The sequence below is a fragment of the Paenibacillus sp. IHBB 3054 genome (assembly GCF_051594305.1).
Classification (GTDB): Bacteria; Bacillota; Bacilli; order Paenibacillales; family Paenibacillaceae; genus Paenibacillus_AQ.
This window is the reverse complement of the sequence record NZ_JBOFBG010000015.1, coordinates 1-57671: the sequence shown is the minus strand read 5'-3', so window position 1 is coordinate 57671 and position 57671 is coordinate 1. Positions and strand designations below refer to the sequence as shown.

General features: G+C 47.0%; 58 protein-coding genes (1 of these 58 running past the window's edge). 47 read left to right on the top strand and 11 right to left on the bottom strand.

Annotated features, from left to right (window positions below; translation table 11 throughout):
* The 19 genes from ACQ76X_RS17545 to ACQ76X_RS17455 all read left to right on the top strand — a co-directional run.
* Positions 1–1662: the 3' portion of a helix-turn-helix domain-containing protein gene (locus tag ACQ76X_RS17545; protein WP_438495223.1), read on the top strand. It extends 552 nt beyond the left edge of the window; only the last 1662 of its 2214 coding nucleotides appear in the window; the start codon falls outside the window, past its left edge; it ends in the stop codon at positions 1660–1662.
* Positions 1663–1687: 25 nt separating this feature from the next.
* A complete protein-coding gene (locus tag ACQ76X_RS17540; protein ID WP_438495222.1) occupies positions 1688–1828 on the top strand; it encodes a hypothetical protein in 141 nt (46 codons plus the stop codon).
* Positions 1829–1878: 50 nt separating this feature from the next.
* Positions 1879–2853, top strand: a complete 975-nt coding sequence (locus tag ACQ76X_RS17535; protein WP_438495221.1) for an ABC transporter permease — start codon at positions 1879–1881, stop codon at positions 2851–2853.
* Positions 2854–2882: 29 nt separating this feature from the next.
* Positions 2883–3755: a carbohydrate ABC transporter permease gene (locus tag ACQ76X_RS17530; RefSeq protein ID WP_256718262.1), complete on the top strand. Its 873-nt coding sequence runs from the start codon at positions 2883–2885 to the stop codon at positions 3753–3755.
* An 81-nt stretch (positions 3756–3836) separates the two neighbouring features.
* Positions 3837–5423, top strand: a complete 1587-nt coding sequence (locus tag ACQ76X_RS17525; RefSeq protein WP_438495220.1) for an extracellular solute-binding protein — start codon at positions 3837–3839, stop codon at positions 5421–5423.
* Positions 5424–5779: 356 nt separating this feature from the next.
* Entirely contained in the window at positions 5780–7213 is a 1434-nt protein-coding gene (locus tag ACQ76X_RS17520) for a glycosyl hydrolase family 28 protein (RefSeq protein ID WP_438495219.1), read from the top strand.
* 338 nt (positions 7214–7551) lie between these two features.
* Positions 7552–8508: a thiamine pyrophosphate-dependent dehydrogenase E1 component subunit alpha gene (locus ACQ76X_RS17515; protein ID WP_438495286.1), complete on the top strand. Its 957-nt coding sequence runs from the start codon at positions 7552–7554 to the stop codon at positions 8506–8508.
* Positions 8505–9476: an alpha-ketoacid dehydrogenase subunit beta gene (locus ACQ76X_RS17510; RefSeq protein WP_438495218.1), complete on the top strand. Its 972-nt coding sequence runs from the start codon at positions 8505–8507 to the stop codon at positions 9474–9476. Before ACQ76X_RS17515 ends, ACQ76X_RS17510 begins: the two co-directional genes overlap by 4 nt.
* A gap of 44 nt (positions 9477–9520) precedes the next feature.
* Positions 9521–10870, top strand: a complete 1350-nt coding sequence (locus ACQ76X_RS17505) for a dihydrolipoamide acetyltransferase family protein (protein WP_438495217.1) — start codon at positions 9521–9523, stop codon at positions 10868–10870.
* 78 nt (positions 10871–10948) lie between these two features.
* On the top strand, positions 10949–12337 hold the full coding sequence (gene lpdA / locus ACQ76X_RS17500; protein ID WP_438495216.1) for a dihydrolipoyl dehydrogenase: 1389 nt from the start codon (positions 10949–10951) through the stop codon (positions 12335–12337).
* 186 nt (positions 12338–12523) lie between these two features.
* Positions 12524–13798, top strand: a complete 1275-nt coding sequence (rpoN, locus tag ACQ76X_RS17495; protein WP_438495215.1) for an RNA polymerase factor sigma-54 — start codon at positions 12524–12526, stop codon at positions 13796–13798.
* Positions 13799–13829: 31 nt separating this feature from the next.
* Complete coding sequence (locus ACQ76X_RS17490) at positions 13830–15785, top strand: sigma-54-dependent Fis family transcriptional regulator (protein ID WP_438495214.1); 1956 nt, start codon at positions 13830–13832, stop codon at positions 15783–15785.
* 339 nt (positions 15786–16124) lie between these two features.
* Complete coding sequence (locus ACQ76X_RS17485) at positions 16125–17858, top strand: sensor histidine kinase (RefSeq protein WP_438495213.1); 1734 nt, start codon at positions 16125–16127, stop codon at positions 17856–17858.
* Between the two features lies 1 nt (position 17859).
* A complete protein-coding gene (locus ACQ76X_RS17480) occupies positions 17860–19524 on the top strand; it encodes a response regulator transcription factor (RefSeq protein WP_438495212.1) in 1665 nt (554 codons plus the stop codon).
* A 107-nt stretch (positions 19525–19631) separates the two neighbouring features.
* Positions 19632–21293 carry an extracellular solute-binding protein gene (locus tag ACQ76X_RS17475; RefSeq protein WP_438495211.1) on the top strand — a complete coding sequence of 554 codons (1662 nt, stop codon included), beginning with the start codon at positions 19632–19634 and terminating at the stop codon, positions 21291–21293.
* 86 nt (positions 21294–21379) lie between these two features.
* Positions 21380–22279, top strand: a complete 900-nt coding sequence (locus ACQ76X_RS17470) for an ABC transporter permease (RefSeq protein ID WP_438495210.1) — start codon at positions 21380–21382, stop codon at positions 22277–22279.
* A gap of 12 nt (positions 22280–22291) precedes the next feature.
* Positions 22292–23173: a carbohydrate ABC transporter permease gene (locus tag ACQ76X_RS17465; protein ID WP_438495209.1), complete on the top strand. Its 882-nt coding sequence runs from the start codon at positions 22292–22294 to the stop codon at positions 23171–23173.
* Positions 23174–23200: 27 nt separating this feature from the next.
* Positions 23201–24688: a glycoside hydrolase family 43 protein gene (locus ACQ76X_RS17460; protein ID WP_438495208.1), complete on the top strand. Its 1488-nt coding sequence runs from the start codon at positions 23201–23203 to the stop codon at positions 24686–24688.
* Between the two features lie 2 nt (positions 24689–24690).
* Positions 24691–26358: an MGH1-like glycoside hydrolase domain-containing protein gene (locus tag ACQ76X_RS17455; RefSeq protein ID WP_438495207.1), complete on the top strand. Its 1668-nt coding sequence runs from the start codon at positions 24691–24693 to the stop codon at positions 26356–26358.
* 85 nt (positions 26359–26443) lie between these two features.
* Here ACQ76X_RS17455 and ACQ76X_RS17450 read toward each other — a convergent pair whose 3' ends face one another.
* The 3 genes from ACQ76X_RS17450 to ACQ76X_RS17440 are packed head-to-tail and all read right to left on the bottom strand — an operon-like array spanning position 26444 to position 27918.
* Entirely contained in the window at positions 26444–27199 is a 756-nt protein-coding gene (locus tag ACQ76X_RS17450) for a class I SAM-dependent methyltransferase (RefSeq protein WP_438495206.1), read from the bottom strand.
* Complete coding sequence (locus ACQ76X_RS17445; protein WP_340897104.1) at positions 27196–27561, bottom strand: cupin domain-containing protein; 366 nt, start codon at positions 27559–27561, stop codon at positions 27196–27198. The genes ACQ76X_RS17450 and ACQ76X_RS17445 overlap by 4 nt, the downstream gene beginning before the upstream one ends.
* Positions 27562–27579: 18 nt before the next feature.
* On the bottom strand, positions 27580–27918 hold the full coding sequence (locus tag ACQ76X_RS17440) for a cupin domain-containing protein (RefSeq protein WP_438495205.1): 339 nt from the start codon (positions 27916–27918) through the stop codon (positions 27580–27582).
* A 130-nt stretch (positions 27919–28048) separates the two neighbouring features.
* Between ACQ76X_RS17440 and ACQ76X_RS17435 the strand changes: the two genes are divergently transcribed.
* Positions 28049–28759, top strand: a complete 711-nt coding sequence (locus ACQ76X_RS17435; protein ID WP_438495204.1) for a Crp/Fnr family transcriptional regulator — start codon at positions 28049–28051, stop codon at positions 28757–28759.
* 385 nt (positions 28760–29144) lie between these two features.
* Here the strand turns inward: ACQ76X_RS17435 and ACQ76X_RS17430 are convergent, their stop codons facing one another.
* Positions 29145–29999 (bottom strand): LysR family transcriptional regulator, encoded by an 855-nt coding sequence (locus ACQ76X_RS17430; protein WP_438495285.1) that lies wholly within the window; start codon positions 29997–29999, stop codon positions 29145–29147.
* A 128-nt stretch (positions 30000–30127) separates the two neighbouring features.
* On the opposite strand from ACQ76X_RS17430, the gene ACQ76X_RS17425 reads away from it, so the two are divergent.
* On the top strand, positions 30128–31117 hold the full coding sequence (locus ACQ76X_RS17425; protein ID WP_438495203.1) for a zinc-binding dehydrogenase: 990 nt from the start codon (positions 30128–30130) through the stop codon (positions 31115–31117).
* 432 nt (positions 31118–31549) lie between these two features.
* Here the strand turns inward: ACQ76X_RS17425 and ACQ76X_RS17420 are convergent, their stop codons facing one another.
* Complete coding sequence (locus ACQ76X_RS17420; RefSeq protein WP_438495202.1) at positions 31550–32425, bottom strand: LysR family transcriptional regulator; 876 nt, start codon at positions 32423–32425, stop codon at positions 31550–31552.
* A 167-nt stretch (positions 32426–32592) separates the two neighbouring features.
* Between ACQ76X_RS17420 and ACQ76X_RS17415 the strand changes: the two genes are divergently transcribed.
* The 5 genes from ACQ76X_RS17415 (at position 32593) to ACQ76X_RS17395 (ending at position 36656) form a co-directional block, all read left to right on the top strand.
* Positions 32593–33786: an MFS transporter gene (locus ACQ76X_RS17415; RefSeq protein ID WP_438495201.1), complete on the top strand. Its 1194-nt coding sequence runs from the start codon at positions 32593–32595 to the stop codon at positions 33784–33786.
* A 260-nt stretch (positions 33787–34046) separates the two neighbouring features.
* Positions 34047–34403 carry a hypothetical protein gene (locus ACQ76X_RS17410; protein ID WP_438495200.1) on the top strand — a complete coding sequence of 119 codons (357 nt, stop codon included), beginning with the start codon at positions 34047–34049 and terminating at the stop codon, positions 34401–34403.
* Between the two features lie 69 nt (positions 34404–34472).
* The gene (locus tag ACQ76X_RS17405) at positions 34473–35297 is read left to right on the top strand and encodes a MerR family transcriptional regulator (protein ID WP_438495199.1); all 825 of its coding nucleotides are present in this window, start codon (positions 34473–34475) and stop codon (positions 35295–35297) included.
* A gap of 84 nt (positions 35298–35381) precedes the next feature.
* Positions 35382–36152 carry an SDR family oxidoreductase gene (locus tag ACQ76X_RS17400; protein WP_076113986.1) on the top strand — a complete coding sequence of 257 codons (771 nt, stop codon included), beginning with the start codon at positions 35382–35384 and terminating at the stop codon, positions 36150–36152.
* A gap of 324 nt (positions 36153–36476) precedes the next feature.
* Positions 36477–36656 (top strand): hypothetical protein, encoded by a 180-nt coding sequence (locus ACQ76X_RS17395; protein ID WP_076113977.1) that lies wholly within the window; start codon positions 36477–36479, stop codon positions 36654–36656.
* A gap of 327 nt (positions 36657–36983) precedes the next feature.
* Here ACQ76X_RS17395 and ACQ76X_RS17390 read toward each other — a convergent pair whose 3' ends face one another.
* Entirely contained in the window at positions 36984–37337 is a 354-nt protein-coding gene (locus ACQ76X_RS17390) for a hypothetical protein (RefSeq protein WP_438495198.1), read from the bottom strand.
* A gap of 387 nt (positions 37338–37724) precedes the next feature.
* Between ACQ76X_RS17390 and ACQ76X_RS17385 the strand changes: the two genes are divergently transcribed.
* The 4 genes from ACQ76X_RS17385 (at position 37725) to ACQ76X_RS17370 (ending at position 41149) form a co-directional block, all read left to right on the top strand.
* Positions 37725–38090 carry a collagen-like protein gene (locus ACQ76X_RS17385; protein ID WP_340898907.1) on the top strand — a complete coding sequence of 122 codons (366 nt, stop codon included), beginning with the start codon at positions 37725–37727 and terminating at the stop codon, positions 38088–38090.
* Between the two features lie 432 nt (positions 38091–38522).
* Positions 38523–39458: a LytTR family transcriptional regulator DNA-binding domain-containing protein gene (locus ACQ76X_RS17380; RefSeq protein ID WP_438495197.1), complete on the top strand. Its 936-nt coding sequence runs from the start codon at positions 38523–38525 to the stop codon at positions 39456–39458.
* A 138-nt stretch (positions 39459–39596) separates the two neighbouring features.
* Positions 39597–40442: an ATP-binding cassette domain-containing protein gene (locus ACQ76X_RS17375; RefSeq protein WP_438495196.1), complete on the top strand. Its 846-nt coding sequence runs from the start codon at positions 39597–39599 to the stop codon at positions 40440–40442.
* Entirely contained in the window at positions 40439–41149 is a 711-nt protein-coding gene (locus tag ACQ76X_RS17370; RefSeq protein ID WP_438495195.1) for an ABC transporter permease, read from the top strand. Before ACQ76X_RS17375 ends, ACQ76X_RS17370 begins: the two co-directional genes overlap by 4 nt.
* Positions 41150–41287: 138 nt before the next feature.
* On the opposite strand, the gene ACQ76X_RS17365 is transcribed toward ACQ76X_RS17370, so the two are convergent.
* Positions 41288–41854, bottom strand: coding sequence for a TetR/AcrR family transcriptional regulator (locus tag ACQ76X_RS17365; RefSeq protein WP_438495194.1), 567 nt, complete (start codon positions 41852–41854; stop codon positions 41288–41290).
* Between the two features lie 174 nt (positions 41855–42028).
* Here ACQ76X_RS17365 and ACQ76X_RS17360 point away from each other — a divergent pair, with 174 nt between their 5' ends.
* The 4 genes from ACQ76X_RS17360 to ACQ76X_RS17345 all read left to right on the top strand — a co-directional run bounded on the left by ACQ76X_RS17360 (position 42029) and on the right by ACQ76X_RS17345 (position 44951).
* On the top strand, positions 42029–42715 hold the full coding sequence (locus ACQ76X_RS17360) for an NAD(P)-dependent oxidoreductase (RefSeq protein ID WP_438495193.1): 687 nt from the start codon (positions 42029–42031) through the stop codon (positions 42713–42715).
* Positions 42716–42845: 130 nt separating this feature from the next.
* The gene (locus ACQ76X_RS17355; protein ID WP_438495284.1) at positions 42846–43943 is read left to right on the top strand and encodes an MBL fold metallo-hydrolase; all 1098 of its coding nucleotides are present in this window, start codon (positions 42846–42848) and stop codon (positions 43941–43943) included.
* On the top strand, positions 43928–44179 hold the full coding sequence (locus ACQ76X_RS17350; RefSeq protein WP_438495192.1) for a DUF6713 family protein: 252 nt from the start codon (positions 43928–43930) through the stop codon (positions 44177–44179). The genes ACQ76X_RS17355 and ACQ76X_RS17350 overlap by 16 nt, the downstream gene beginning before the upstream one ends.
* 16 nt (positions 44180–44195) lie before the next feature.
* Positions 44196–44951 carry a class I SAM-dependent methyltransferase gene (locus ACQ76X_RS17345; protein WP_438495191.1) on the top strand — a complete coding sequence of 252 codons (756 nt, stop codon included), beginning with the start codon at positions 44196–44198 and terminating at the stop codon, positions 44949–44951.
* A 108-nt stretch (positions 44952–45059) separates the two neighbouring features.
* Here the strand turns inward: ACQ76X_RS17345 and ACQ76X_RS17340 are convergent, their stop codons facing one another.
* A complete protein-coding gene (locus tag ACQ76X_RS17340; RefSeq protein WP_438495190.1) occupies positions 45060–45350 on the bottom strand; it encodes a hypothetical protein in 291 nt (96 codons plus the stop codon).
* A gap of 201 nt (positions 45351–45551) precedes the next feature.
* Here ACQ76X_RS17340 and ACQ76X_RS17335 point away from each other — a divergent pair, with 201 nt between their 5' ends.
* A complete protein-coding gene (locus ACQ76X_RS17335) occupies positions 45552–46067 on the top strand; it encodes a helix-turn-helix domain-containing protein (RefSeq protein ID WP_438495189.1) in 516 nt (171 codons plus the stop codon).
* A complete protein-coding gene (locus ACQ76X_RS17330; protein WP_438495188.1) occupies positions 46064–47086 on the top strand; it encodes a linear amide C-N hydrolase in 1023 nt (340 codons plus the stop codon). Before ACQ76X_RS17335 ends, ACQ76X_RS17330 begins: the two co-directional genes overlap by 4 nt.
* A gap of 236 nt (positions 47087–47322) precedes the next feature.
* Here ACQ76X_RS17330 and ACQ76X_RS17325 read toward each other — a convergent pair whose 3' ends face one another.
* Positions 47323–47952, bottom strand: a complete 630-nt coding sequence (locus tag ACQ76X_RS17325) for a TetR/AcrR family transcriptional regulator (RefSeq protein WP_438495187.1) — start codon at positions 47950–47952, stop codon at positions 47323–47325.
* 119 nt (positions 47953–48071) lie between these two features.
* On the opposite strand from ACQ76X_RS17325, the gene ACQ76X_RS17320 reads away from it, so the two are divergent.
* The 8 genes from ACQ76X_RS17320 to ACQ76X_RS17285 all read left to right on the top strand — a co-directional run bounded on the left by ACQ76X_RS17320 (position 48072) and on the right by ACQ76X_RS17285 (position 54287).
* Entirely contained in the window at positions 48072–49277 is a 1206-nt protein-coding gene (locus tag ACQ76X_RS17320) for an MFS transporter (RefSeq protein ID WP_438495186.1), read from the top strand.
* Positions 49278–49440: 163 nt separating this feature from the next.
* Positions 49441–49689 (top strand): hypothetical protein, encoded by a 249-nt coding sequence (locus ACQ76X_RS17315; RefSeq protein WP_438495185.1) that lies wholly within the window; start codon positions 49441–49443, stop codon positions 49687–49689.
* 155 nt (positions 49690–49844) lie between these two features.
* Positions 49845–50099 carry a cold-shock protein gene (locus ACQ76X_RS17310; RefSeq protein WP_438495184.1) on the top strand — a complete coding sequence of 85 codons (255 nt, stop codon included), beginning with the start codon at positions 49845–49847 and terminating at the stop codon, positions 50097–50099.
* Between the two features lie 122 nt (positions 50100–50221).
* On the top strand, positions 50222–50815 hold the full coding sequence (locus ACQ76X_RS17305) for a DUF2441 domain-containing protein (RefSeq protein WP_438495183.1): 594 nt from the start codon (positions 50222–50224) through the stop codon (positions 50813–50815).
* A gap of 153 nt (positions 50816–50968) precedes the next feature.
* On the top strand, positions 50969–51616 hold the full coding sequence (locus ACQ76X_RS17300) for a hypothetical protein (RefSeq protein WP_438495182.1): 648 nt from the start codon (positions 50969–50971) through the stop codon (positions 51614–51616).
* A gap of 110 nt (positions 51617–51726) precedes the next feature.
* Entirely contained in the window at positions 51727–52305 is a 579-nt protein-coding gene (locus tag ACQ76X_RS17295) for a hypothetical protein (protein WP_438495181.1), read from the top strand.
* Positions 52306–52899: 594 nt separating this feature from the next.
* On the top strand, positions 52900–53388 hold the full coding sequence (locus ACQ76X_RS17290; protein WP_038595251.1) for an LURP-one-related/scramblase family protein: 489 nt from the start codon (positions 52900–52902) through the stop codon (positions 53386–53388).
* A gap of 158 nt (positions 53389–53546) precedes the next feature.
* Complete coding sequence (locus ACQ76X_RS17285) at positions 53547–54287, top strand: class I SAM-dependent DNA methyltransferase (protein ID WP_438495180.1); 741 nt, start codon at positions 53547–53549, stop codon at positions 54285–54287.
* Positions 54288–54354: 67 nt separating this feature from the next.
* Here the strand turns inward: ACQ76X_RS17285 and ACQ76X_RS17280 are convergent, their stop codons facing one another.
* Positions 54355–54462 (bottom strand): DUF418 domain-containing protein, encoded by a 108-nt coding sequence (locus ACQ76X_RS17280; protein WP_438495179.1) that lies wholly within the window; start codon positions 54460–54462, stop codon positions 54355–54357.
* Between the two features lie 77 nt (positions 54463–54539).
* On the opposite strand from ACQ76X_RS17280, the gene ACQ76X_RS17275 reads away from it, so the two are divergent.
* Positions 54540–54608 carry a MerR family DNA-binding transcriptional regulator gene (locus ACQ76X_RS17275; protein ID WP_438495283.1) on the top strand — a complete coding sequence of 23 codons (69 nt, stop codon included), beginning with the start codon at positions 54540–54542 and terminating at the stop codon, positions 54606–54608.
* 78 nt (positions 54609–54686) lie between these two features.
* Complete coding sequence (locus ACQ76X_RS17270) at positions 54687–54908, top strand: hypothetical protein (RefSeq protein WP_438495178.1); 222 nt, start codon at positions 54687–54689, stop codon at positions 54906–54908.
* Between the two features lie 163 nt (positions 54909–55071).
* Here the strand turns inward: ACQ76X_RS17270 and ACQ76X_RS17265 are convergent, their stop codons facing one another.
* Positions 55072–56574, bottom strand: coding sequence for an alpha/beta hydrolase family protein (locus tag ACQ76X_RS17265; protein WP_438495177.1), 1503 nt, complete (start codon positions 56572–56574; stop codon positions 55072–55074).
* A gap of 531 nt (positions 56575–57105) precedes the next feature.
* Between ACQ76X_RS17265 and ACQ76X_RS17260 the strand changes: the two genes are divergently transcribed.
* On the top strand, positions 57106–57495 hold the full coding sequence (locus ACQ76X_RS17260; RefSeq protein ID WP_438495176.1) for a hypothetical protein: 390 nt from the start codon (positions 57106–57108) through the stop codon (positions 57493–57495).
* Positions 57496–57671 lie beyond the last annotated feature (176 nt).

Below are 57671 nucleotides of genomic sequence, written 5' to 3'. Positions count from 1 at the left end.
GGTGTGCCGACCATGGGGTACTTTTTTATCGATGTAGGCATGGAGTATCTTCAGACGGCGGCAGCCCAAATGCTCAGTTCTGCGGCTGACCGGCTGTATATCTTTAGCCCTTCCGGGCAGGCCGTTCTTCATACGGGTGAGTATGATGAAGCTTTAGGCGGATTGCTGAAGGAAACGATTCAAAACCGGCGGAACGGCGAACAGATCACCGAGGAGTTAGAAGGCAAAGCCGTCCTTTCGTATCTGGAGCCGGCCCATTCGGCGCATGACTGGACATATGCGATGTACCGCCCGATGAATTCTTTTGTACTTTCTTCCGAACAGTTGAAGGAAAGCCTTTTCATCAGCTGCGGGGCGGTCGTGTTGTTTGGTTTTCTGATGTCATTCTTTTTCTCCAAGCAATTGTATATTCCGGTGAAAAAACTGGTAATGCAGATTAAAGGGTTGCAGTCGCCGGGTTCTGTCACGTTATGGGGCAATGAATATGCGTTTATTGGCAGCACCTTTAATTTGTTGGAAGAGAAAATAGTGAATCTGGAAACACAGGCCAGAAAAAATGATTTAAAAAATCTGCTGCTCGGGGTAAACCTGGAAATGGAGGTAGAGTCATTCATCAGGCCGGATTACAGCTATTGCATAGTTTATCTGAATAACCTTGAAGAAGGAAGTGAAGGTTTTAAAAGCCAATATGAGCGGATGGACCACTGCTTGCCTAGCGTAGTTGTCGCCTTGAATGAGCAGGAAGCGGCTATTATTTATTATATTCCGCGGGCTGCGCCGGAACCGGAAAGGGTTATATTTGCCGATTTGCAGCAAACTAAGTCTTCAGAGCAAGCGTCAAGCTTCGGCGCAGCCATTGGTACGATAGTGAACAACCCGGAGGAAATCGCCGATTCCTACCAGATGGCTAAACAGGCGGACCGATATCATTTTTTATACGGGAAGGATTCCATTGTTGCCTATTCCAGTATCGTTGAGCTGAATACGGCGTCTTATCTGTTTCCTTACGATCATTTCAAAAATGCGCTGCAGGCGGGAGACGAGGATAGCGTGAACAGCTTTCTTGATCATTTTCTGCAGACTTTCCAGGAAAGCAAGCTGCAGATTGAGGCGGTGGAACTGGCCTTGCTTCAGCTGATTATGCAGTTGTATCAATCCGTGATTGAGCTTAAGCTGCAGCACTTTCTGCCGCACTCGAATATCTTTGATGAATTAAAGAAAGACACGCTCACCGGTACGGTTGAAGGGATACGGGTGCTGTCCATGCAGATTACCGAGCATCTGAAATATTCGGGCAACCATGCGCATACCGATCTGATCCGTACCCTGAAGAATTACATTGAAGACTATTTACACGAGGATTTATCCCTGCAGATTCTTTCAAAGGAAGTATCGCTTGCTCCAGCTTATATTTCCACACTGTTCAGTGAGGGGACAAAGGAGTCTTTTACTGAGTATGTAACCCGGCTGCGTCTGGAAAAAGCTGCGGATCTGCTGCGTTGCCAGCCGCGCCTTTCGGTGTCGGCGATCGCCTCGCAGGTCGGGTATCGTAATTCCCAGTATTTTCACAGCAAATTTAAGACGCGTTTTGGTGTTACGCCCGTCCAATACCGGAACTCGCAGCTGGCGGCCCTCGATACCTTGTTTTTAGAGAACGAATAGTAAGAGAATGATAAGGAAAAACAGGATGATGATAGGGCTGTTGGCTGGAGCATTTGGTTATGCTTTCCAGTCAACGGCCTTTTTTTATGCTTTTAAGGGCAGAAGTGAAAGATTTTATAAAGATTCGAATGAAGTTGCAATGGAAAAAGCGCTTTCAGGACCCTAAGATGGGAATGTGGTTTGAGGGATTTTGGATTTTGGAAAGGAGCAGTCAACATGAACCCGGGGAATCGTCCGGAAATTGACGGAGGGAAGAAATTGTACCATGCCCGGCCGTCGAGAATTGCAGCAACCTGGAGAGAGTACAAAAAATGCAGATACCTGTTTCTGCTGCTCGCTCCGGTGATGATTTGGTACGCAGTGTTTGCCTACGCCCCGATGTACGGTATTCAACTGGCTTTTAAGGATTTTAGGATTATGGATGGCATCTGGGGCAGCCCGTGGGTCGGCCTCAAGCATTTCGAGTTCCTGTTCTTTCAGTCCCCTGATTTTCTGCGGATTTTGAAGAATACGGTTACGATCAGTTTTCTGCATATTGCCTTCGGCTTTCCCGCACCGATTATACTCGCGCTGCTGATCAACGAGATCCGCTCAAGCACCTTCAAAAGGGTTGCGCAGTCGCTGACGTATCTGCCGCACTTTTTTTCCTGGGTCATTCTCTCGGGAATTCTGATCACATTGCTGTCCCCATCGAGCGGTGTAGTGAATTACCTGCTGCAGCTTGTGGGGCTAGAGCCGATTTATTTCCTGGGCAATCCTAATTATTTCCGCTTCACGCTGGTAACCTCGGGGATATGGAAAGAAGTGGGCTGGGGGACAATCATTTATTTGGCCGCGCTCGCCGGAATACAGCCTGAAATGTACGAAGCTGCCGTCATGGACGGAGCCAGCCGCTGGAGGCAGACCCTCAGCATTACACTCCCGACGATTTTACCGGTCATTATCCTAATGTTTATTCTGCGGATTGGCAGTGTGCTGGATGCCGGATTTGATCAGATTCTTAACCTCTATTCACCTGCGACCTATAGTGTGGCAGATATTCTGGACACCTATGTTTACAGGGTTGGCTTGCAGAACTTCCAGTTCAGCCTTACGACGGCGGTCGGCTTGTTCAAGAATGTGATCGCTTTTGCTCTGGTGTTGACTACGAACTTTATTTCCAAAAAGCTGGGACAGCAAGGCATCTTTTAAACGGAAAAACCGGATAGGAGGATAAAGCAGTGAAACATAGTTGGGGTAGTACCCTTTTTCAGGCCTGTTTAATTACTTTTATGATCATCTTATGTATCGTCATGTTGTATCCGTTCGTCCATATGCTCTCCATATCGTTCAGCACACCGGCGGAAGCTTTGAGACTGGGAATCCATTTGTACCCGCAGAAGGTCTCATTATTCGCCTGGGAGAAAGTACTGGGCAATCCGGATATCTGGACGGGGTTCGGGAACACACTTTTTCGTACCGTAGTTGGCACCATTTGTTCCATCCTGTTCATGTCATTTGGTGCTTACCCGCTCTCCCGTAAATACTTGCCGCACCGCAATGTGTACACAATGATTATTGTGTTCACGATGTTTTTCAGCGGAGGGATGATTCCTTCGTATTTCCTGATCAAGTCCCTGGGACTGCTGGATTCGCGTCTGGTCTATATTATTCCCGGCCTCATCAGTACCTTCTCCATGCTCATTCTGCGCAATTTCTTTCAGGAGATTCCCGACGAGCTTGAGGATTCGGCTAAAATTGATGGAGCCAATGATCTGCGCATTCTGTTTCAGCTTGTACTTCCGTTATCGCTGCCCGTCATTGCCACATTGTCGCTATGGTCGGCGGTGGGACATTGGAACGCCTGGTTTGACGCGGTTCTCTACATACAGGACCCCTCCAAGCAGGTGCTGCAGACCTTCCTGAGACGGGTGGTTATCACCGGAGAGAATCTCTCCCTGTTTGCGAACGATGTTAAGGGCTCTGAACTGGGTTATGCAGAGCCGATTAAAGCGGCTACCCTGATGTTCACGGCGCTGCCGATCATTATTGTCTATCCGTTCCTGCAAAAGTATTTTGTCAAAGGAACTATGGTGGGATCGCTAAAAGGTTAACCGGTGTTTGCTCAAGCTGTCTTTCACGGCAGTTTGATGAAATTATAAAATTGCTAACGATCAAAAGGGAGGCTATTAGAAATGAATAAAAAGAAGCTTGTCACCGGTATGCTGGGGCTGGTCATGTCAGTATCGCTGATTGTGAGCGGTTGCAGCAGCAATGGGAACAATAAGGCGGCTAAAGAAAACAATGCCGGGGAAGCCGCAAATGCCGGCAAAGAAGCACCGATTGAAATTACGCTCGCCAACAACTGGAACAAACCGAAAGCGGACAACAATTATGTCCAGAAGTTTCTGGAGCAGAAATTTAATGTCAAGTTTAAGAATGTCACCTTTGAGACGGCAACATGGAAAGAACAATTTAACGTAATGCTGGCCTCCGGTGAAATCCCCGACATTATATCCGTGGACGGAACTGTCGGCGATATGGTGCAATGGGCGGATCAGGGCATCCTTGCCAGCATTTCCAAAGAGGAGATTAAGAAATACATGCCTAAATATACGGCGGATGTGGAGAGTGTTGATCCCAACGCCTGGGACCCTGGTACTTACAACGGGAAAAACTGGGGTGTGCCAAAGGTATGGGGTGAAGGTGCAACGGGCTTTGTTCCCGCCTTCAACGGGCAATGGCTGAAGGCTGTCGGATACAGCGAGCCGCCCAAGGATCTTACGAAGCTTGAAGATGTTCTGACCAAATTCACGAATAATGATCCCGACGGCAACGGCAAAAAAGACACGTATGGCCTAACAGGACGCGGCAAGGATGCCCAGGCACAGCTGTTCAATACAGTGTTCGCGGCTTACGGTGTAGCTCCTTACCAGTTTAAGCTGGATGCCGATGGCAAAGTGACCTATGGTGCGGTTACGGAGGAAGCACGCAATGCGCTGAAGCTGCTGAATAAATGGTATAAAGCAGGGATTATCGATCCCGAGTTTATTACGGACGGCAACGGCGAAATTCAAACCAAATTTATCAGCCTGCGCACCGGCCTTATTGAGACCGGAATGTGGCATCATTTATATGATGACGGTTACTTTGGCCTGGTCTCTAAGGATAAGGGCATTGAACTGGTTCCAGGGGTCCCGTTCACCGGTCCGGATGGCAAGAAATATGCCATGGCAAACGGAGCATTGCAGCCGCCACTGTTATTCGGCGCACAGCTTGAGAAGGATGAAGCCAAACGGATCAGAATTTTGCAGATTCTTGAATATGTCACTAGCGATGATGAAGGTTATCTGACCACAGCCTTTGGAGAAAAAGGAAACTCTTATAATCTGGAAGGTGATCTGGCGGTAATTACAGAAGCGGCAACGGGAACAGAATTAATGGGTGAGTTAGGTACCGGCTTCTACAATCCTTTTGGCGGCAAGGTCAATTCGATGATGAAGCACCACTATTCCCCGGAAAAGCTTGCTTACAAGGAAAAACTGACGAATGTGGAGGGACTGACGGTCCTAACCGATCTGATGCAGTCAACGGTGATGACAACGAAAGCGCAGTACGAGGCCATCCTGAATACACTTCAGGCGCAGTATTATATCAAGGCCATCTCCGGCGAATCCAATACGGATAAAGACTTTGATGATTTCCGGTCCCAGTGGCTCAATTCCGGCGGCCAGACGGAACTTGATGAAGCACAAAAGATTTATGAGGAACGCAGCAAGTAAAATGAACTTATATAGATTGAACTTGAAACTTGAGGAAAGGGAGCGGAGCGACGGAGGGGAAGTTTGGAACTGGAGGAGCGATAGCGACCGCCTGGAAGCTTTCCGTAGGAAAGCTCGCTTCGAAAGCATAAGCAGTCTTCGGATTTCAACCGCGTACAGCAGTCATAATCAAGAAATCCGAAGACAACAGCGGCCGGAAGTCCAAACATTCCCCGCAGTTGCGACTGAACCTTTACTCTAAACTTCTCAGTTCAATCTATATAGTGTGAGAAACGGAAGACCGGCTTAAGCGGTACACGGAGAACGTGTCTGCTTCTAAGCCGGTCTCCTCACTATGCCGGAGGGAGTCTAACATCATGAAGGAAGCAAATACAGAGCTGGTAGTATATCCGGTGCCGGAAGGTGCCGCTGGAAACCCGGATTTCTCGGTGAAGGTCCGCAGGCCGCAGGGGGAATGGCAGCCCTTGTTCTGTCACAATGTGAAGGTGGATATGCATGAAGTGTGCAATGCCTCCATGGTCTCGTTTGATTGTTCCGGGCCGGTAGAACTGGAGATTGTGAAGAATGGCGGAGTCGTTAAGGAAGCTGTTGTCCGTCCTCTATCGGCGGATATAAACTGTGAATGCGAAGGGAATGTGATGCTGCTCCGGCTGGATGGCCCGCGGCAGCTATCCTTGGAAGCGGACGGGGAACGGTTCCACAACCTGCATATTTTCGCCAATCCAATGGATGAGAATATCCCGGCTATCGCCGGTTCGGAAGTGCTTACTCTGGAACCGGGAACCCATGTCACGGCAGAAATCCAGGAGACCCTGGCCAGTTTGCCTGCGGCGGAGAAACCCAAGGTGGTTTATTTTGCACCCGGCATTCACCGCTTGGATCCAGCCCGGCTTGAAGTACCTTCCAATACAGTGATTTATATCGCGGGCGGGGCCGTGGTTTATGGCGGTTTTATTTGCAGTCATGTCCATGATGTGCAGATTCGCGGCAGGGGGGTTCTGTATATGTCGGATTTCAAGAAGACGACCTATTACCGCGGCGTGGAAATCAGCTATTCCCGGAACATCTCCATTGAAGGCATTACGGTTATTGATCCGCCCCATTATACGGTTCTGCTGGGACAATCAGAGCGAATCGACATCCGGAATATCAAAACCTTCAGTACCCGCGGCTGGTCTGACGGCATAGATATGATGGCTTGCTCGGATGTGAAGATCGACAGAGTATTTCTCCGCACCTCAGATGATTGTATCGCCATCTATGCTTCGCGCGGCGATTACCAGGGCGATACCCGCAGAGTTGCCGTTACCCGTTCGATTCTTTGGGCGGATGTAGCCCATCCGGCCAATATCGGGACGCACGGCAACCATGAAGGCAATGGGGATGTAATTGAAGATATTCTATTCCACGATATCGATATCCTTGAACATCACGAGCCTCAGCCGGACTATTGGGGGTGTCTGGCGATCAATGCGGGTGACAATAACACGGTGCAGAATGTTACTTACGAGGATATACGCATTGAACCTTTTGAACTCGGAGAGTTGTTTAACGTGAGAGTGCTTCAGAACCTCAAATACAATCCAGCTCCCGGTAAGATCATCCGGAATATTCTGTTCCGAAATATATGCTATTCCGGCAGCTGCACTAATCCATCCCATGTAGCAGGCTATGATGAAACCCGCCGGGTAGAGAACGTGAGGTTTCAGAATGTAACGATAAATGGCAGGCTATTGGATCTTTCGCAGGATGTTGTTATCGGAGCATATGTGAGTCAAATAAAATCCTGATCTAACTACAAAAACGAGTCCATGTTTCATACATATACTCGTTGGATGTTATAAGCGGAAGCTTTTGGTTAACTCATCTATATTCCCATTCCGGGAAACTTCCCATAATGGGAAAATCTCAAACACTCTTTTCCCTTTTTGGGAATGGGTGTTTTTTTTGCTGCCGCCGTTCACTCGACCGGATATCCCATCTGACAGCTATAATTCCAGGAAACCGGCCTGGAAAAATAAAAATAGAGAATCCTGCAAAGTTGGCACGAAATTTGCTCTGTATATAGGTGAAGGCCAAATCAAGAGGAGGGATTCACTTGCATATTTCAAAAGAATTGCTTAGCGGGATGTACCGGAAGATGTTGAGTATCCGGAAATTTGAAAAGACTGCATCTACCTTTTTTGCTGAAGGAAAAATACCGGGCTTTGTTCATCTGTACATCGGGGAAGAAGCAATAGCCGTCGGGGCATGCGCCAATCTGCGGGATGACGATTATATTACGAGTACCCACCGGGGGCATGGACATATCGTGGCCAAGGGCGGGAATCTGAAATATATGATGGCAGAGCTGTTCGGCAAAGAAACCGGATACTGTAAAGGCAAAGGTGGTTCGATGCATATTGCAGATGCGGAGCTGGGCATTTTGGGCGCCAACGGAATTGTTGGTGCAGGCCATCTGATTGCAACCGGGGCGGCTTGGAGCGCTCATTATAGAGGAAGCGATCAGGTCAGCGTGTGCTTTTTCGGAGATGCTTCCACGAATCAGAGCACATTTCATGAAGCGATGAATTTAGCGAGTTTATGGAAGCTGCCAGTAATTTTTATATGTGAGAACAATCTGTATGGGATATCGGTCAGCCAGGCCAGACATCAGACGATCAAGGATATTGCCAAACGTGCCGAGGGCTATTGCATGCCTTCCCTTACGGCCGACGGCAACGATGTGGTTACGGTGTATGAACATGTGCAAGAGGCGGTACAGCGGGCGAGAAATGGTGAAGGTCCTACCTTGCTGGAATTCAAAACATACAGACAGCATGGACACTTCGAAGGTGATCCGGGAGCTTACCGACCAAAGGAAGAAGTAGAGGCCTGGCTGCTAAAGGACCCGATTCCCAGATTTGAGGAGTACCTTATGGAGCACAAGCTAATGACGGCAGACGAGTTGAAGCAGATCGAGGATGAGGTTGACGGGGAGATTCAGGAGGCGCTTGATTTCGCTTTTGCCAGCGATTATCCGGCTCTGGAATCTTCGGTTCAAGATATTTATTCCGATATCGTTGAGGAGGCGCGCAGCAGATGAGAAAAATGACCTATGGTGAAGGAATCCGTGAAGGTATGCGCAGCAAAATGCTGGAGGACCCGAATGTGGTATTGCTTGGGGAGGATGTCGGGCCGTACGGAGGAACCTTCGGGGTAACGAAGGGGCTCTGGGAGCAATTCGGTGAAGAGCGGGTACGGGATACCCCGATTTCCGAAGGAATTATTGTTGGGGCTTCCGTAGGGGCAGCAGCAACAGGGCTGAGACCTGTTGCCGAGCTGATGTTCATTGACTTTCTGACCTTCGGCATGGACGGACTGGTGAATCAGGCTGCGAAGATGCGATACATGTTCGGCGGCAAAATCTCCGTGCCGCTCGTACTGCGGCTACCGGCAGGCGGTGGAATCAGTGCGGGGGCACAGCACTCCGGATCACTGGAGGCCTGGGTGACGCATGTTCCTGGACTTAAGGTGGTCTATCCTTCCAACGCCCAGGATGCCTGGGGGATGATGCTGACCGCGATTGAAGATGACAATCCGGTGGTGTATATCGAGAGCAAGGTTCTGTATTCCAAGAAATATGAGGTGGATGACAAGGTGGCCGCGATTCCTTTTGGCGTAGCCAGCGTCAAGCGGGAAGGAAGCGACGTTTCCATTATTACGTATGGCAAGCAAGTGGATGATGCGCTTAGTGCAGCAAAAGCTTTAGCGAAAGAAGGAATTGAAGCAGAGGTTATTGATCTGCGCTCGCTTTATCCGCTTGACCAGGAAGCGATCTTCGCTTCAGTCGCCAAAACGCACCGGGCGCTTGTTGTAACCGAAGAAGTGAAGCGGGGCGGGTTCGGGGGCGAACTGTCCGCCATGATCTCCGAGCTGTGTTTTGACGAGCTGGATGCTCCTGTTGTGCGAATCGGTGCACTTAATACTCCCGTTCCTTATTCTCCGGCGCTGGAAGCCTACGTGCTGCCAAATACGGATGATATTATTCAGGGCATCAAGAGCATGTTCTGATCAGGCTCAGGAAATGTCAGTAAGCAAACTTGCGGAGGTGTACAATGGCTGAACTTATTGTTATGCCCAAATTAGGGCTCACTATGACCGAGGGGACAATCTCCAATTGGCGAAAAGCTGAAGGGGACACCGTGGCCCAAGGGGAAATCCTGTTTGATGTGGAGACCGACAAAATCTCCAATGAAGTTGAAGCAAAGGTTGGCGGTGTACTGCGGAAAATCATTGTAGAGGAAGGCACTGTTGAGATTTTCCAGCCGGTTGCTGTCATAGGCAATGCCAGTGAGGATATTTCCGCTCTGCTCGGTGGGGGCGGGGTGCCGGCAGCTTCTGCTCCTGAACAGGCCGGAGCTCTGGTTGATGCCGGAGCAGCTACGTCTGATTCCAGTGAAACGTCGGTTCATGCTGCCGGGGGCAGAATCAAGGCTTCGCCGTATGCGAAGAAGACAGCAGGGTTGTTGTCCGTTGATCTGCAGCAGGTGAAAGGGAGCGGGCCGCAGGGCAGAATTACCGAAGGGGATGTGCGCAAGTATGCCGCAGAAGGCGGCAGCAGATCCGTGGATAAATTGAAAATATCTCCGGCGGCGGCTAAGGAAGCGGCGGCGCTTGGAATTGATCTTTCCGGGCTCCATAAAGAAGGAAGAATTATGAAGGAAGATATCCGCTCCTTCGCAGCAGCCTCCAATCAGACAGCGGTAGAGACCGCAGTACAGCCTGCCGTGCAGGAAGTCAAACGCGTGCCGATGAACAGCATGCGCAAAATCATCGCCAAACGAATGCTGGAAAGCCAGGCGGTTTCTCCGACTGTGACCTACAATATGAAGCTGGATACAACGGCCCTGGGTGCGCTGAGACAGCAGTTGAAGGAGACGCTCAAGGTTACTTATACAGATTTACTGGTCAGTATTGTAGCCAAGTCCCTGCTGGAGTTTCCACTTCTGAACTGCTCCATTGAGGGAACCGAGCTAGTCATGAGAAATTATGCCAATATCGGCGTAGCCGTGGGACTGGATGAAGGACTAGTTGTTCCTGTGGTCAAGAATGCCGCGCAAAAAGGGCTGGCCGAAATATCGCTGGAAGTGAAACGGCTGGCGGCAGGAGCCAGAAATAACAGCTTGACCTCCGAGCAGATGACGGGAGGCACCTTTACCATTACCAATCTGGGAATGTATGGGATGGAGTCCTTCACGCCGATTATCAATCAACCGGAGGTCGCTATTCTGGGAGTCAATGCCATCGTGAACACCCCGGTCGCAGTGAATGGAGAGATTGTCATCCGACCCCTGATGAACATCAGTCTGACCGCTGACCATAGAGCAGTGGATGGGGCGGTTGCAGCGCAATTTATGCAAAAAATCAAAGCCTATGTAGAGAAACCGGCACTGCTGCTGCTGTGAGAAGCCTACGCTTCCGAAGTCAGTTTTGCGAAGTGAAATAAGAAAGCTTATGCTATCAAAACTTTTAGGAGGACAACAATGAGGATCGTTGTGCTTGGAGGCGGCCCAGGCGGATACGTGGCCGCAATTAGGGCTGCGCAGTTGGGTGCAGAAGTTACACTTGTGGAGAAGAAGGCGCTGGGAGGGACCTGCCTTAATGTCGGCTGTATACCCACCAAGGTGCTGCTTCATACCTCGGAGCTGTATACACACCTGAAGCGGGATGCCAAGGAGCTTGGTATTGAAGCGGGCGAGGTCTCAGTGAACTGGGGCCAGCTGCAGAAACGCAAAGATAAGATCATCAGAATAAATACTGGAGGCATTGAGACACTGCTCAAAAAAAACAAGATTGCCAAGCTGAGCGGCTCAGGCAAATTTACAAGTAGCAGCCAACTGGAAGTTACTGCAGCCGATGGCAGTGTCCGGACGCTGGACTTCGACCGGGCGATTATCGCTACCGGCTCAGAGCCCTCAATCGTGCCTATTCCCGGTGCAGAGTTGGAAGGGGTCATAACAAGCGATGAAGCGCTATCGCTACCTGCAGTACCGGAGCGCCTCTGCATTATTGGCGGCGGGGTAATCGGCTGTGAGTTCGCCAGTGTCTACAGCAGCCTGGGCTGCAAGGTTACGATTATCGAGATGCTGTCCGAACTGATCGCGGTTATGGACCGTGATATTGTGCAGTGCCTGCGGAAGGAATTCGCAAGCACCGGCATAGAGATGCACACAGAGACGAAAGTGGAGAGAATCGAGCAGACGGCGGCAGGATTGCGAGTAGTCACTTCCTCCGGTAACGGCCATCATGTCATAGAGGCGGACAAAGTACTGCTGTCCATCGGCCGGCGGCCGGTGACTGCGGGCCTGGGACTGGAGGACATCGGGGTGGAGATTAAACGCGGTGCAATCCAGGTCAACCGGAACATGGAGACCAGCATACCGGGCATCTACGCTATCGGGGATTGCAACGGAGGAATCATGCTGGCACATGTAGCCTCCGCAGAAGGGGTTATTGCTGCGGAAGCGATTGTGGGTGAGCCATCGCTGATAGATTTCAGAACGGTCCCTTCCTGTGTCTACACACGGCCCGAACTGGCATCCGTGGGAATGACGGAGGCAGAGGCCATACAGCAGGGATTTCAGGTGAAGACCGGGGTATTTCCGCTTCAGGCCAATGCCAAATCCATGATCATGGGTGAGAGCAACGGGCTGGTGAAGTATGTTGTTGACGCCGGCAATGATGAAATTCTGGGGCTGCATATTGCGGGACCGCGGGCAACGGACATCATTGTGGAAGGGGCGCTGGCTATTCGCCTTGAAGCAACGCTGGATGAGGTCGTTACCACCATTCATGCCCATCCGACAGTTGCGGAATCGTTGCACGAAGCTGCGCACGCCGTTCATAACCGGGCCATTCATCTTCACGTTTAACGTATAGGCTTCAATTCACCAGAGAGATGTCAAATACGATGAACAGAGTATGCCGATCCCTTATATCCCTGCGGATTGTCATACTAAGTTCATCGTATTTGTCTTTATTGGACGTTATGGCGATTTATAATAGAGAGAGATAATGTAAGCGTATACACAGTGAGGGGTGAGCAAATGAGGCTTGCTTTGGATACTAAGCAACGAATGGGTTTGTCGCCGGGGCTGCGGCAATCCCTTGAGGTGCTGCAAATGGACTCGCAAGAGCTGGGGCAATATGTGGACCGGTTGTCAGAGGAAAATCCGCTGATTGAGGTTCAATATTCATTAGGCGGCAGCAGGATCAGGAGCGGAAAGAGCACCCAGCATTTGCTGCAATATGTGGCCGATCCCCGGCACAATCTGCAGGATCATCTGTTGTCGCAATTAAATCTGCTCTCACTGCCCGAGACGGAACGGTCCCTTGCGGCCTATCTGATCGGCTGCCTGGATGATAAGGGATATTTTGTTGAACAGGTAGAGGAGACGGCCGCCGGACTGGGAGTCGGCTGTCAGGATATCGAAGCCGGACTGAGATTCGTTCAGTCCTTGGAGCCTTACGGAGTCGGCGCCAGGAATTTGCAGGAATGTCTGGTGCTGCAACTGGAACACACCGGCAGAATGACGCCTTTATTGCGGAAGCTGATTGAACGCCATCTTGAGCAGTTGGGCAGTAATCAGTTGGTCCGTGTCGCCAAAGAATTGAAGACTTCACTAAAGAGTATTAAGGAATTATGCAATGTGATTAGATCCTTGAATCCCCGCCCCGGCAATACCTTTGATCATGGGGAAGCAACGGTGTACATTGTGCCGGATGTATCCGTTGTGTTGAAGAACGGCTTGTACGAAGCCGCCACGCATCCTTTGTCCTGCCCGCAGATTACGTTTGCCGAAAGCTATCAACGTTTGTTCAGCCTGAGCGGAGACGAAGAAACACGCAACTATCTGCGGGAGAAGAACGAACAGGCTAGCTGGATCATGAAATGCATCGAAGAACGCAAGGTGACTTTATGCAGCGTGGTTGGCGCCATTCTGAAGCTGCAGCGGCCTTTTTTCGAAAGAGGGCAGGATTATCTGATGCCATTAACCCTTAGTAGAATAGCTGAAGAACTGGATCTTCATGAGTCTACGGTGAGCCGGGCGATCCGGGGCAAATATGTGCAGTGTACATGGGGAACCTTTGAGTTAAAGTATTTTTTTCCTTCCGGAATTACGGGAGAAGATACCGATTGGACACCGGATGCCTTGAAGAGAATCATCCGTGACATTATAGAGGGAGAAGATAAGCGGGCAGCCTATAGCGACCGCAGAATCGCCGAGCTTCTGCTTGAGCAAGGAGCGGTCCTCTCCCGCCGGACGGTCGCCAAGTATAGGGAATCCATGCGGATTGCCTCCGCCCCGGGCAGACGTGAATATCCGATTTAAATGCTGCACGCAACGGAAAGGAGCAGTAGACATGCGAATCAGCTATGCACAATCGCTTGGGAACTGGGAACATTTCATATCCAGCGGGGAGATTGCCGCCGGGACCAAGCCGGAAATAGCCGCTTCATGGAGAAGATGCCGCCAATCCGGAGTCGATCCGATGCGCGGCAAGGGAATGCAGGTGTCAGAAGAGGAACTGGCTTCCCGCTTACTGGAGAAGAAGCAGCTTCTTTCCGTTGCAGGGCCGGTCATGAACAGTATCTTTCAGATCATTAAGGATACTGTATACGCAATTGTCTTGACCGATCAGGACGGGGTGCTTCTGCACACGATGCTCAATAAGGAGCTTGAACCGGAATGTGTCAAGGTGAATTTCGTGGAAGGGGCTAAGTGGGATGAGCTCAGTGTGGGCACCAATGCGGTCGGCACTGCACTGGCTATCAATGATGAAGTTCAGGTGCTGGGCGGCGAGCATTATTGCACAACGCACCATGCTTGGACCTGCTCGGCCGCACCGATTCATGACAGCCGGGGCAACGTGATTGGCTGTCTGGATCTGTCGGGCAAGGCCGAAGATGTGCATGCCCATACGTTCGGCGTTGTCGTGTCGGCGGTCAGCAGTATCGAGAAGCAGCTGCATATGCTGGAGACGAGCCAGATGATGCATGCCGTATTTCAGTCGATGCAGGACGGGCTGCTTGTCATTGATACCGAATACCACGTACGGCATTTTAATGAAAGACTGGCCTCAATCTTTATGCTCAGCCTGGAACAGATGGAAGCTTTATGCATCAAAGAACTGCTGGAAGAGGTCGATTTGGACAGTGTATTTGCCGGTGAGAGGCATTTAAGCTACGCGGACTGTACACTCACCGTCGGCAGCAACAAGATCGATTGCATGGTGAACATTTATCCCTTCACCTTCGATGACAAGATTCTTGGCGCTTCGCTCACGATCAGGGAAGCCGGGCAGGTGCGCAAAGATGTCAACCAATTGGCCGGCTTCAAGGCGAATTACCGGTTCGAGGAAATCATCACGGACAATTCCTATATGCAGGGACAAATTGCTTTTGCCCAGAGAATTGCGAAGACAAATTGTACTGTGCTGATCGAAGGGGAGAGCGGAACAGGAAAGGAGCTGTTTGCCCAATCCATTCATAATGCCAGCCTGCGGGCCGGAGGCCCCTTTATTGCGATTAACTGCGCGGCGCTGCCCAAAGATCTGGTGGAAAGCGAATTGTTCGGCTACGAGAAGGGCTCCTTCACGGGAGCGCTGCGGGAAGGCAATCCGGGGAAGTTCGAGCTGGCGCACGGGGGAACTATTTTTCTGGATGAAATCGGGGAACTGCCGCTGGAAATTCAGGCGAAGCTGCTCCGTGTTCTGGATAACCATAAGGTCCGCAGAATCGGCGGCAAACATGAGCGGACGCTGGATGTAAGAGTCATAGCGGCCACCAACCGCGATCTGGTGGAGGAAGTAAGCCTGAAATCCTATCGCAGCGACCTCTATTACCGCTTAAACGTGATCAATATCAAGCTGTCACCGCTAAGGGAACGCAGGGAGGATATTGCACCCCTGGCGAGACTCTTCCTGACAAAGTGCAATCGTGATCATCCCGGCCCGGCCAAGCAGTTCAGCCCCTCCTTTCTGGAAGTCTTGCAGAGCTATGAGTGGCAGGGAAATGCACGTGAGCTTCAGAATGCCGTGCAGCGGGCTTATTATGTGTGCAGCTCCGCTTGCATTACCCATCTGGATTTGCCCCCCGTAAGGATTACACCTGTGCAGCACAGCAACAGCGGTAGTGTGGCAGTGTCACAGCAGCCTGTAAGGGAGGCGTCCGGCAAAAAAATGGAGCAGATAGAGATCGAGAGCATTTGCAGTGCGCTTCAAACCTGCAGCGGCAATGTTGTGACCGCAGCCAAAATGCTGGGCATAGGGAAATCGACCATGTACCGGAAGATTACGGAGTATGGGATAAGCAAATAGGATAAATTTAAAGGATATTTTTGATACGCTCTACTATGATAAGAATCAATTAGTCTAAGCGTATTTGTTCAGCCGGACTTCATTGGATGAACTGGTTCTTCCAAGCCCGGATTTATAGTAAATCAATTTGTATTTATACAGCAGGTTGAAGCAAAGGGAGCGCCAAAGAAGGCGCTGCTCCCTTTGCTTTTTTTCGTGAAAGGTATCTAGAAAAGGCTTGATAGACTTATAGGAAACACCTAACGTTCTAGTAAGCTTTTTTTATTTTACATTGCCTTCTGAAGCTTCGATGTGTTAAAAAACAAAGTGAAGAAAAACAGCACCAGAATGGAGGGCGAAATGAACATAAGGAAATTTCCATGGAAGAAAAATGTGTTTCGAAGGCTGATATTATCATTTATTTGCATTCTGCTGCCGCTTTTTATCCTCAGCATGATTATTTATAACTGGGGCGTTCATACGTTAAAGTCGGAGATTTCGAGGTCCATGAGTTCGCAGGTATCGCAATATTTTGGCAATCTGGAACAGGAATTCCGCAGAATCCAGCTGCTGCAGTATGATTGTCTGACCGATAACAATCTGAATGCCCTCGGCTCCATTCCCGAATCGATGAACAACATTGAACGGATGGAAAGCATCCTGAGATTGCAGCAGCGGCTCAATGCGATACGGAACAGCAGCACTTACATCATTGATGTGTACGCTTACATCCCGTCGGTTCAGAAAAAGATCTCGGCTTTGACCGTATCTGCCTTTAATCAGGAGGAAATGGACGGGCTGAAGCTTGCCATGGATTCAACGGGATCGCAGCTCCGGGATATGAACGGCAGGCTCTTCATAAGTGCAGCCTATCCCACAACCTCACCGGGGGGCAGCAGAAAACCTCAGTTTATCCTGTCTGTTGAATTTTCCAAAAGCAAGCTGAATGAGAATCTTAAGAAGCTGGTGAACTCATCCGACGAGCTGCTCATGCTGATCAATCCGGAATATACGATCTCCACAAGCGGCGGAGTCAGACCCGATCCCATGATTGCGGATATCTTGTCCAAACATTCAGAACAGAATCTGGTCAGAACGATGAACTTCGCGAATGCCCGCTATTTGGCGGTATATGCCTATTCCCCGTTTTTTGACGCAGTGCTGAGCAAATATGTTCCGGTAAACGCGGTCTTTGCGCCGCTGGACAAGTTCAAGAACTGGTTCCTGCTGCTCGCGGCGTTATCCGTGATGATTATTGTAATGTACTCTCTCTACGCTTATAAGTACATCCACAAGCCGCTGCTTCATCTGGTCAAAGCCTTCCGCAGGGTGGAGCATGAGGATCTCTCTGTGCGGATCGATCATGATGTTGACGATGAGTTCCGGTACATTTATGCCCGCTTCAACAGCATGCTGGAGAATCTGGAGTCTCTGGTTGACCAGGTCTATAAACAGCAGATTCTGACACACCGGGCGGAGCTTAAACAGCTGCAGTCCCAGATTAATCCCCATTTTTTGTATAACAGCTTTTTTATTCTCAACACTATGGCCCGGCTTGGAGACAACGAGAATCTGGAGCAATTCACCAACCAGCTCGGCGTCTATTTTCAGTTCATCACGCGGAGCCATGCGGAGGAAGTGACCCTTGCCGATGAAGTGAAGCATGCGAAGGTCTACGCGGAAATCCAGTCCACCCGCTTCTCCAACCGCAATCAAATTGAATTCGGTGAGCTGCCGGCAACCATCAGCGAGCTTATGGTGCCAAGGCTAATCCTGCAGCCCCTTATTGAAAACGCGTTCAAACATGGCTTGGAGCAAAGATCAATGAACGGGATCCTGCGGGTCCGGTTTCAGCATCTGGCGGATGAGCTGCAAATGATAGTGGAAGACAACGGCAGCGAGTTGAGTGAGGAACAGCTTATTCACCTAAGACAGTCCTTGGCTGGCAATGATGTAGAAACTACCGGAATGCTTAATATTCATCTGCGCATCCGGCTGAAATTTGGTGAAGGCAGCGGATTGCTGCTGGAGCAGAGCGGGCTTGGCGGCCTGAAGATAACGGTCCGCATTATGCTTGCGGAGAGGGGGGCATAACATGTTCAGACTTTTGGTTGTGGACGATGAGAAGATTATTGCCGACGGATTATATGAGGTTCTGAGAAACCTGCCGAATCTGGAGCTTGATGTGTATAAAGCCTATTCGGGGGAAGAGGCGGTCCGTCTGTTTGACCGGACACGGTTTGATATTGTCCTTAGCGATATCCGGATGCCGGGCATCAGCGGCTTGCAGCTTCTGGACAAGATCAGGGAGAAATGGCCGACCTGCAAAGTTATTTTCCTGACCGGCCATAATGAGTTCTCTTATATTTATTCCGCCATTCAGTATGACGGTGTAAGCTATCTGCTGAAAACGGAGGGCTATGAAAAGGTCATTGAAGTGGTCGGGCAGTCCGTCAAGGAGATTGAGCTGGAACTGAAAAATGAGTCGCTTCTGAAGCAGGCTCAGGAACAGCTGTACACAACCCGTGAAATGATGCAGAACGATTATGTGAAAGGGATATTGAACGAGCAGCTGAATATCCGGGAAATCAATCAGCAGCAGCTGGACGAACTGGGGTTGCCGCTGCGAGCGGATGAGTCCGTGCTAATTCTGCTCGGCAGGGTCAACAGCTTCCAGAACAAATCCATGTATTCTTATAGAACCAGCCAGCTCTACCGGATCAAGCGGATTGCCGGACAATATATTTCCGCGCATGCCGTATATGTGGAGACGGTGAATGAGAAATCCGACCTCATCTGGTTAATACAACCCTTGCCGGGTCATGCTGCGGCAGACGGATGGGACCAGGTTCTGACCTATATCAAGGGGAATCTGGAATTGATTCAGCTGGCTTGCCGTGAGTCCGTGGGCGAGGTGCTATCGTTCGTGCTGGATGACAGTCCGGTGAGCTGGGAGCAAGCCGCAGACCGGTTTTCTATCCTGCAGATGCTGATGAACTACCGGATTGGACAGGGCAGCGGGATGCTGCTGCTCGACAAACAGCTGATCCGGCAGGAGATGCGGCAGGCGGAGAAATTGGGCGCCAAGAAGCCGTCATTCCGCCATTCCCGGCTGGAGCAGCTTCGCGATCAGCTGGAGCACGGGCAACGCGAGGAGTTTGAGAGGACCCTGCAGGAGTGCTCATTCACCTTCGCCGCTGTCGACAGCATGCATTACACCCCGGCGATGGAGGTGTATTATGCCATCGGCCTGGTTTTTCTGACGTACATGAACCGTTGGGATCTGGTGGGCACTGTGGCGGCAAAGGTGGGCATGCATAAGCTCATGCAGCCCGGTGAACACGAGTCCTGGCAGGAAGCCTTCGGATACCTGATTCAGGTTGGCGAGCTGCTGTTCAGTCTTCAGAGCCAGGAGGAAGAAAGAAGAGCAACAGCGGTGATCCAGATTATTCAAAAGCATATTCTGGACCACCTGCATGATCCCGATGAAATTTCACTGGTCCGGCTGGCGGAGCTCGTATTCTTTAATCCTTCTTATCTTTCCCGGCTGTTCAAGCAGGTTACCGAGATCAATCTTTCCGAATACATCAGCAGTGCGCGTATGAATAAAGCCAAGCAGCTGCTGGGCAATCCTGACATCAAAATTCAGGAGGTAGCCGAGCTTGTGGGCTATGGAACAGCTACCAACTTCACCCGCTCCTTCCGCAAGAGCATGAACATGACACCGCAGGAATACCGTTCGCTTGTGCTGAGTAGGTAAACAGCGGATTCAAAAGTAAACAGATGAATATTGAATGAAAGCGGTAACACATCTATCATTGAAAGTACCGGGGGCCCATCAACAGTACATTCATCAGGGAGGTTCAAATGAAGACAAATCAAAAAATTAAAAGCCTGACGCTTCTCAGTGCGGCGGGAATGCTTATGCTTGCCGCGTGCAGCAACGGAGGCGGCAACACGGGTGAAACCGATAAGAACAGTGCGAACGCTGAGAGCACCACCATTGATATCAACGCCAAATATGATTCGCCTGTTGACGTCACCGCCTGGAGATATACGGAATCGACTTACAAATACGAGAATGGCGATACCATAGAAGACAATATCTATACACGTACTTATGCCAGCGATCTGGGTATCAATCTCAAATACGACTGGACAGTGCCGATCGAACAGTTTGACCAGAAAATGAACGTCTCGATAGCCTCCGGGGATTTGCCGGATATCATGTGGCTGAAGAATAAGCAGCTTACTGATTTAGCAGAGAACGATATGCTGTATGATTTGACCGATCTGTTCGAGAAATACGCTTCACCCTTATCCAAGAAGATCATGCTTCAGGATGAAGCCAGCTTCAATACGGCCAAGATTGGCGGAAGACTGATGGCGCTGCCGCGGACTTCTTCTGCCGTAGACGGTCTGCCGATCCTGTATGTGCGTACTGATTGGCTGGATAAGCTTGGGCTTTCCGAGCCGAAGACAATGCAGGACGCGATGGCGGTCGCCGAAGCCTTCACCCAGAAGGATCCGGACGGCAACGGAAAAGCGGACACCTTCGGGCTTGCGCTCACCAAGACTTTTTTAACCGACTCGCATTTTGGAACTTCGGGATTTTTCTCAGGGTATCATGTCTACCCGGGCAAATGGGTGAAGGACTCGTCCGGCCAGCTGGTATACGGCAGTGTTCAGCCGGGAGTCAAAACGGCGTTGAAGCAGCTTCAGGATTTATACGCGGCGGGAATGCTTGATCAGGAATTCGGTGTCAAGGACCGTGCAAAGGTAACCGAATCGGTGGCCGCCGGTAAGGTAGGGTTATTCTATGGCTCCATGTCTGCGCCGCTGTCAGTCATTCAGAAAAATGTGGACAATGATCCGAACGCCGAATGGAAAGCGCTCCCTATACTCTCATCCGACAATGAGCCGGCAACGCCGATTGGTATCATGCCGATTACCACTTACTATGGGGTCAGCAAGGACAGCAAACATCCGGAAGCGATCTTCAAGCTGCTGAACTTCGGCATGCAGGGCTATGACGAGAATGCGGAATCCAATTCGGAATTCGGCATCAGCGCGAACAATGTTCCGGTGTATCTGTACAATTTGATTGCCGCCGACCCTGCCAAGAAGAATTTGAATGCACATAACAACGCAATAAAAGCAATTGAAGCAGGTGATCCCTCCAGTTTGTCAGCGGAAGAGAAAGGGTATTATGAGCGGATTATGTCCTACCGCAGCGGAGACAGATCCAATTGGGGAACAGAGCGCGTCTTCGGTTCGCCAAGCAGCTTTGATGTCATAGACAAATATGTAAACGATGAAAATTATATCTTCGACGCCTTCTACGGCTCTCCAACCGCTACCATGGTCGAAAAGAATGCCACACTCCAGAAGATGGAGGAGGAGGTCTTCACCAAGATCGTGATGGGACAGTCCATTGATACCTTCGACAAATTTGTGGAGGATTGGACCAAGCTCGGTGGAGAGCAGATTACGAAAGAGATCAATGAATGGGCGGAGAAAAATAAATAAAGCCGCTGGCAGTTCATGTCTTCCGGGGGAAAGGCCGCCTTTCCCCCGGAAGGCAGGGATGCGGTAGAAATGGAGGGTTTGAGGAGATGGGTACCCGAAACAAGCTGAAGTCGTTGCCGCTGCATCTGATGCTGCTGCCCGGAGTGATTCTGACTCTTGTGTTCAGTTATATTCCCATCATGGGAATTGTAATCGCTTTTCAGAAATTTGTGCCATCCAAGGGAATCTTCCATTCGAAATGGATCGGGCTTGATAATTTCCGCTATATGCTTGATATGCCGAATTTCACAAGTGTGCTGTGGAATACGATTTTTATAGCCGTTCTAAAAATCATTGCCGGTCTGGTGATTCCGATCATCTTCGCCCTGCTGCTCAATGAGGTTTCCGGAGCGCTGTTCAAACGCACGATTCAAACCACTATTTACTTCCCTTATTTTTTGTCGTGGGTCATTCTGGGTGGAATACTCATTGATATTCTGTCTCCCTCCAGCGGAATCGTCAACCAGTTTCTGGGAATGTTCGGGGTGAAGCCGATCTTCTTCCTGGGCAATGACCAATGGTTCCCCTTTACACTGGTTCTAACCGACACCTGGAAAGGATTCGGCTACGGCACTATCGTTTATCTAGCGGCCCTGACGGGGATTGACCAGAGTCTGTATGAAGCTGCCACCGTGGATGGCGCGAGCCGCTGGAAGCAAATGCTGAATGTCACCCTGCCGGGCATGCTTCCCATAATTACACTGATGACGGTACTGAGTCTCGGGAATGTGCTCAACGCAGGTTTTGAACAGGTCTTTAATCTCTACAGCCCCATGGTATACAGCACTGGTGATATTATTGATACCTTTGTGTACAGGCTTGGTTTGGTGGAGGCGCAGTACGGGGTTGCCACGTCCGTCGGACTGTTCAAATCGGTGATCTCTCTGGTCCTGATTGTCATCTCCAACAAGCTGGCCAACCGGTATGCCGGATATCGAATCTTTTAAGGGGGAGAGGAATTGCACAAGTTAACTGCCAGCAGAAGAGTATTTCTGATTGTGAATTATATATTACTGAGTGTGACCGCCATTGCCTGCATTCTGCCGCTGATCAACGTGCTGGCGATTTCCTTCAGCTCCAGCAGTGCAGCGGCGGCAGGTTATGTGAAGCTGTGGCCCGTAGATTTCACGATCGCTTCCTATAAGTTTGCCTTGACCAAACATGAATTTCTCGACGGATTTCTCGTATCGCTCAAGAGGGTGGGGCTGGGTTATGCCATCAGCATGACCGTAAGCATTCTGATTGCTTATCCGCTGTCCAAAGAGAAGCAGGTGCTGCGCTCGCGCAATATCTACGCCTGGTTCTTCATTGTTACCATGCTGTTCCACGGCGGGCTGATCCCGACTTATATGACGATAAAAACAGTGGGGCTGCTGGATACACTCTGGGCTTTGGTCCTGCCCTCTGCCGTCTCGGTCTTCAACGTTATTCTGCTGATGAACTTCTTCCGCGAGCTGCCGAAAGAGATTGAAGAAGCGGCCAATATGGACGGTGCAGGCCATTGGCGGACATTGTGGAGCATTTACCTTCCCTTATCCAAGCCCTCCGTGGCGACGATTACCTTGTTCATTGTCGTATTTCACTGGAATTCATGGTTTGACGGTCTAATCTATATGAACTCCACCGCGAATTACCCGCTGCAAAGTTATCTGCAGACGATCATTATCAATGTAGACCCGAGCACGGCCACCACAAATGATCTGCTGGATATGTCCGCGATTTCGGATAGAACCTTTAAGGCGGCGCAAGTGTTTCTGGCGGCATTTCCAATCCTCATCGTGTATCCATTTCTGCAGAAGTATTTTATGAAGGGGCTAGTGATGGGCAGTGTCAAAGGATAATCTGCTAGATGACAAGGAGAGGAATTTGTGAATATACACGACCTGGCTGAATGGCCCCGCTGGGGGGATTTGGGCAATGGCTATTATCGCAATCCTGTGCTGAATGCGGATGTTTCCGATCCCGATGTCATTCGCGTGGGCGACGATTTCTATATGGTATGCTCGGACTTTCATTTTATGGGCATGCAGGTGTTTCATTCAAAAGATCTGGTGAACTGGAGTTTGACCGGGAAAGTGTACGAACGGCTGGATATCGACCCGGCCTATGACGAAATGCGCGGGTACGCCAAAGGAAGCTGGGCGCCTGCAATCCGTTATTATGACGGACGTTTCTATGTTTACTTCTGCACACCGGACGAAGGTCTTTACATGAGTTCAGCTTCCCATCCTGCCGGACCCTGGGAGCCGCTTCATGAAGTAGCCCGGATATCCGGCTGGGAAGATCCCTGCCCCTTCTGGGATGAGAATGGGCAGGCCTACCTTGGACATAGTACCGTAGGGGCAGGGCCCATCGTCCTTCACCGCATGAGTAAGGACGGGAAACGTCTGCTCGATCCAGGGACCATTATTTACGTCGGTAAAGTTGCGGAAGGGACAAAGATTTATAAAAGGAACGGATATTATTATTTCATCATTCCCGAGGGCGGGGTAGAGACCGGATGGCAGACCGTCCTGCGTTCCGGCAGCCTGTATGGACCGTACGAACGAAAGGTGGTTCTGCAGCAGGGGGCTACTGCGGTTAACGGTCCGCATCAGGGAGCGATTGTGGAACTCAGAAACGGTGAAACCTGGTTTCTGCATTTCAATAGCAGCGGTGCTTTGGGGAGAGTCTGCCATCTCCAGCCAGTGCGCTGGGAGGACGATTGGCCGGTTATTGGCATGAACGGAGAACCCGTTGACATCTATGCCAAACCGGGTGTCGCCGGAAGCCATTTGCCCTCGCTGCCTGCGACATCGGATGATTTTCTCGGGCCGGAGCTGGGTTTGCAGTGGCAATGGAATCACAATCCTGTCCATGGAAACTGGTCGCTCACGAAGAACGGCTTGCGGTTGCAGGCACTCAAGGCACGGGATTTGCTGCATGCCAGGAACACGCTGACCCAAAAAATCATCGGCCAACGAGGGACAGCAAGCACCGAATTGTTCATCGGCGGCATGAAGACCGGCCAGCGCGCCGGGTTTGCTTTTCTTTGTGCCCGGGAGGAGAACTGGATCGGGGCAGTCTCGGAGCCGGAAGGAATCTATCTGCGTGCAGTCACGGGCGGAACCGTGTTTCACGGTCCAAAGCTGGCAGGAGAGACGGTGAGACTGGGAAGCCTGATTGATCTGGATGGAGAGACACGGTTTATCTTCAGCTTAGGTAAGGAATGGATTCCATTCGGTGGTCCTTGCTTTATGCTCCCGGGGTTCTGGAAGGGGGCGCGTCTGGGCTTGTTCAGCTATACGAGTGAAGTAACAGGCGGGAACGCAGATTTCAAGTGGTTTCAATATGACGTTCACAGAGGCGGTGCATAGCGATGAAGGAATTGCTTGACCGGCTAAGAAGCCTCGACATGGCATCCGAGATCGGTGAGCTTAAGAAACCTTCCGATGAACAGGTGCTGAAGGAATGGCTGAACTCCGGTGTGAAATTCGCCTCCGCTTCCGGAAGCCTGGAAAAGGTCTATTACAGCGCGGTTAAGAAATTGCTGGACTGCATTGTTTCTGTCGGCGAAGGCGCACCCGTGCTTCATGAAGGAGGAGCTTATCGGGGCACCTGGCTGGAGAGTACAGGGACGATCAACGCAGAGCTGTTGTCCCGATATATGCCGAATGTCGCGCAGGCTACGTTTCGCTTATTCGCCGAGAATCGGAGGGAGGACGGCCTGCTCCCTTACAAGATTACGGACAACGGTCCGGCCTACAGGCAAATCCAGATGGTGACGCCGCTCGCGAGAAGCGTATGGAATCATTACTCCCTGAACGGACAAGATGAAGAATTCCTGCGGGAGATGTACCAGGCAATGGCCGGATTTGACGAGTGGCTGGTACAGTACAGGAATACACGCGGCTCAGGCTGTGTGGAGGCGTTCTGTACTTTTGACACCGGGCACGATTTGTCCCCGCGGTTCTGGCATATACCGGATACCCCACACATGGATGATCCGCGCCGCTTCAGCCCTGAATCGCCAGTACTGCCGTTGCTTGCGCCAGACCTCACGGCCAATGTGTACTGCCAGCGTAAGTATATGGCCCTTATGGCCAGTATCCTGGGAGAAGACGGCTCTTTCTGGGAGCGCAAAGCGGCCCAAAGCCTCGATAGTCTGTTTCAATATTGCTATGACGAAAGCGATGAATTCTTTTATGATCTGGACCGCAATGACCACTTTGTGCGGGTTCAATCCGATGTATTGCTGCGTGTATTGGCTTGTGAAGTAGGTGAACGTGCCTTGTTCGACTCGGCACTGAAGCGGTATTTGCTGAATACCGCAAAGTTTTTTGCCAAATATCCTTTAACTTCCATCGCGATGGATGATCCGCGGTTTGACCCCTCATCGGCGTATAACAGCTGGGCGGGCACAACCAATTTCTTGACCCTGATCCGTACTCCGCATGCCTTTGAAGCCCATGGCCGGTATGTGGAGCTGACTTGGATCATCACCCCTATTCTGAATGCAGTGGCAAGGATGAAGAATTTCTCCCAGACTATAAGCCCGTGGACCGGAACCGAAGGCTATACTGATACCTACTCCCCGGCGATTCTCTGTGTGCTGGATTTCGTAGAGCGGACCTGCGGCATCCTGCCGACACCGGAAGGTGAGATATGGTTTACCGGACTTGTGCCTTATGCCATGGATCATGGGGAAGAGCTGGCGAGCGCGACTGCTTATGCCCGCATCGTTGACGGGGTGTTGTATGAGCTGGTGAATACCCGGGAAGGAGCCATGCTGTACAAGGAGGGCAATAAACATCTCTCATTCCCTTATGGAACAAGAGCCGTGATGGACCGCGGAGGAAATCTGAAGGCACTGGTGGGCATGATTGCTCAGCCTGCACAAGGCCTGGTTCAGTGGGGAGGCAACACGTACAGCGTTGCCGTCAAAGGAAATCAACAGCTGTTTTATACGGCGGAAGGCTTTGAAGCTGGGCCTGACATCGGTGTGATCGCCCCTGGTTATGACCCCGGAATCCGGGGACGTTCATAACGCAGGCTGTATCCGAAGAGAACAACAGAAGGGAACAGCAGTAGGGCGTATTGCCCGCTGCTGTTCCCTGTTCTGTCTGTAAGATCTATTGCTTTCGGCTGCAGACGGCGATATAGCTGAGCTCCTTGCCGGTGGTATTGAAGAACCGGAACATCTTCTTAAACTGCTCGCGGTTCTCCTTCTTGAGGCCGTTCCTGATAATGCGCATAGCGCCGAACACGCCTTCATCGCGGATCAGCCCCTGAATCTGCATCAGCGACATCGGACCTGTAGCGGTGCCTACCTGCGAGAAGCCTGCCGAGTAGAACAGCTGCTGCCAATTGGCGGCAGGCAGCGGCTCGACGTTCACATGGATGGTCCGCCGCAGCTCTGCAAGCTCATCGGCCATATTTTCCTTCGTATAGCTGATATCATGGGTCAGCAGAATGCCTCCGGGCTTCAGTACCCGGTAATATTCAGCCACCGCCTTCATCTTGGCCGCCCCATTCAGCATCGTGAGCATCGCTTCATTGATAACTACGTCAAAGCTCTCATCCGCAAAAGGGAGCTTCATCGCATTACCTTGCATAACCTCTATGTGGTCTTCCAGCTTGGCTGCCCTGATATTTGCTCTTGCCTTTTCCAATGCCCGGGAGTCCATATCAATGCCTGTAATCTTGCATTTGTAGCTCCGGGCGAGCTGGATTGAGGTAGTGCACATGTTGCAGGCAACCTCCAGTACCTTGCTCTCACTACCCAGCTCCGCCTGACCCAGCAGCCAGTTGGTGGCAATCACACCGCCGGGGCGCAGACGCTTTTTGCCCAGCTTGGCAAGGAAATTATGGCCTACTTCCTTCTTCATCCTCCAATCCTCACCTTCTGCTCCGGCTTGACTACAATCAGCAGCATCTGGAAGGCTTCGACAGCTTGCAGGGCATGGGGGATATTGGCCGGCATGAGGATGCTCTCATTGTGCTGTAGCAGGAACTGCTCACTGCCGATCGTGATTTGGGCTTGTCCGGACAGGATATGAACGAGCGCATCGCCGGGTGAAGAGTGCCCTCCAATCGAGGACCCTTTATCGAGAGACAACAGCGTCATTGCCAGATTAGGCCGCTGCACCAGCGTCAGGCTGCAGACCTGCTGCTCCTCAATGCCGATGATTTCTCTTAAATCCAGAACTTGTGACTGCGGCAGTTTCTTGATATATCCGCCTGATTCCATGATACATTCCTCCATTTGTTATAGACTAATCTGCAGGAATTTGCATTTGCTTCCTGTGGCATACGCATGCCAGGTATTTCTGGGGACTATGACAGCTCCTCCGGCTGTCAGGCTGTAGTCTTGAACATCCACCACCATCCGCAGCGTTCCCTCCAGGACATAGATAAGCTTGGTGCTGGGCGAAGTTTCGCTGCTGATGGTTTCCTCTTCGTCCAGGGCATACAACACCCATTCCTGCCCGGTCCGGGCCGTGTCAGGAATGTCGGGCAGTGACAGCTTCCTGCTTGCGATCAGGCCGGGCTTAACTTGGATCATTTCCTGTAAATAGAACACCTGGCCGGCTGAAATTCCGCTCATGCGCTCCCTCCTTGGTGTTGATTGATGGGCCCAATCTGCTATAATTATAATTGAGAATTATTCTCATTTATTGAATTATAACAGAGTAATGAAATTGACTCTGTTGCCATAGCAACAGGAGGCGAAGGGAATGCGCGAAGATTTGGCTACGATAGGCAGCACCATCTTGTTCAGGGGGTTTGAGGAACCTGAGATTCAGCAGGCATTGAGCTGTCTTGGAGGCACTGTCCGGGAGTTTATGCGCAAGGAGGTTATTTTCAGGCCTGGAGATATTCTGGATTCGGCGGGAATTATTCTGCAAGGACAGGTTGTGCTGTGCAAGGAGAGCATGGAGGGTGTGCGGTTTATTTTCTCGGAGCTGGGCAGCGGGGAGATCGTAGGCGAGACGGCGCTTCGTGCAGCCAGAGAAGAGAGCGGCTATGAGGCGGTGGCAGGCACGGAATGCAGAATCCTGTTCATCCAGATCCATAAAATCGTGCGGCCCGGCGGCCACACCTGCTCTCTGCGGGCACGCATCATTGAGAATATGCTGGCACTGCTGCTGGAGAACAACCGTACGATCTATCAGAAGCTGGATCTGGTCTCCCACAAATCGTTGCGTGCCCGGATTCTGCATTACTTAACCCTGCAAGCCCGGAAGAATAATGCCCCGCAGTTTGTCATTCCATTCTCCCGCAATGATCTGGCGGATTATTTGACCGTGGACCGGAGTGCTCTATCCAGAGAGCTGCAGCGGATGGCGGTGGAGGGGCTGATCCGGTTCTCGAAGAATCAGTTTGAGCTGCTCTATCCTTACGGGACAGAGGTGTTGTCCAGGCCCAGAAAGCTGTCTAACCGGTAGGGTTTAGACTGACGAACGTGAGAAATGGGACGGGAAAATAAAGTTGCACTGAAAAATAAAGTGTTAGAATGACGATGTTTCATTGAACGGGCAGGATAGCTTAATGATTTCGCGAATACTCTACCTATGGAGTTATTTACAAAGTTTGTAAATAATACGTTAGCCAGACAACCCTGCACTGGCTAAGTCCGTCGGACCCCTGGAGCGAGCAGTTCGAAGTTTAGGGCAACAATGAACAGGCCTACACCAGACGAGTGGAATTGACTTCCCTGTCACGGAGACAGCAGTCTCATCCAGCGTGATGAAATAGAGATCTTGAAAACGATGTAATGGAAGTTGCTGATGCTGGTCTACCACCACTTCTTATTCAGTAGGCTAGGCATGTCTATGGCTGTTGAATCATTTGGAGTAATCTTGACAATGCACTGGAGAAAATGGAATTCTGACGATGTACAAACCATACGTGCAAGTCCCGGTACCCTTCAGGAAGGCGATGGGAAGATATTAGACCCGCCTCTTCCGCCTTGGTAATTGACGATTGTGGCAGCATAGACACGCCGAATCCAGCGGCTACCCCATTTAGAATCACTTCTAACGTTCCAAACTCCATAATCTGATAAGAGCTCATCCCGCTTTCTCCTAGGAATTTCTCAGCTTTTGCGCGATGTGTACATCCAACGTCGAAGAACAACATCGGCTTCGTAAGCAATTCACGCATGTCACTCTTACCCGGTTCCGAGATCAGCACCAACTCCTCGTTGAAAGCCACAACATGTTCTATATCAGGCTGGTCAATGGGTCCATAGACAAAGGCTCCATCTAGTTCGTAATCAAGCACCTTTTGTAAGAGACCATGCGTTTCGCCAGTGATGAGCGATAGTTTGACATCGGGATATCGTAAGAGATACTTGGTCAGAAGAGGAGTCAGATGAATAACTGCTGTCGTTTCAATGGAACCTAAGCGGAGAAGGCCAGCAGGATGCTCCGAGTATTGTGTGGATTTCACAGCCTCGTCCATCAGAGTCAGTATTTTATCCGTATACTCCAGCAAGTTCTCACCTGCCGGCGTTAACGTCATCCCCCGATTGGATCGACGAAAAAGAGGGAGCTTCAACTCAGCCTCAAGGTACTTAATCCGGTTCGTCACATTGGACTGCACATAGTTCAAGACTTGCGCGGCCTTCGTTATGGTGCCCTCGCGAGCAACAGCTTGAAATATTTTCAAATCTCCACTTTCCATTTCCATGTCACCTGCCTGGTATGATTCTTTATGATAGTCGCCTTCAGTTTTGATCATTTTACTGGATTACATCCTTTATGTACAATTCAATATAGATTCATTAATAACGACTTAAGGGAGTAATCAAGATGAAAGCAATTGTACATGCTGGACAAAGTGGCCTGAAGGGCTTGAAATATAAAGATATTAGGGACCAAAAGCCGGGGGTTGGCGAAGTGAAAGTAAGGATAGAGGCTGCAGGGCTGAACCATAGGGACTTGTTCATCATGGCAGATCGAACAGAACAGGATGTCCCTTTGGTTATTGGTTCTGATGGCGCGGGCAGGATTGAAGCAGTAGGTGAAGGTGTATCCAGCCATCCAGTAGGTGCCGATGTCATCATTAATCCATGTATCGGATGGGAATCCGCCGACAATGTTCCGTACGTTCCAGCCATTGTAGGCGGTCCTTCAGATGGTACATTCGCCGAGTCTATCATCATTCCTGCGCAAAATGCCATCAGCAAGCCAGCTTACCTGTCTTGGGAAGAAGCGGGTGTGCTACCCCTGTCCGCCTTGACGGCCTATCGGGCTCTGTTCACGAGAGGCCGCTTACAGCAAGGTGAACACGTCCTTATTCCTGGCATTGGTGGTGGTGTTGCGACTTATGCCATGAAGATGGCTTCAGCGGTGGGTGCGCGTGTTAGTGTCACATCACGTAGTGAAACTAAAAGACAAGCTGCACTCATTAATGGGGCTGACTACGCATTTGACAGTCATAGCGATTGGAAGGAAAGTATGAATGGAGACACCGTCGATCTCATCCTCGACAGCATCGGACCTGCGACGTTCCCACATTACTTTGACATTATTAAACCCAATGGCCGTATTGTCACGTTTGGGGCAAGCTCGGGAGATCGAATGGAGATCCCGATGCGGTCCATATTTTTTCCCCAAATTAGTATCATTGGTACCTCTATGGGAAGTAGTGAAGAGTTTACTGCTATGCTTCAATTTATGGAACGCCACTTGCTTCGTCCTATCATTGATCGAGTATATCCTTTACAAGATACAGTTCAGGCATTTCACAGAATGCAGAAGGGGGAGCAGTTCGGTAATATTGGAATAAGAATAGATTGATTCCGGTAATCCGGGATTGCGTATCAAGGGCTAGAGGAGCTGTCGGCAATAGCTCTCACGTTATGCTGACCATACTTCTCAAGGGCCGTAGACGGAAGATCAATTCGTCCTTAACCAAAGCTGCCCCCGGGGATGTGAATACCTTTGGAGGACAATCGTTCGATCTGAGACACTATACGAGGGCAGCTTATGCCCAGTGATGGTTTGTGAATGCAGGAAAGTTACTCATATGGGCTTTTTCAAGTCATTACGTTAACGGAAAACGATAGCTTAAACAAGAAGGCAGCCGATCAACGTGATCAGCTGCTTTGCCGGTGGTTATGTACGTTGCGCCGTTCCAGATGGTAGAGCTCTTTCATAGCCTCCATTGGATGTATGAACAGACTCACTCCTCTTATCTCCAGCTCTACTCCTCTCTTTCGGAACTCACCCTTAATTGAAATACTCGATAGTTTTCTCAATAAATGCCTTGGCCGATTTAGTCAGGAAACGGTCGGAACGATGAATGATCTCAAAGTGACGATATGGTGGATCGTCTGTAATTCGGATGCAGCGGAGTGTTGGTTCATTCATCGCTTGGATCAGAGGATAAGGAAGCAATGTTCCTCCGACGTTGGCTTTAACCAAGCTAATAATGGAAGTTGCCGAACTTGTCTCCATGATCGTATTTAAGCTGAATCCATATTTACGGCAATAGTCATCAACCAATTCTCTGCCTGTAAATCCTTCGGGGAACATCACAGTTTGGATATCACGCAGTTCCTGGATTCCAATCGTGCTTCGTTCAGCCCAATCATGATTCTCGGAAACGACGAGTACATATTCTTCACTGCACAAAGAGATGCGTACAAGCCGATCATCAGGAGCAGACGTGATCTCGATGCCGATGTCTACTTCATTATCCAGCACTTGATTCACGACGTAGATCGAAGAGATAACCTTCAGTTGCACCTTGGGGAATCGTGTATGAAAATTCACGAGCAACGGGGTGATCCGATAGTCCAGATCGGAAGGGAGAACACCAATTACCAACCGACCTCGTTGATCATTGCGGAATTCAGCTAACGCATCCTGGGTATTTTGTAAATGCCGAATCATCTGTACACAGTGCTCCAGAAACAGATTTCCTGCCTGGGTCATCACAATCTTTTTGCCGACCCGGTCAAATAAGGGAACACCGAGTTCATCCTCCAACGCACGTATTTGTTGACTCAATGTAGGTTGAGATATGCCAAGTTTCTCAGCTGCTCGTGTAAAATGAAGCTCCTCACACACAGCAATGAAGTTTTCCATCTGACGAATCTCCATATGAATTACCTCTAATCATTGGTTTTAGTAATCATTTTAATAGAAACTATAGTATTGTTCAATCATTCTAATGATTCTATACTTATCGTGCACCACCCAATGATCTGTCATTAACAAATAGGATCATGGGTGAATGCAACGATACTACTACCATGAGGTGATCCATAATGAAACTTTTTTATATCGTCTTGGCGCTTATCCTGGCTTCACTGAATTTACGACCACCAATTACATCCATTTCTCCTCTAATGAGCACCATACAGAATGATCTGGGTATAAGCGGGATTACCGCCAGTCTGTTAACCACACTTCCGGTATTATGCATGGGCATATTTGCTCCGTTCTCCGTAAGATTAAGCAGAAGGTGGGGAAATGAGGGCGCAATTGTTCTGGCTTTAATCCTCATTGGGTTAGGTACGGGATTACGATGGTTTGTTGGTACAACTCCTTTGATGATGTTCACTTCTTTTCTGTCCGGTGTAGGGATTGCATTGGCAGGGCCGCTGTTGTCCAGCTTCATTAAGCAGTATTTCCCTGACCGAGTGGCAGCCATGGTGGGTATCTATTCTACAGCGATGGTGATGGGGGCCAGCATTAGTGTGGGACTTTCGGTTCCGCTTCAGCATACGCTGGTTGGATCGTGGAGGGGCTCGTTGGCTTTATGGGCATTACTCGCAGTCATTGCATTGCCGATCTGGTTAAGATTAGCCTGGTCTGCGCGCACAGATCGGCAATCCGGTAAAATTTCGAGTGTACCTAATGCACCACTTCCGGTGAACAATAAGCGTGCCTGGGTGCTGACATTATTCTTTGGGCTGATGGCAGCGATCTTCTATTCGTTAACCGCTTGGCTTGCGCCAGCAATCCAAAGCCAGGGGTATAGTCAAGAGACGGCCGGCAACATCCAAACCTTATTTACATTGATATCGCTGCCCTCTACGTTGTTCATTCCCATGCTTGTACACCGTTACCAAAGACGTGTATTCTGGCTTGTCGGGTGTGCGTTATTGGAGTTGATCGGTGTCCTGATGCTGAACATATCCGTTAGCCCCTGGCTCGCGGCGATTCCACTCGGTATTGGAGCGGGTGGACTGTTCCCGATTGCACTGATGTTGCCCATTGATGAAACAAGCAATGCTCAGGAAGCCAGTAGCTGGTCCGCAATGACCCAATCTGGTGGCTACATTCTCGGAGCGCTTGGGCCGCTAGCCATTGGCTGGCTCCACGATGCAACGGGCAGCTTCGTTCAAGCATTCTATGGTTTGGCTGTAATCATCGTGCTTCAGATTATCGTTCAATTGGCTATAGGAAATAAAAAAAGTTCTCCAGCGAGTTATGATAAGCCGCGGCCTGGTGTATAAAGAAAAAACCGATCAATATGCGATGGAATCTCCTATGAACAAAAGAGGTCAACTAGTCAAAACTGGCTGACCTCATCCTACGAACGGGCAGGATAGTGCGGTGGTAAAGCAGAAATAGTTAAGAACTATTTTATAATTTGAAGCTTAATGAATTGGATGAGATATATGGACGAAAAACGGATATACAAACCACTCGATGACCCCTCATATGGGAAAAGTTGTAAAAAATGTATGTTTATTATCGGAGAGTAGGGCAAGTCATGAAACTTAGAGGGACAATGACAGAACAAGCATTTAGAGAAGAATTAAGCGCCTCAAGAACTCAACTTTTCAATGATATATCCATGCAAAGATTTCTAAATATTATTAGTGAGACCTTTCCCGCAATGAAAACAGCATACATCTTATATTGGACACCAGAGCAGGGGGAAGACATTATTACTTTTCTTGTGGATATACACTCAGTTATTAAGATTGAATTGGATCGCTACGATTTAAAAATAGCACCTATAGTTGATGTGTATCCAATAGAGAATTTGATCAAGGGACGTAGTAAGATAAATCAGATTAAAATTGCTGTAGCTTTGGATTTAGCTAAGAACGATCTGGAATTTTGAATTGATATATTTCTGAATAAATAGGGGAACAGGCCGATACTAAGAATTCACAAAAAGGGGGGGAGTAGGATGTTCAAAATAGGGGCGTTCGCGAAACTAAGCGGCGTGACGGTGAAGACATTGCGCCACTATGATGAACTCGGCTTGTTAAAGCCCGCGCATGTGGACGAAGAATCGGGATATCGTTTTTATACTGCGGAGCAACTGCTAACGATCCGTCGTATCGCGGGTTTCAAAGAGCAGGGCTTAACCCTTGAGAAGATGCGGCCGATGCTCACCGGAACCGCCTCTCTGACGAAAGCGGAGCGCACGTTGCTTGAGAAACGAAAGGAGCTGGAGCGCCAGATACAAGAGGCTCAGCAGCAAATTACGGTGATCGATGAGCGACTCGTGCGGATTGAACGGAATGAGGCGGTTGCGAAGGAAGGGAAGTTCTTGCTTCGAAGCGTGGATCCGGTTCTCGTCGCTTACGTCCGCGAGACTTTGCCAAAAAACCAACTGTGTCTGTTGCTCGACGAACTGAAGCAGTATGTCCGCTCACAAGGGGAAGAGCCGGACCGTGAGATGACAATCGTCTGGCATCGGAGGAGCGATTGCGATGAAGAGCCTTCGGACATCGAGGTCGCTATTCCTGTCTCAAAACCGATTCCTAATAGCGGCAGGGTGAAGATTCACCAAATGCCTGGCATGAAGGAAGCTGCCTCTTTTACTCATCAATGTGACCCGTATAAGGATAATTGCAAGGCGAGCGAGACGCTACGGGCTTGGATTGCTGGCACGGGCTACCGGCCACTTGAGGCGATACCGGTTCGGGAGATTTATCTGACGTCGGATAAAGATATTTATGGTCAGCTACGTTTGGCAGAGGTGATCGTGCCGGTTGAACGAGTCTGAAAAAAGATTGGAGTCCATTCCTTGACTCTCCCCTTATGAGGAGGGTTTATCATGGTATCAACCCATTATAAGGAGTGGATATACATGAATTTGAAGCGTTTGGAAGGTCGAATCGCAGTCGTTACAGGAGCCAGCCGAGGGATAGGGAGAGCGATCGCGCTGCGTCTCGCCGCCGAAGGTGCGCTAGTCGCAGTACATTATCGCACACGGAGGGATGCGGCGGCAGAGACGGTTTCTGCGATCGAAGCAGCGGGAGGTACAGCTTTTGCCATCGGTGCAGAGTTGGATTCTCTGGAGGGAGTCGATCGACTTCTTCAGGTCTTGGATGAGGAACTTATCCGCAGAACGGGCATCAACCATTTTGATATCTTGGTTAACAATGCCGGCATCGGCACATCCCCATCATTTGAAGAGACGAGCGAAGAGGACTTTGATAGGCTGTTCGCGGTCAATGTCAAGGCGCCGTTCTTCCTCGTCCAGCAATCGATCGGACGTCTTCGAGACGGAGGGCGCATTATCAATATCTCATCTGGAGTGACACGAATTGCCTATCCGCATATCATGACCTACAACCTAACCAAAGGCGCACTAAATACATTCACCCTACACCTGGCTCAGCTTCTGGGTCCGCGTGGTATTACAGTGAACGCTGTCATGCCCGGCATAATCGATACCGACGTAAACGCATCGTGGCTACACACGCCCAATGGCCGTAAGTCTGCGGTAGAGATGTCGGCACTTGGACGCGTTGGCGAGCCTTCGGATATCGCAGACATTGTCGCCTTCACCGCGTCACCTGACGGCCGATGGATAACGGGACAAATGATCGATGCGACCGGCGGATCGCATTTGTAAACTATGTCAGAACAGAAGCTAAGGTGGACGAAAATACATTCTATTTATCGTTGTTGGAGTTCGTTGTTGATTTATGAGGTCGGCCTTCGCGCATAGTTCTCTAAGATGAGACGCACAATATTAGCATGCATTGAGCACATCGATGGTTATGCGGGACCTCGACGGTCCCGATGCCTGTATTCTCGCGGCATCCAGCGTCATTGCAAGCGGATATAGCTCCCGCGGCCCGAGAATTGGGTAAGGGCTGAGATAAAATGCTTGTGGCATTGACAACATGGCCAGGCAAAATCATTCGAGAATAAGATGAGGAGGCGCTAAGTTTTAATGTCCAATAAAAAAAGTTACTATGCATTTGAGGATCCGCTTGGCACCACAGTTGAATTTCAAGCCACTAGCTTACAACAAGCCATGGTGATTAAAAAGAAGAAGGCTCATGAACTGGGGATTCCTAAAGAGGCTTTTGAACTCACAAGTATACGCAAGAAACCAAGCCAGAGCGCATAGCCTTTTTCGAGTGGCTTCCTCATAACTAAGATTTAGCATGCATAAATCTATGACGTTTCATCGTAAATGTCAATCTGCATTTTGCAATTCACTAGGGGCATGGAGCCAAAAATAAAAGCTTACCGGACGTAGAAGCAGTGTCGGGTGAAAAGAACATATATGCTAAGAAGCCGCTTATTTGCGGCTTTTAGTTTTTCTGTCCAGCTTGTAATGGAACCTTGGTGAGAAAAGAGGAGCCAGCGGACGAATGACCGCTGGCTAGAAAGCTGATTCACCCGTTAGGGTGATTTTGTTCAAATATAATGGACATGACAGAATGACTTCTAATCAGGCTTTACTGCGATAGGAAGAAGTTAACACACCGGTGCTATCCACAAGGCCTAGCTCATAAGCTTTTTGCAACGTGGAGAAACGAAACTTACTCTCAGCAGAAACACCATTGTGCTGTTCATATATACGATTGTTTAAAATTTCATCATTAGAAATCTGGCGCGCATTGTACGAATTTAATTGTTCGCCCTTCTGAATCGCTCCCATAAAATCATCAAAACTCATCGAATTGCTGGTATCACTTGTTTTAATGCCCCGTTCTTCATTTTGCACCCGATTTCCGATGACCAAATGGGCATAAGCTGACCATTCTGCTGTGGCTCTTCCATTACTTGCGGCTATATAAGACAATACCCTCTCTCCTTTCAAATAATGCAATAATACAATTATCGGAAAATATCATTGGAAGATTAAGATAAAAATAGAAGTGATTCCTTAAAAACAAGGAACCACTTCGAGCTTGGAACTTTTATTGAACTACAATTGCTTTGAAACCGGCATAAGAAGTATAGGGTGTAATATAATTTTGAGCACTTGCAGTTAGTGTGCCAGTGCTAACATTATTGAGATCAAATGATTTTCATTAAAAATAAAAACCGCCCAAGAATAAAAAAGCGGCTTAATTTCACTACCGTTCAGCTTCGGCTGGGCGGGGATTTTTTATTGGCATTCGCCCAAGCGCCCTTTCCGCGAATGCATATGATGATTATGCCTACTCATTGAAAGGAGCGATCACATATGGGATTTTTTCCAACACCGGGAACTGGCGGAGGATTTCCGGGGTTCCCGGGCGGACCTGGCGGACCTGGCGTGCCGGGAGGACCGGGGCTTCCGGGAGGTGCACCGGGAGGCGTTCAAGCGCCGACGGCTCCTCCACCGCAATTCGTACCGCAAATGCCGGCTACCGCTTTTGCCATCGACCCCGGGGGAATCAGACGATGCCTGTTCCGCAACACATACATTTGGCTGAACAACGGCGAGCAATTCTGGTTCTTCCCGGTATTCGTCGGGCGTAATTCTATTGCAGGGTTCAGATGGACTGGTTTCTTCTGGGCGTACTTCGGCATTGATTTGAATCGGATTAGCTCGTTCACCTGCTTCTAAGGCAGACAGGAAAGAGAACAGCCTGCGGGCTGTTCTCTTTGTTGTGCTAACGGATACGATTGTTGAACAAAGCGAGGGAAAAGAAAGAGCCATCCCACAAAAGGATGGCCCTAAAACTTGCCGTTATAGACAGGGCGGTGAACCGTAACATAAGTAGCACAAAGTTGTTCTTTCAAGCAATACATGCAAATTTATATTCCAATATGTAATTCATGAATGGAATCTCTATGGTATATTACTACTATCGATAAAACTCAAGCGGTGAAGAGGCTTGGGCTTTTCTTTATGTGCAGAAATGACTTGAAGATGCTCCCGACTAATATTTGCATTAAATATTACATAAACCGTTTTTATTGAGCAGGAATTAGAGGAACAAAATTGAAAAAGTAGAAAATCTGATGGATGGTGTAATTCAAAGACCGGGAGGACGGCATGCAATTTCAACCGATGTATTATGATGGTGAATTATTTCTACCGAAGATCGAATTAAATATGACAACGAACCAATCGATTGGCATTATAACCGACTTGAAGCGAAAGCAGCTTTTAATGGATCAATTAGTTGATCATTCCAGATATTATTTATTTCGGGTTCAACAAAACGAGTATATGCGTTTAACGGTGGAAGAGCTAATCACTTTTCTAATCAGAGTATCGGAGAGGAATGAGCGTGCCGCTTCGTTGATGGATTATTTTGCTTTAAAAGAAGAGCGGAAGGTGAAAATCAAAGACCTAAGCTCATCAAGAAGAATGTATGTGACCTTGCTGCGTGTCTTTTTTGCGCATCAGCCTACACTTGTACTGGAGGAACCCTATTTTTACTTGGAAGAACAAGATCGCCGTCAATTCAAACGGATTCTAGATGACCTTTTGAAAGAGAAGCAAGTATTAATTTTAACTTCGAATTTAGAGGATGCCCTTATTTCCTGTGATGCCATTTACCGGTTGAACGAGTCCGGATTTCATCCATTGGATATTCGGGACTCCGAAGAGGATAAGCAGGAAGTACAGAAACAAGACGAGGCCAATATAACCTTGCAGAAGATCTCTACCAAACGAAATGACAAAGTAATTTTATTTAATCCGCCTGAAATCGATTTTATAGAAAGTGTAGAGGGTTCGATCCTTGTTCATGTGGGCGGGGAAAATTATGACTGTGCGTTGACGCTAACCGAGCTGGAGCAGAGATTGTTGAATTTCGGGTTTTTTAGGTGTCATCGGTCCTACATCGTTAATCTGCAAAAAGTAAGAGAGATTATTACATGGACGAAGAATAGCTACAGCTTGCGGTTAAATACAGGTCAAGATGCGGTGGTTCCGTTATCCCGTTCAAAATTGCATGAATTAAAAGCACTTCTTAACATTTAATTTCCGGGGAAATATCGAACCAATCAAGCATTGGGTGGTACCATTCAGGCGGTAATAGCTACATTTCGGCGGGTTTTGATGGCTGGAAGCATACAATCTTTATATATTTAAGTCATCAATTCTAAGGAAGTGGTATTTGTGGATGTTATCCAAGTAGAACGTATTCGAAAGAGATTTGGAAATAAGGATGCGTTAGCGGATGTGTCTTTTTCAATTCCGAAAGGGGAAATTTTTGGTTTCCTAGGTCCGAGTGGTGCAGGAAAAACAACATTAATCAAGATTTTAACTGCGCAGTTAAACCCGACAAGTGGACAGGTAAGTGTATTTAACCAGCCAGCGGAGATGATGCAGCAGTCTGCACAGAAGATGCGTTTTGGCATTTTGACGGATAACAGTGGTCTATATGAGAGATTATCGATTGAGGAAAATTTAGAGCTGTATCGTCAGTTATATGATCTTCCCAGATCTTCGATCGATAAGGTGCTGCATTTTGTAAACTTAAGCGGAGAGCGCAAAAAGAAAGTCAATCTCTTATCGAAAGGGATGCGTCAGCGTGTCATGCTGGCCTGCGCGATTATCCATGAGCCGGAATTATTATTTTTAGATGAACCTACTTCGGCTTTAGATCCAGTAAATTCAGCACATATTTATAAAGGCTTACGCTACTTAAATGAGAAAGGGACAACGATTTTTTTAACTACGCATGATATGGCTGAGGCAGAATTGATATGTAACCGTGTAGCGATTTTGTATCAGGGACAAATCCAAACCATCGGCTCACCAAGGGAACTTAAACGACAGCACCGGGAAAACGTAATTTGTGTTGACTTAATTAATGGGGAAACCTACGAGCTTCCGATTGGTGAGGAGACGGCTGATCAAATAGCGGATTGGATGAAACGAGGGTTAATTGATCGATTAGAAACGAAAGAGCCAAGTCTAGGTGATATTTTTATTAAAATGACAGGAAGTGAGTTACTATGAGTATCTCATTAAAACGTGCCCGAGCGATATTTGTGAAGGATTACAAAGAGTTTTCACGCAATTATGCGGTCTCCATTATGTTGATTTTCCCAATTATCCTCGCACTTCTTCTTCGAGGTGCAGGCTCGTCTTTGCCTGGAGTTTTCGCTACAGTTCTTAATCTTTCGTTTGTGATACTAACATCTTTTGTACAAGCCTGCTTGATTGCGGAAGAAAAGGAGCGTAACACTTTAAGATCATTAATGATGACTCCGGCCACAACCATGGATGTTCTAATCGGTAAAAGCAGTTTAGTCTTTGTAATGTCTGCTGTTGTTCTGGCTATTGCTACGTATCTATTTGGCTATGAGCCAGCTAGTATATGGGCGTTTGTGGCAGCAATCATTCTTTCGATTATTCTATACACAGCAGTCGGGACGATATGTGGTTTATTCTCCAAGACGTTGCTTGAAGCGTCATTATCTATAATGCCTGTGATGCTCGTATTCACTGGGGCAACGTGGGGAACTTTACTAGTTGATGATTATCCGATCTTCAAAGTGCTGGATTACATGCCAAGCAGTCAGCTTGTGCATTTGCTAGGTATAAGCAATACAGGCTTTACGACGGGAGATGTATTAAAACCCCTCCTCATTACTTTTGTGTGGACGGTTGTATTAACGATTGTGTCTGTTGTTTTGTATCAACGACGGTTAAAGGATGAGTAGAATTTGATGAAAACATGCCGTTACAGACAGTGCGGTGAACCGTATCATATTTCCCGCTGATTGTCGCATGCCGTAAAGGATCCGTTTATAGCGTCTTACCAGCTCCTGTCTGCACTACTGGGCGGGGGCTATTTGATGCTAAGTGTGTCCAGAAACTTCAAGATTCCGTTCAAGCAATGACCCCACTCGTTGAGCCATAAAGGATGGAGGGAGAGGCATTCCATTCTTGAACCACCATTCCACTACCCCTACGATAGCCGCTCCTAAGAATTGAATCTCAACATTCTCACCGTCAGTTAATCCTTGATTGCTCCCTTCGGGCTCTTTGTTCTCTAATTCTTGGAGAAAAAACTCAAGGAATCGATTGCGGAAAAAAGGGCTCCCTTTACTCGCTAGCAACGCGGAGAAGAATAAAGAATGACTCTCGAAATATTCGAACCATAACAATCCCGCATCTACATAATCGGCGTCATCGTCTGTCGAATCGCAGAGTTCCCTTATATCGTCAATATGTTCTTCGATGAGCTTGTCCAGAAGATCAAATTTGTCCGTGTAGTGAAGATAGATGGTTCTTCGGCTAATATCTGCCCTGTCGGAAATATCTTGTATCGTAATCTGATCAAATTTTTTTTCAATCATCAGTTCAATAACAGCCACTTTTATTGCTTCTTGGGATTTACGTATCCTTCTATCTATCTTTAGCACTTGAGGATCACCAACTTTCTTATAAATAAATACACAATTATATAGGATATGTGAACTAATGCACGGAACCTGCCTTTTTAAGAATTGTAGACTTTCTATTTCTGTTTACAATTATACATACATAGTTGCTTCTTAATACACTAATGTGCATTTAAGTCGGAGGGGAATATTTCAATGAAAATTGCTATTATTGGAGCAACAGGGGGAACTGGAAGAAAGGTGATGGAGCGGGCACTTGAATTGGGACATGAGGTTGTAGCCGTGGCTCGCCGGCCGGAAGTCATTACCCCTGCAGAGCGGCTCAGCACCCGGCAGGGGGATGTATTCGACGCGTCGGGTATGGCCAAAGCCATTGCAGGTACAGACGTGGTAATCAGTTGCATTGGTCCAACCAGTAACTTCTCGCCGGGTAACGTCATGTCGAAGGGAAATCTGAATGCCCTTGCGGCAAACTTCTCACCGGGTACCGTTATGTCGGAGGGAATCCCGAATATTCTTAAGGCCTGTCAGCGTGCTGGAGTTAAGCGCCTAGTCATGCAGAGCGGCATTGGTTTGAGCGACGGGAAGGAGCTTTCCGCAGGCAATCGGTGGGTGATAGGCATTAATCGCCGCATCTTTTCGAAGGCGATCAAGGATAAGGCTATTGCCGAGCATGCGGTGCAACGGAGTGACCTGGATTGGGTCATTGTACGACCGGCGGGGCTGAATAACGCGGCTGCCACTCTGAACTATACAGCAGGACCAGCAGCACGCATCGCTCCGTTCCGGCCGCTGTCCTTCGCAGACTGTGCCGACTGCCTTGTGCGGGCGGCGGCGAGTGAGCCAGCATGGGTCAGGAAGATCGTTAATGTTGGACAATAACTTGTTGATTAGATTGGCAGCATTGCTTGTGGCTGAGCGGTAAGGCTTCAATGTGAAGTTCATCGTTAACGATGGACATGATTTGGTGAATCTGAATGCTTATCAATCTTCAGGAAGGGATGAAAAAATAATGTTTTATGTTTTCCTTTTTTTAGTCGTATCAATCCTTTTAGTTTCATTGTTTATAGGTATACACCCAACGTTTGGCGGAAACTCAACTAAAAAACAAAAACTGGTGTATGGTGGGTTTGATAATTTTTCTAATGGGAAATTTGTCAATCAGGTTCCAACAAAGATGAACATGAGTGCTATGGATGTCCTCTCTATGATTAAGGATTCTATCACTGGAAGAAAAGATCGTAAACCTAGGGGTCCTATTCAGGTGTCAAACATTGATTGGAATAAAATAAAAAGTGAAGAAGATAGTTTAACGTGGTTCGGGCACTCTGCTTTCCTAATGAATATTGATAATAAAAAGCTATTGGTAGACCCTATGTTAGGACCTGTTGCTTCACCGGTTTCCTTCGCGGGCAGCAAGCGATACGGTAAAGATATGCTGCATATTATTGATGAAATGCCATTTTTGGACGCTGTTTTTATTACACATGACCATTATGACCATTTAGATTATCAATCCATTAAAAGACTAAAGAGTAAGGCCGGTCATTTTTTTGTTCCTCATGGAGTAGGTGCCCACCTCAATCGATGGGGAGTTACAAAAGAAAAAATTACAGAACTCAATTGGTGGGACGAAGTTGTGTTTCAAGGTTTAACTATTGCTTTAACTCCCTCGAAACATTTCTCTGGTAGAGGAATGTTTAATCGCGATACTACCTTATGGGGTGGTTGGGTTATTCTTGGAAAAAATACACGTTTCTATACCAGCGGAGATGGAGGATATGATTCACATTTTAAGGAAATAGGAAAAAAATACGGACCATTTAACATTACCTTAATTGAAGGTGGTCAATATGATAAACGATGGCCTTGGGTACATATGACACCTGAAGAAGCGATTCAGGCTCATTTAGATGTAAATGGGAAGAATATGATGTTAATTCATTGGGGAGCTTTTACCCTTGCTTATCATGGTTGGACAGAACCGGTGGAACGAGCATTAAAAAAGGCAAACGAAGCAAAAGTTAAATTAATTACTCCTAAAATCGGCGAAACTACTCCATTAATTGGAGAGTTTTCCGTTCCTTTTTCATCATGGTGGAAAATTTAAGTTGGGGAATTCTGATATTTTATCTACCGCTATATACTGTTTTATTGTTTTCATTTATAAGTCAACAACTTTTATCTTTCGTAATAATAGATCTATTTTTAATTTTTCACTCGATCGCTCATTTTTTCTTTGAGAAGCATCCAAATAATAATTTTAAGAACTTATACTCAAGATTAATTATATATCCAATGGGCTTATTGGGTTTGTTACATCTTCTTGGGTTAATGTATTTTTAAAGGAGAGTGACAAGAGATGAACAATAGAGAAAGATTTTCGAACCGGGTCGATTCATATTTGAAGTACCGCCCGAGCTATCCGAAAGAGGCTGTTGATTATTTGTACGACTTCGTCGGTTTGCGTTCGAACAGTAAAATAGCAGACATCGGTTCAGGTACAGGAATTTTTTCAAAGCTACTTCTGGAACGCGGAAGTTATGTGATCGCGGTCGAGCCGAATCAGGCAATGCGGGTAGCCGCCGAGCAAATGTTAGAAAGCAATCCGAACTTTCAGACTATATCAGGTTCTGCAGAATCTACTGGATTACCTGATCAGTCGGTTGAGTTTATTGTCTGCGCACAAGCGTTTCACTGGTTTGATCGCTTAGCGACGCAAACCGAGTTCCGTAGAATTCTACAGCCGGGCGGGAGAGTAATACTAATCTGGAATTCCCGTCTTACAAACGGTACTTCATTTCGTGAAGAGTACGATCAACTGCTTCATACATACGGAACAGACTACGAAAAAGTCAATCATAAAAATATTTCTCAGACGATGCTTCTCTCTTTTTTCAAGGAAGGTACGATGCAGGAAGTGCGATTCAGAATGAGTCAGGAGTTCGATTTCGAGGGCTTGAGAGGCCGGTTGCAATCATCTTCCTACAGCCCTGTACCCGGGCATCCGAATTACAATCCGATGATGACGGAACTGCGAAATCTATTTGATAGGAATAATCAGGATGGTATCGTTCTATTCGATTATGAAACTGAGATATTTTGGGGAGAAGTATAGATCAAGCTTCGATTATAGAGAATCATGGTTATTTAAATTTTTGGCTATGTTTAAGTACAGTGTTGATTCTGGACATGAAAATAACCCATTGTCTATAAATGCGGTTATTTATGCTGGGAGCTCTCTTAAGCCATTATTTATTAAGCATATTGTATTGCTAATTCCTGATTTAAACTCAGCTTGACTCTTAATAAGATAATCAAAATCTTCTAATGAAATTCCCATGTATTGTGCTGCTTCGTCAGAAGTCATTAGTGCTTTTGTTTGAGTAGTGGTATTTAGAGATTTTTCTAAATGTTCTTGGCTTTTCAACCCATTAGATACTACCCAAGCTGATAAAATTAAGCATCCTCCGAGAATAATAATCGAAATAGGCAACAAGCTATTTTCTTTTTTCACGATTTCCCTCCAAAATTCAAGACATTAGTAAGAAAAGGACGATTGCAACCGGGTTTTTCTTTTAAACGTCAAAATAGAAGGATACATAAGATTGGAAAGGATATTCTTGTCATCCAAATGACATAACTTATGTCGTTTCTATTGACATAAAATATGTCTTGAGATATTGTATAGACATAAATTACGTCGAGGAGTGATTGCATGGATAAGCATGAACAGGTCCAATCCAAAACAGTGTTGGAATATATGGTCATGATTAACGAACAATCCTATTCAGGTATTGGCCGTCAGCTTCAGATTACACCGCAGCAGTTTTCCGATTGGATTAAAAAACGCCGGCCGATTCCACAAGAACGGCTGCAGGCGCTCGCCGATTATTTTGGTGTTGATGGAGCTATATTCGTTGATAGCAGCAATTTCGCAAAACCAATGACGCCTTTGGGAAAAATCGAACTCCATATCCTATTAGTGGAGCAAAAGGTGGCACAGCTTGTAGAGGAAAGGGCTGATGAAGAAGATATTGAACCTTATAGAGAAAAAAAACGGAAGCTTCTTAAGGAGAAGGCTGCCCAGCATCGCCTAGAAAGAATTGCTGCCGCACTTCAGCAGAATGACGAACGGATCGACTGGATATTTGATATCGTACTAGCTGAGCTTGATGCGGGACAGGTAGAAGAACTCGAAATGAAGCTGGAAATGGGAAGGAACCGACCATGAGTACTGCAATTTACTTCGGCGGGGATGGAACCCGGTTGCTTGCAAAGAATCAGGATATTCCTTACGCAGGAGTGTACATATTCACGAATAAGCGTGGTGTTGCCAAAAGCGCACTAGTGCAACCGCCAAATCAGCCAGCAAAATGGATTTCTAGATACGGAAGTCTGACCGTCTCGCAAGTCGGCAAAGAAATGCCTAACTGCGGATTCAACGAAGCAGGTCTCGTAGTGGAACAGACGACACTATGGCAATCTACTTATTCGAATGACGAGGAATTACCTGCGATCGGTGAGCTACAGTGGATCCAAATGCTACTTGATACTTGTGCCACGGTGAAAGAAGCGGAACTAGCGGCTTCACTGGTCCGAATTGTAGAGCCGATGTCACGGTTGCATTATATGATAGCTGACCGCACTGGTGATTGCGCAATATTCGAATTTATAGACGGAACCATGCGTGTATACAAAAGCGACAGTTTGCCGTTTCCAATTATGGCGAACACACCATATTCCGAGGCGATAAGAGACTTGGAAGACGTAGATGAGTGCTGGCGGGGCAAGTACAGCGATTACGAATACAACTCAATGGAACGTTTTGTGGAAGGGGCGGCTTATCTTACTGGTGGGTTCCCTGCTTTCGAGAATGACCGACTCAAATTCATGCTGGAAACTTTACAAGCGGTTCGGCGGAAAGATACTGCTTTCAGTCTCATATATGATTTGCAACAGATGCAACTTCATTTTACGTCGAGCCTTTATCCTGAATTGAAAGCGTTTCGGCTTAGTGAGGTGGATTTCTCCGTGCACGCAACGACAATGGCGTTGAACCTTCAGCAGCCTGCAGGTAATAGTGGAGATATTTGTTATGTGTGCTACGATGCGAAATTGAACTATACCGTTGCAAATGCATTTTTCAGGGATCCCGCTCTAACTAGTGCGTTCGGATGGAATATAACCGATGAAATGATTAACTTTTTCGCTGCATTTCCCGATCGCTTTCCGAGCAACGGGAAACGTTAGCTCAATAATAACAAGAAGGCAGCCGATCAACGTGATCGGCTGCTTTTGTTAAACTAAAGGGCAGATTAGTTTAATAATAGGCAGTTACAAAGACTAACAGCAACCCATTTATCAGGAGGCTGTTAGTCTTTGTTTTGCACAATATGAGATGCACATGGACTACTGAAGACTGTATGATATCAACCAATTCATTGAGTGTCACTGAGATAGGTAACAAGAAATGACGCGGCCGCTGCTCAAACAGTCTCCTGAGCACTTGGCTTAACGGATAATATTTCCCATACGCTCATTAGTTGATTAATGGCAGAGTCAATTGACTCGTATGGAACATTGTCCCGGGCTTGTGTCGAGATTCCTCGAAGAAAGGTATCAAATAAGGTGACTAGCATGGCAATATCGGTGGAATCAGGCAACTCACCATTTGCTACGGCCCTGTCTATACAATCGTGTAGCCAACTGCGGACCTTCTCACGCTCCTTGGAGAGCATCTCTCGTATGTGTTTATGCTCGGGAGAACAGGATACATCAGACAAAACTAAAAGACAGCCTAATGGGTGGGACTTCTCTGTTTGCATTTGTGCCGATCGCCTTAATCCCTGCTCAATGGCTTCCTTCGATGTTATGCTTGTATCCCTGAAACTTTCTGAAACCTGTCCATAAGTAGAGATATAATGATTCACTACTTCGCGGAACAGCATTTCTTTGGATTCAAATGCTGCATAAAAACTTGCCGCAGATATGTCTCCCATTGCTGCGCGCAACTGAGCAAGTGAAGTCGATTCGAAGCCATGTTCCCAGAACAGTATCATTGCGGCAACAACCGCTTCGTCTCGATTAAATGATCGGGGGCGTCCCGTTCGTGGCATAAGATAACCTCCTTAATTAATTCTATACTATTCGATCCATAAATAATTGACAAGTGAATGTGCTATGATTAATATATGGAATGATCGATCCACAAATGCATCTTAAGGAGGAAATAAAATTGTCCCAACGTTCATCATCCGCGGGTAAACTTCAATCTGCCGACGCTTCTGTTAAGCTTCCCTGGCTTGCCCTGCTGGCGCTTGCTATGACAGGATTCATCTGTATTCTTACTGAAACCATTCCGGCGGGGCTACTCCCATTAATAGGAGAAGGGCTAAATATTTCTAAGGGGTTGGCTGGTCAACTGGTAACTTCTTATGCGATTGGTTCCATAGTGGCCGCAATTCCGTTCGCCATGTTTACCAGCGGGTTTAGGCGCCGTCCGCTGTTGCTCGCCATTATAGCGGTATTCTTGGTATTTAACACCGTCACCGCCCTGTCGGCCAGTTATGTGTTGACACTCATCGCTCGTTTCTTCGCCGGTATGGCTGCCGGCGCCGCATGGGGGATGATCGCCGGTTACGCACGGCGGATGGTGCCAGAGATCTTGAAAGGGCGTGCTTTGGCAGTTGCGATGGTGGGAACTCCAATCGCTCTTACGTTCGGAGTACCATTGGGCACCATGCTCGGTGACCTGATTGGTTGGCGTGCCGTTTTTGGACTCATGTCTCTACTCACTCTTATTTTAATTGGTTGGGTGCTGTGGAAAGTTCCGGATTATTCAGGGCAAACTACAAATCAAAGAATGACCTTTAGGCAAGTGTTTGTTATGCCCGGCTTACGTTCAATTCTTATAGTGGTGTTTACCTGGATGTTGGCACACAATATCTTATATACGTATATCTCACCCTTTCTCGAGCCAATCGGACTCTCAGAGCGTGTCGATCTTGTCTTGCTGGTCTTCGGAATAGCCGCACTTATCTCCATCTGGATTGTCGGACTGTTAATTGACCGTATGCTACGCCCTCTTGTATTGATCAGCCTAATTGGTTTTGTGCTTGTGTCCGTTGCCCTATGGGTGGGCGGTACATCAGCACCGATTGTCTATACAGCAGTTGTGTTATGGGGACTGACCTTCGGCGGTGCTGCCACGTTGCTGCAAACCGCCCAAGCTAATGCAAGCGGTGAAGAAGGCGTGGATATCGCAATGCCGATAAATACCACAGTATGGAATCTGGCCATCGCTGGCGGAGGAATTGTTGGTGGCGCGTTGCTAGAGCATGTTGGAGCTCAGTCTTTTCCAGTGGCGCTATTGATCCTGCTACTTGTTGCATTGATTATCGCTTGGAGTGCGAAGAGACACGGATTCCCTAGTAAGCAGTGAAGTCCCTCATCGCAGGATAGTTACAATTTGTAGCTCTATAGCGTTAAATCACTAGTATTAGGTTATGTAATGATATTCTAATATTCAGTAATTGGAACAATGTGGTAAAGTGGGATGATGGGACAAGTAATCAACAAAAAATAGAGGAGGCAACAAATATTTCATGGGCAACGACTTATACAGAAAACTAGGTGCATCCTTTCTAATTTCTGCTGGAGTAATCTATGCTATCGAACGTGTGGGCCCTTTGATAGCTCGCAGCCAAGAAATTGCAGTGTTATACGAAGCGGACATGTTCGATGCCCTACCTGAAACTCATATTACAGGCTTCTTCGATAATATCTTTGTGCCAATCCTTACGTTCCTCGGTATGATACTTTTCGTATATGGGTTCCCGAAAAAAATAAAATGAGGTAACTCACTCAACGCGATGTGAACACATTATGGATAGTACCGCGAAGCACTAAGCTACGGGAAACGTTAATGAAAAGTGGTTGCTTCATTCACCGCTTGGGCAAAAAACTCAATCTTTATGATATTTAATAAAGTGACAGAGGAGGTGCTTAAATGGCGGAAAGAAGATGTGGTATTGTCAAATGGTTCAAAGAAGATAAAGGTTACGGACGGATAATGCTAGATGGGCAGGACGATAACCATGTTTTTGTTCACTTTAGCGAAATACGACCAGACCCTGTTAGGCTACCGAACGGCTTTCGGTTTCTTAAAGAGGGTCAAAAAGTTGCGTTCGACCTATTCGAGTTCCCGAATATGGTTGATTCTCAGCGTTGGACAGCTAAGAATGTGCAAATTTTAGAGGACTAAAGAATCGAGACGTATTTCCTAAATGTATGGACTTTCGGGACTCATAATTAAGCTAACGGGCAGGATAATGCTGGTAAATTCCGAATTTACTTATGCTAACAATGATTAATGGGGGGCAGTCCATGGAAAGAAGTGAATTGTATGTTTACCACATTGTCACGAGAAGAAAAATGGACATTGGGCAGATAATTAGCTTTGATAAAAACCAAAAAAACACCTTATATCACTTCTTTTTTGAGAAGGAACAGATGAATTCCAAAGGTGAAGACTTTATTCAAATATTACACAGTCATTATACAAATGACGGCTTTAAGTTGGATAAAGAGAATGCAGATGTAGTTATTAGATATGCGGAACAAACAATCAGAGCTACTAGAGAAGTAATAGTTGAAATGGTCAGATTGCAAGAATATCCTGAATATCCTTCACGGTTGTCTTGCTTATACGCTGCTAAGAGCTATGAAGACGCTCTGAAATGGAAAGAACTTTTCGATTCTTTTCATCGTAAAGTTTTGCAGATCGTTAAACTTCGGGTTACTGGGAATATCTTTGAAGGTGACGGTAATCTTTTACCAAAGGAAGATGGAATTCCTTTCTCCCGAAAAATCGAACAAGCCAGAGAGTATTGGAAAGGCAATATAAATAACGAACTTCCTGAGCTGCTGATTAATGGGGATATCGAAGTAGTAGAAATTATTGATGAATTCTCCACTTAATTTCAACAAAAGCGCTGAAAAAGCAAGCTAGAATTAATTGCTCTAAGATCCCCCGCTATTCAACTATAGGGCAGGATTGTATAGCAAGTTGTTTCTGGAGAAAAACACAATAAACTGGTAGTGTAAGAGGAAATAAAGTAGGGTGGTTATCATATGAAGAAGAAGATTGGTTGTTTGCATGCCCACTACTCAAATATTGAGTATATTCAAAAAGCTATTGCTTCAAATGATTTGGAATTAGTACACTTTGTAGACCCTGGATTAATGAGCAGAATTGCGTCAGATGAAAATTTCGATTTAACAAAAGCCCAAAACAAAGTGAATGAACAGATTGAATGGATAGCAAATACGAATATTGATGCAATTCTAATTACATGTACTAATTACATTGCTATTCTCAACGAAGAACAACTTAAGACATCAGTCCCAATAATAAAAATTGATGAGCCATTTATCCATCACGTTTGTAATATAACAGAGCCACAGATGCTACTATTTACTAATCCAGCAACAGTCGAAGGAACAATGAAACGGCTTAATGAATTTGCAACCACACACGCAAAACCAATTAAAATTGATGTTCAAGTCATTGAGAATACATTCGAGCTAATAATGCAAGGAAAGAAGGAGCAATATGTGAATGAAGTATCAAACTATATTAAGGGTTTGCTTGTCTCTGACCCCAACAAGACCATTTCTGTCGCTCAATTATCCATGGTTGAAACTGCTGAAAAAGTTGAGCGTGAAATGGATGTGCAAATTGGAAATCCATTAAAAACATTGTTAACATATCTTGGATAGAGGTTAAAGTATAATTCCAGGATAATTCCAATATGTAGTAGTATTTATATAGGAGTACACGTTGTAATTAACAGCACTATTATAAGTGGCAGTCAGCCTGAGGTGAACTAATGAATTTTAGATGTGAGTGTGGACAAAGAATACACGACACGACTGATTATTTATCCTATAAGGGATATTTAATTTCTGACCAAGATCAGTTTGATCTCCTAGACGAGATTGACGATGCTATTGAGAAATCGGGGCCGTCGTCTACAGATAAAGAAGAAGCTGCAATGAGAATTCGATCATTAATATCCACACTTTTTAAGACGGTTTATCAGTGTTCAAATTGTGGGAATTTCTTCATTGATAATGATCATCCTGGGCTAGAAATGTTCAGGGGAGCTAATCAAGTTAATAAGAACTTATTAGAGTCAGCTTTAGGGGACAAGTGGAGAGGTTTTATATATGCGGATTGGAAAGATAAAATTCCCGATTGGCAAACTTCCAATGGAACCCTATTTAACGAAACGAATGTAAGCACTCTAACTGGACAATTGGTTGGAAATGGAAAATATAGTGATTGGGAAACCTTGGAGCAGGATTATTATCAGTTATTTAATGACCTAAAGAATAAGAATGTCATAAGGTTCAGCCAATTGAAAAAGAACAATACAGTAATTCATTCATGGAGCTTACAAAAATAGCTACTCATGTTACATCAACGGAGACAGTAAATTATTGATGATTTCGGAGGATTTTACTTGAAGGATGATTCCCGTGAATAGGGCGATTTTTTGTTTAAGGGAATAAGTTTTGTCCTGAGTCGAGGCAAGAACTTGTTCCCTTTGCAGCAAAGGACAGGAACTTGTTTCTAGGCAACGATTTTGATTTGAATTACATTGAACTCTAACGGAGAACGATAACCTAATAATGACATGGAGGCAGCTGGTCACGACGATCGGCTGCCTCTTTTAACCAAACGGGCAGTTTAATGCAATGAATCTCCTGAGTGGTAACGACATCGTGCATGTGCATTGATTATTAAGGATGAAGCCATTTTACTTATCGAGTACGAGAATGATAATGGTGACGATTCCATTACAATCTTCCTGCAGATGGTGTTGAACCAGGTAAAACCTTTGTTGAAGCTATTGTTGATTATTACAGCGGTAATAAGTATCGCAATTATGTTGAAGCACAAGAGATACAACAAAATCTGTTACGCTAGCGGGCAGTATAGTTGAATAACCTATCTTTGATATACTTGGTTTATATTGTGGAGGAGAAGGAGGCGGGGTATGAAGCAACTTTATATAAAGCAGAAAGTATTCAGTCTAAGTGGAAAATTTACGGTAAAGAATCAGCAGGAGGAGGATGTTTATTATGTAGAGGGCAGTTTTATGCAAATTCCAAAGACGTTCTCCATTATGAATACAACAAGAGATGAAGTCGCACTTATTACGAAAAAGGTGTTCAGTTTTTTACCGAAGTTTTTTGTTGAGGTTAATGGTCGAGAGGTGTTAACGATTAAGAAGGAGTTTTCTTTCTTTAAAGCACGCTATACGATTGATTCGGCTGACATAGAGGTACATGGTAATTGGTGGGACATGGATTTTCAGGTCTTACAGCATGGTGTAGTCATAGGTGAAGTGAACAAGGAGTGGTTCACTTGGGGCGATAGCTACAAGATTCAAATATTGAATGAGGAGATGGAGGCAATCATGATTGCGTTCGTTGTCGCAATTGATTGTGTGAAGGCTGACCAAGCTGCTGCTTCTCATCAGTGACTATTTTGTCTAAGACTTACAATAACTTATACATCAAAAACGTTTACTCATTTATTTAAGCAGACAGTGGAGTTAATATCTATAGATATTAATGTGGTTCTGGATTTATGTTTTTCCTTATTCGAAATGTTATAACCAGAAATGAAGGGGGAATGGCGTTGATTGAACATAGCAATCTTGAAGAATATCAAGATCCGGTAAATTACGATCTTGAATTTGACGGTGAAATTGAAAAATATCAGTTCTATCTTGAGCTTGCTAGATCGAGTCCTGGGGAAGTGTTAGAGCTTGCTTGTGGTACAGGCTTAACAACGATACCCCTGTCGAAAGCCGGCATATCGATGACCGGTGTAGATATCTCTTCAGCGATGCTCGCATATGCGCGGTTGAAGGCGGAAGGGTTGACTGTTACTTTTATGGAAGGTGATGCCCGTACCTTCGAATCGGACAAGCGATTTTCAATGATTTATTTGACTGGTAATGCATTTCAGGCATTTTTAAGTGATCAAGATCAAATCGATTTGCTCACGACCGTTCACAAACATTTACAACCCCATGGAATCTTTGCATTCGAGACCCGTAATCCGGAGGGAACGGATTTATCCGATCAAGAGGAGACAGAATGGGGATCATTCATAGATAAGGATGGGAATAACGTCAAGGTATCAGGCACACAATGTTACGATGCTAGACAGCATGTCATGCATTGGGTCACGATGCGTGATTGGGGGGATAAGCGGACGACTTCCCGAATTGCTTGTCGGTTCACGGATCAGGATACGCTGCATTCTTTATTAACCCGTCACGGCTTTCGCGTCGAACATCAATATGCTGATTGGGATAAGACGCCGTTCTCTCCGTCATCTTCATCTATCATTAGCGTTTGTAGGAAATGTTAGGAGAGACGTAATGCATTGCAATAGAAAAAACCCCCTCAGGTCGAGGGGATTTTTGGTGATCCTAAGTTTAGCATACTTTTCGCATTAATAATTCAATCGGTCCGCGGGGCATTCGTTTTCTCCACCCATGAGAGAAGATAACGGCTAATATAAAATATAGGATTCCGTACCCCATGGGAAGGCAAGAATTGAAGATGCTAATGACTAGTCTGAATTAATTTTATTGGAACTGATTCCAACATAATCTCTGAAATGACAGGGCTTACTGTTCACACATTGCGCTATTACGAGAAAATCGGATTGCTTTACGGGATCCATTGAGATACAAGTGGGTATCGCCAGTATTCAGAGACTGATATCTCGTGGATCCATTTTTTACTCCGATTGCGGGTAACAGGAATGAAAGTCAGTGATATGAAGCGTTTTTCTGATCTGCGAAGTCAAGGAGAGGCTACAATAAGTGCAAGACGACAGCTGTTGGAAACCCATCAAAAAAACGTTCTTGCGCAAATTAATGAACTGAAGAACAACCTGAAGATGATTGATGAAAAGATAGAATCTTATAAATGGATGGAGGGGCAAGACAGTAAAGAACAATGTCTATTCGTTCCTGATAATTGATAGACCGCCCTTTGCTCATAGCTTTCGCTTCCCCTTCTTCACCCAATCTGAGAGTTGTGTTCGTTCTTTTTAGACAAAGGAAAACTCCCTTCAAGTAGCGGTTTATTTATTAAACCTGTCTAATTGAAGGGGAGCATATCAAAATCGATAGCCCGTTCCGTGATTATAATGGCGAGGTTACGAACTTCACCTCCGGAAAGCGGCTATCCGGTCCTTTCATTAAGATTCCGCCTTGATTTTTCAGATACATATCGAAGAAATCCAGCATATAGGTATTGATAAGGGAGTTCGCTCTTTCGGGCGCAATCTTTCCTGTAATGCCCAGCATTTTGAAAATCGGAGAAACGAACTGTGCGTCGGTAAAATTCAAATGCTCCGTATTGTCGATATAGAGGACTTGTCCCCCTTTGTCGGCCGCTTCGCGCATCCGTTCAAGCTCCAACTTTTTGTCTTCCGTTACTTGATCCTCCCACTCTCTTGTTGAGCCCATACGTTTAAGCTCTGCATCCGTGTAGACCCGGTTATCCATCACCATTTTTAATTTTTCGAAATAGCTTTCCGAGGTGATGAACAAAAACGGCTTTCGCAGACCCTCTCGGTCACGCAGACGATAAAGCCCTCCATCAAGGTCTATTCCAACCGCGATTCGCGGATCGTAAGAAGCGTCATAGGCTGTCGCTCCGCCGATGGAATGACCGAACACCCCGACATGACCGAGATCAATCCTCCCTTTTAGATGACTTGGAATCTGCCCCGATTGGATGAGCTCGAATTGGTCCAGCGCAAACGCCACATCACCGGTCAAAACATTTCCCAACTTGTCGCGAATTTTTCTTCCTGTCCGGTAATCATGGTCGGGCGAGAATAAGTCGTTGGTTGTGCTGGTCGTGATTCGCCCGTCCGGAAACTCGGTTGCAAATGTATTGTAGGTGTGGTCGATCACTGCCACGATATATCCGTGACTCGCGAGATGTTCGGCTTGTGACGTGTGGAGGAACCTGGAAGAGCCGTTTCCTGGATTCGCAAGGATCAGCGGGTATGAAGTTTGTGCCGAAGAGACTTCGGCCCCCGAATAAGCATGACTGGATACGTACTTCAGGTGTTGAAACGTAAACCCGGGAAGGCCATAGTTCGCGGCCATATAACGTAAAATCTGGGGATCGGGAATAAAGGGAGCGTACTTGCCGTTGCCAGCTTGAGCCGGATACCATACCTGAACCATCAATTCTCTCTTACCATCTCTGGCTTCGTCGAAAATCTCTTCCCTATTTGTATCCACGAAATGAAAAGTTTGCGTTCCCACCTTAAATTCGCCTGTCGGTTCAGGTAGTTTATATACAGGAAAAGCATACATGAGACCCGCTGTTACGACCAGCATTATCGCTATAGCGGTATAAGCTGAACCCAACATGAATCGTGGGATTTTTTTTTGGCCGGTTTTTTTAAAATAGCTATAACCTGAAATGGCTAAAAAAATGATCGTTATGCAATATGGGGGAAATAGCTGAACTCTGTATCCTTCCACCGTCCAATGAATGACCAGCAGAAGTGTGGCGATCCCGCTTGCAACGAATACTGGAATTCTACGCCGTCCTTTTTTTATTAGGACTGTTAATGCAAACAAGCCGATGTTTGACAAAAAAAGCAACAGTTCAAACAGCCTCATCTCGATTCTCCTTTTTAAAAATTTCTATTTTCGTTTGTTCCAATCTTATCCTGCCAGGCTGGCCTAAGCTATCGATTTGCCTTACATCTACCTTACAAGTTTGAAATTCGATCTTGCGGTATTGGAGGACTCGTAAAACGGTTTCTTTTCAGCTTGAAGGAGTGCCGCTTAAGGTTATAATAGATTCCAACGGAACCTAATCCAGCCTATTCAAACCATAGAAACACAGTAAGTTCCAATCACTCTTCGGCGAAGGCATGCTGTTCGCCAAGCTATTCATGATGATTGGAGCCGATGTGATGCAGATGAGCCCGCTGCCATACTACATGCCAAGCAAAGCAATTCTGCTCACTCTGTTTCTTGGGCATACCGAAGTTTTGGATTTATGAATGGATTATATGTAAAAACCATCATGGCTTTTTAATCTGTTCGGGAGGGCTACTTGTCAAGAAAATGCAGCGTATAGATACACGATTATGAAGCTAACTGAGGACGTTTAACGACTGCAAATCTCAAATAGGTGCTGATAATATGAAGAAAAGCACAAGGGAAATCAATGTTCGAGATAAAAAATACGTTTATGTTATTAACCAAAAGTACCACCAAGGTGCATGCGAAATCACTCTTTCTATATCATTAAAGGGACTGAAGAACATAACATGTTCCTTCCAATTTTGTACATGGGATGACCCGATTTCGGGAAGCCCTCTGTTAGTTGGTGTTCACTTAAAGAAAATAACCTCGGGTGATATTGAAGGTTTTAATTTACATTACCCAGGAATAGTTAAGCAGTTTGTTTTGTATGGTTTGGAGAATGGGTGGAATGGATCAAACAGAATTGAGTTTAATGATGGGCTAGAAATACTCAGTAATATGGGATATGACGTGTTATGGCTTAAACCGGGACACATTCAGCATTAATTAATTGAGGATACCATTACGCTAACAGGGCCCGATAGCTCAATAAGAATTTAAGGACGAGAAGACATTCTAGGGGATGTAGCGATGCTTGGTCTATCTAACCAAACTGACAAAGTTACGTATTCCCATGCCAAAACAGATTTAATAAACTCGATTATGGAAAAGTTAGGGGTAAA

What these genes read in the sequence shown, in the direction of transcription:
- ACQ76X_RS17325 (WP_438495187.1), bottom strand. Translation starts at nt 47,952, where the DNA reads ATGCCACGAACGGGACGCCCCCGATCATTTAATCGAGACGAAGCGGTT.
- ACQ76X_RS17450 (WP_438495206.1), bottom strand. Translation starts at nt 27,199, where the DNA reads ATGAAGAAGGAAGTAGGCCATAATTTCCTTGCCAAGCTGGGCAAAAAG.
- ACQ76X_RS17540 (WP_438495222.1), top strand. Translation starts at nt 1,688, where the DNA reads ATGATGATAGGGCTGTTGGCTGGAGCATTTGGTTATGCTTTCCAGTCA.
- ACQ76X_RS17480 (WP_438495212.1), top strand. Translation starts at nt 17,860, where the DNA reads ATGTTCAGACTTTTGGTTGTGGACGATGAGAAGATTATTGCCGACGGA.
- ACQ76X_RS17350 (WP_438495192.1), top strand. Translation starts at nt 43,928, where the DNA reads ATGGTGGAAAATTTAAGTTGGGGAATTCTGATATTTTATCTACCGCTA.
- ACQ76X_RS17360 (WP_438495193.1), top strand. Translation starts at nt 42,029, where the DNA reads ATGAAAATTGCTATTATTGGAGCAACAGGGGGAACTGGAAGAAAGGTG.
- ACQ76X_RS17410 (WP_438495200.1), top strand. Translation starts at nt 34,047, where the DNA reads ATGAAACTTAGAGGGACAATGACAGAACAAGCATTTAGAGAAGAATTA.
- ACQ76X_RS17280 (WP_438495179.1), bottom strand. Translation starts at nt 54,462, where the DNA reads ATGGGGTACGGAATCCTATATTTTATATTAGCCGTTATCTTCTCTCAT.
- ACQ76X_RS17265 (WP_438495177.1), bottom strand. Translation starts at nt 56,574, where the DNA reads ATGAGGCTGTTTGAACTGTTGCTTTTTTTGTCAAACATCGGCTTGTTT.
- ACQ76X_RS17270 (WP_438495178.1), top strand. Translation starts at nt 54,687, where the DNA reads ATGAAAGTCAGTGATATGAAGCGTTTTTCTGATCTGCGAAGTCAAGGA.
- ACQ76X_RS17345 (WP_438495191.1), top strand. Translation starts at nt 44,196, where the DNA reads ATGAACAATAGAGAAAGATTTTCGAACCGGGTCGATTCATATTTGAAG.
- ACQ76X_RS17380 (WP_438495197.1), top strand. Translation starts at nt 38,523, where the DNA reads ATGCAATTTCAACCGATGTATTATGATGGTGAATTATTTCTACCGAAG.
- ACQ76X_RS17440 (WP_438495205.1), bottom strand. Translation starts at nt 27,918, where the DNA reads ATGAGCGGAATTTCAGCCGGCCAGGTGTTCTATTTACAGGAAATGATC.
- ACQ76X_RS17300 (WP_438495182.1), top strand. Translation starts at nt 50,969, where the DNA reads ATGAAGAAGAAGATTGGTTGTTTGCATGCCCACTACTCAAATATTGAG.
- ACQ76X_RS17355 (WP_438495284.1), top strand. Translation starts at nt 42,846, where the DNA reads ATGTTTTATGTTTTCCTTTTTTTAGTCGTATCAATCCTTTTAGTTTCA.
- ACQ76X_RS17455 (WP_438495207.1), top strand. Translation starts at nt 24,691, where the DNA reads ATGAAGGAATTGCTTGACCGGCTAAGAAGCCTCGACATGGCATCCGAG.
- ACQ76X_RS17535 (WP_438495221.1), top strand. Translation starts at nt 1,879, where the DNA reads ATGAACCCGGGGAATCGTCCGGAAATTGACGGAGGGAAGAAATTGTAC.
- ACQ76X_RS17385 (WP_340898907.1), top strand. Translation starts at nt 37,725, where the DNA reads ATGGGATTTTTTCCAACACCGGGAACTGGCGGAGGATTTCCGGGGTTC.
- ACQ76X_RS17310 (WP_438495184.1), top strand. Translation starts at nt 49,845, where the DNA reads ATGGCGGAAAGAAGATGTGGTATTGTCAAATGGTTCAAAGAAGATAAA.
- ACQ76X_RS17335 (WP_438495189.1), top strand. Translation starts at nt 45,552, where the DNA reads ATGGATAAGCATGAACAGGTCCAATCCAAAACAGTGTTGGAATATATG.
- ACQ76X_RS17420 (WP_438495202.1), bottom strand. Translation starts at nt 32,425, where the DNA reads ATGGAGATTCGTCAGATGGAAAACTTCATTGCTGTGTGTGAGGAGCTT.
- ACQ76X_RS17430 (WP_438495285.1), bottom strand. Translation starts at nt 29,999, where the DNA reads ATGGAAAGTGGAGATTTGAAAATATTTCAAGCTGTTGCTCGCGAGGGC.
- ACQ76X_RS17425 (WP_438495203.1), top strand. Translation starts at nt 30,128, where the DNA reads ATGAAAGCAATTGTACATGCTGGACAAAGTGGCCTGAAGGGCTTGAAA.
- ACQ76X_RS17330 (WP_438495188.1), top strand. Translation starts at nt 46,064, where the DNA reads ATGAGTACTGCAATTTACTTCGGCGGGGATGGAACCCGGTTGCTTGCA.
- ACQ76X_RS17490 (WP_438495214.1), top strand. Translation starts at nt 13,830, where the DNA reads ATGCGAATCAGCTATGCACAATCGCTTGGGAACTGGGAACATTTCATA.
- ACQ76X_RS17485 (WP_438495213.1), top strand. Translation starts at nt 16,125, where the DNA reads ATGAACATAAGGAAATTTCCATGGAAGAAAAATGTGTTTCGAAGGCTG.
- ACQ76X_RS17475 (WP_438495211.1), top strand. Translation starts at nt 19,632, where the DNA reads ATGAAGACAAATCAAAAAATTAAAAGCCTGACGCTTCTCAGTGCGGCG.
- ACQ76X_RS17415 (WP_438495201.1), top strand. Translation starts at nt 32,593, where the DNA reads ATGAAACTTTTTTATATCGTCTTGGCGCTTATCCTGGCTTCACTGAAT.
- ACQ76X_RS17395 (WP_076113977.1), top strand. Translation starts at nt 36,477, where the DNA reads ATGTCCAATAAAAAAAGTTACTATGCATTTGAGGATCCGCTTGGCACC.
- ACQ76X_RS17515 (WP_438495286.1), top strand. Translation starts at nt 7,552, where the DNA reads ATGTACCGGAAGATGTTGAGTATCCGGAAATTTGAAAAGACTGCATCT.
- ACQ76X_RS17295 (WP_438495181.1), top strand. Translation starts at nt 51,727, where the DNA reads ATGAATTTTAGATGTGAGTGTGGACAAAGAATACACGACACGACTGAT.
- ACQ76X_RS17315 (WP_438495185.1), top strand. Translation starts at nt 49,441, where the DNA reads ATGGGCAACGACTTATACAGAAAACTAGGTGCATCCTTTCTAATTTCT.
- ACQ76X_RS17405 (WP_438495199.1), top strand. Translation starts at nt 34,473, where the DNA reads ATGTTCAAAATAGGGGCGTTCGCGAAACTAAGCGGCGTGACGGTGAAG.
- ACQ76X_RS17305 (WP_438495183.1), top strand. Translation starts at nt 50,222, where the DNA reads ATGGAAAGAAGTGAATTGTATGTTTACCACATTGTCACGAGAAGAAAA.
- ACQ76X_RS17525 (WP_438495220.1), top strand. Translation starts at nt 3,837, where the DNA reads ATGAATAAAAAGAAGCTTGTCACCGGTATGCTGGGGCTGGTCATGTCA.
- ACQ76X_RS17470 (WP_438495210.1), top strand. Translation starts at nt 21,380, where the DNA reads ATGGGTACCCGAAACAAGCTGAAGTCGTTGCCGCTGCATCTGATGCTG.
- ACQ76X_RS17510 (WP_438495218.1), top strand. Translation starts at nt 8,505, where the DNA reads ATGAGAAAAATGACCTATGGTGAAGGAATCCGTGAAGGTATGCGCAGC.
- ACQ76X_RS17290 (WP_038595251.1), top strand. Translation starts at nt 52,900, where the DNA reads ATGAAGCAACTTTATATAAAGCAGAAAGTATTCAGTCTAAGTGGAAAA.
- lpdA (WP_438495216.1), top strand. Translation starts at nt 10,949, where the DNA reads ATGAGGATCGTTGTGCTTGGAGGCGGCCCAGGCGGATACGTGGCCGCA.
- ACQ76X_RS17370 (WP_438495195.1), top strand. Translation starts at nt 40,439, where the DNA reads ATGAGTATCTCATTAAAACGTGCCCGAGCGATATTTGTGAAGGATTAC.
- ACQ76X_RS17505 (WP_438495217.1), top strand. Translation starts at nt 9,521, where the DNA reads ATGGCTGAACTTATTGTTATGCCCAAATTAGGGCTCACTATGACCGAG.
- ACQ76X_RS17445 (WP_340897104.1), bottom strand. Translation starts at nt 27,561, where the DNA reads ATGGAATCAGGCGGATATATCAAGAAACTGCCGCAGTCACAAGTTCTG.
- ACQ76X_RS17435 (WP_438495204.1), top strand. Translation starts at nt 28,049, where the DNA reads ATGCGCGAAGATTTGGCTACGATAGGCAGCACCATCTTGTTCAGGGGG.
- ACQ76X_RS17520 (WP_438495219.1), top strand. Translation starts at nt 5,780, where the DNA reads ATGAAGGAAGCAAATACAGAGCTGGTAGTATATCCGGTGCCGGAAGGT.
- ACQ76X_RS17400 (WP_076113986.1), top strand. Translation starts at nt 35,382, where the DNA reads ATGAATTTGAAGCGTTTGGAAGGTCGAATCGCAGTCGTTACAGGAGCC.
- ACQ76X_RS17260 (WP_438495176.1), top strand. Translation starts at nt 57,106, where the DNA reads ATGAAGAAAAGCACAAGGGAAATCAATGTTCGAGATAAAAAATACGTT.